Origin of the sequence: Rhizobium sp. J15, from assembly GCF_002531825.1 — a bacterium.
Lineage (GTDB): Bacteria > Pseudomonadota > Alphaproteobacteria > Rhizobiales > Rhizobiaceae > Rhizobium.
Genome location: NZ_NWSX01000005.1, coordinates 1 through 57,671, shown reverse-complemented (window position 1 = coordinate 57,671; position 57,671 = coordinate 1). Strand labels below are relative to the sequence as shown.

The window sequence follows — 57,671 nt, the reverse complement described above, 5'->3', positions numbered from 1 at the left end:
AAAAGTTCGTCTGACCCCATCAGCCGGCGCATCGTGCTACGAAAATCACAACGCCGGGCGATTTGAAACCTCAGGTCTGCGCGGTGGAATATTGAAATTCCGAGCACGCACATGGACCTCTCGAAGATCAAGACGCTGATCGACTTTGTCGGCCGATCGAACATTACCGAGCTGACCGTGACGGAAAAGGACGTGACGGTTCGGATTTTCAGAACGTCTCCGGGGCAGGAGGCCGCCGCTGCGATCCCGCAAGAAGCAGGACCGATAGACAGCCTTGCCCCCGATGCGCCGTCGCCCGTCGAGAAAACCGCCCATGCGGTAAAGGCGCCGGTTTTCGGCGTTCTGCACCGGGCGCCCGCGCCCGGGGAGCCGCCATTCGTCGCGATCGGCGACGAGGTGGAGGAGGGGCAGACACTCTTCATCATCGAGGCGATGAAGGTCTTCAACAAGATCGCCGCGCCGCGGGCCGGGCGCATCACGCGCCTGATCGATATCGACGGCGGCGAGATCGAGACCGGCGAACTGCTGGCGGAGATTGCCTGATGCCGGAAACCTCCGAACGAACCGCCGCTGCCGGACACCGCTTCGATACCGTGCTGATCGCCAATCGCGGCGAGATCGCCGCCCGGATCGAGCGCGCCTGCCGCGACCTCGGCCTGAAGACGGTCGCCATCTGCTCCGAGGCGGACAGGCAGGCGCCTTATATCAAGACCGCGGACGGTTTTCTCTGTATCGGCCCGTCGGCTGCCGGCAAGAGCTATCTCAATCAGGATGCGATCCTCCTCGCGGCACGCCTGACCGGCGCGGGCGCCATCCATCCCGGCTACGGTTTTCTGTCGGAGAACGCCGCATTCGCAGACGCGGTCGAAAAGGCCGGGCTGGTCTTTATCGGCCCCACGGCTTCGTCGATCGCGACCATGGGCGACAAGATCGCGGCGAAGCGGTCGATGATGGCGGCTGGCGTCCCCTGCGTTCCGGGTCCCGACACCGCGCTGCCGGACGATCCGGCTTCGGTCGAGCGCATCGCACTGGAGATCGGATATCCCGTCATCGTCAAGGCATCGGGCGGCGGCGGCGGGCGCGGCATGCGCGTCGTGCCGGAAGCCGGCCAGTTGCAGGAAGCCATCGCGCTGACGCGGGAAGAGGCGCGCAAGGCCTTCGGCTCGCCCGCCCTCTACATGGAGAAATTCCTGGAGCATCCGCGCCATATCGAGATCCAGGTCCTTTGCGACGATCACGGCAATGCAGTGTGGCTGGGGCACCGGGATTGCTCGATGCAGCGCCGCCATCAGAAGGTGGTGGAGGAGGCGCCGGCCCCGGGAATCGCGCCCGACATCATCCAGCCGGTCGGCATGGCCTGCGTGGAGGCCTGCCGCCAAATCGGCTACCGCGGCGTCGGCACCTTCGAATTCCTCTATGAAAACGGCGCTTTCTATTTCATCGAAATGAACACGCGGCTCCAGGTCGAACATCCCGTCACCGAGATGACGAGCGGGCTCGATATCGTCCAGGCGCAGATCAAGGCGGCCCAGGGAGAGGTTCTGGATCTCGCCCAGGACGACGTGGCATGCGAGGGCCATTCCTTCGAATGCCGCATCAATGCCGAAGATCCCGAAACCTTCCTGCCGTCGGCGGGCGTCATCACCCATCTGGCCTTGCCCCAGGGGCCGGGCATCCGCGTCGATACGCATATCCATGCCGGCTATAAGGTCTCGCCCTATTACGACTCGCTGATCGCCAAGCTGATCGTGCATGCGCCGACGCGGGCGAAAGCCATGGCCAGAATGTGCGAAGCGCTTGCCGGCACCGAGATCGAGGGCATCGCCACCAACCTTCCCTTCCTCAGGGCCCTGTTCGAGGACCACGCTTTCGCGCGCGGCGAGACGGATATTCATTATCTCGAGCAATGGCTGAAGCTGCGGAGGGCAGCGGCATGAGCGCGATCGATTTCAGCGATCCCGCCACCATCGCGTCCCTGACCGAGGCGCTGACGGCCGCGGGCGTGGACGGGCTGGAGATCTCCCGGCCGGACGGACAGCTGCGCATCGTCATCTCAGGGGAGGGCGGCGCCCGGATTAGCGCGACGGAGGCGACGCCGCGCGTTCCAGGATCCGCATCAGCGATCGTGAAGGCGCCGATAGCCGGACATTTCTGCGTCGAACATCCCGCCGCCCCTGTGGCGCCGCAAACTCTGCCGCGCTCCGTATCCGAAGCCGACATCCTCGGCTTCGTCAGGATAGGCCATGTGCTGCTTCCCCTTCGCGCCGGCCGCTCCGGTGTTTTGACCAAGCTGCTTGCCGAGCCAGGCGCGCTGATCGGCTTCGGTGATCCTCTGTTCGAAATCGAGTTCCCATCATGATCGTCACGACGAACAGGCATGCGCAACGCGAGATCGTTCCGGCCACCCAAAGCCGGGCGCGGGTTTCCGCAATCGGCGCCAGATCCTTCCTGCTCGAAGCGCCAGGCGATTTCGATCTTGCCGCGCAGCGACGGATCTGGGCCCTGTCCCGGACCGTCAAGGGCTGGGCGGAGCTTGCCGAGGATATTCCCGGGATGACCAACCTGCTGGTGATCTTCAAGGAGACACCGGAGGATCCCGATGCGGTGGTCGTCCGGCTGCTGGAGGCATGGGAGCATGCGCAGAGCATCGATCTCGAAGGCAAGATCATCGAAATCCCCGTCCATTACGGCGGCGAACATGCGAGCGATCTTCCCGCCCTTTGCGATCTCTCAGGCCTCAGCGACCGCGAGGTCGTGCGCATCCATCATCAAGCGACCTACCGTGTCTTCGCCTTGGGCAGCGCGCCGGGTTTCGGCTATCTGCATGGTCTCGACCCGCGCATCTACATGCCGCGAAAGACCGTGCCCTCGCTGAAGATGGCCAAGGGCTGCGTGACCATCGGCGGCATGCAGACCGGCGTCGCCATGCTGACCGGGCCGAACGGCTGGAATTCCATAGGCTTTGCGACACTTGAGATGTTCGATCCCGCCTCGCCGACGCCGGCCATGATGGCGCCGGGAGATACGGTGCGGTTCCTGCCGGCGAGGGTCGAACTATGATCGAGATCCTGGAAAGCGGCCCTTTCAACACGGTGCAGGATCTCGGCCGTCCCGGCTATCGCGATATCGGCGTATCGGCGAGCGGCGCGATGGACCCGCTTGCGGTCCGGATCGGCAATATTCTCGTCGGCAATGACGAGAATGCTGCCGTGATCGAGGTGCAGACCTTCCCGTTCCGCCTGCGTTTCGAGCGGCGCATCGCCTTTGCCGTGACCGGCGCCGACGGCAATCCCCATCTCGACGGATCGGAACTGCTTGCCTGGTGCGCCCATGTCGCCGAAGCCGGACAGGTTCTCGAATTGAAGCAGCCGCCGCGGCTGGCGCGTTCCTATGTCTCGTTCGGCGGCGGGCTGGATATCCCTGTCGTGATGGGCTCGCGCAGCACGTCGCTGCGCGGCGGCTTCGGCGGCAATGCCGGCCGGCCGCTGGCGAAGAGCGACCGGCTCATGGTCGGCGAGGATCTGGAGATTGCCATGCTGCCGGCCGCCGGCCTTGCCGTTATCGAGCCGGCGGTGGCACTGCACGAGGTCTTCCCGGCTCCCGTCGACGGCGTATTGCCGATCCGCGCGCTGCCGGCCGGCGAGCACGATTTTTTCGCGGCAGACGGCGAAGCCTTCTGGAACCAGACCTGGCGGATTTCCTCCCGAAGCGACCGGACCGGCTACCGCCTGTCCGGCGAGCCGATCACGCCGACCGCATCGATCGAGATGCGCTCCCACGGCGTGGTGCCCGGGGTGATCCAGGTTCCGCCCGGCGGCGAACCCATCGTGCAGATGAGCGATGCGAATACCGCCGGCGGATATCCGAAGATCGCCGGCGTGATCGAATGCGATCTCTGGCGGCTCGGCCAGGCCCGCATCGGCGCCCGGCTGAAATTCGTCCGCTCGACGCATGCCGAGGCCCGGGCCGTCGAACAGGCCGTCGGCCGCTACGTCGAGGATGTCAGACAAACATGCGGGATGGTCAAACGCGCCCTGAAGGCGATGGCCTGATGCGGACATGCAAGAAAGAGCCCAAGGCCATCAGAAGGAGGAACTCATGAAAATCGATCTGAATTCCGACATGGGCGAAGGATTTGGCCCCTACCGGCTGTGCGACGACGAAGCGATGATGAAGATCGTCTCCTCGGCCAACATCGCCTGCGGTTTCCACGGCGGTGATCCCGACACGATGGGGCGCATGGTCCGGCTCGCAAAGCTGAACGGCGTCGGCATCGGCGCCCATCCGGGTCTGCCCGACCGGCTCGGATTTGGCCGGCGCGAAATACCGTTCCCGGCGGACGAGCTTCGCCAGCAGATGCTCTACCAGCTCGGCGCCCTGATGGCGATCGCCAGAGCCGAGCGCGCCGCCGTCTCCCATATCAGCTTCCATGCCGCCATGGGCAATATGGTCAACCGCGACCCCGTGCTCGCCGACCTGATGATGGATGCGATCGCGACCGTCGACGCTAATCTCGTCGTCTTCGTCACGTCGGGCAGCGAGATCGAGCAGGCCGCGAAGCGGGCTCGTCTGAAGACGCTGGCGCTTTTCCTTGCGGACCGGGCCTATGACGCCGACGGCAAACTCGTTGCGCGCGGGCTGCCGGGCGCCGTCATCAAGGACGAAGCCGCGGTGCGGGCGCGTGTGCGGCAATTCCTGCTCGACGGATCCGTCCGGACGATCGACGGAGCCGTGATCGCCATGCCGGCGCGCTCCATTCTCGTCCACAGCGACACGCCCGGCGCCCTCGAACTTGCCGGCATCGTGCGCGGCGAGATCGAAGCCACGGGCGCCACGCTCGCTCCCGCCGCCGAACTTGCTGAATGATGCAATCCCGATCGCCTGAGGGCGGTCTATCGTTTCAATCCCTCATCGAAGGACCACGTCGATGTCCATCAAGGCCGACCGCCTGAAAAACGTCTCCATTTCCGCATCCGCCGCCATGACCCAGCGCGCCAGGGAACTGGCCGCCGAAGGGATCAAGGTCGTCAGCCTCTCCTCGGGCGAACCGGATTTCCCCACGCCTGCGCATGCGATCGAGGCCGCCCACGCCGCAGCGCTGGCCGGCGATACGAAATATCCGCCCATGGACGGCACGCCGGCGCTCAAAGCCGCCATCATCAGGAAGTTCAAGCGCGACAACAATCTCGACTACGACGCCAGCCAGATCGTCGTTTCCGGCGGCGGCAAGCAGGTGATCTTCAACGCCATGCTGGCAACCTGCAATCCCGGCGACGAGGTCGTCATCCCCACACCCTCCTGGGTCAGCTATGCCGATATCGTCAAATTCGCCGGCGGCGTGCCGGTCGCCGTCCCCTGCCACGAAGAGACCGGCTTCAAGCTGCGTCCCGAAGATCTGGAAGCGGCAATCACACCGCGCACCAAGTGGCTCTTCCTGAATTTCCCGAACAACCCTACCGGTGCTGCCTGCTCCCGGGCCGAGATGGCCGCCATCGCCGAAGTGATGCTGCGTCATCCCCACGTCTGGATCATGACCGACGACATCTACGAGCACCTTGTTTATGACGACTTCCAGTTCTGCACCATGGCGGAAGTCGAGCCGAGGCTCTATGAGCGCGTCCTGACGATGAACGGTGTCTCCAAGGCTTACGCGATGACGGGCTGGCGTCTCGGCTTCTGCGCCGGCCCGAAAGATCTGATCTCAGCCATCAGCAACGTCAACGGCCAGAACGGCGGCGGCATCGCGACGCTGACGCAGGCCGCGGCGACCGCAGCACTAGACGGGCCTCAAGATCTGTTGAAGGAGCGCGCTGCGATCTACAAGAAAAGACGCGACTTCGTCCTCGACAGATTGTCGGAGGTGGAAGGCCTGCGCTGCCACAAACCGGAAGGCGCTTTCTACATCTACCCCAATATATCGGGGTTGATCGGCAAGACGAGCAAGGGCGGGCGAAAGATCGAAACCGACGTCGATTTCGTCATGGCGCTGGTCGAAGAGCATCATGTCGCCACCGTGCAAGGCGCGGCTTACGGAATGAGCCCCTTCTTCCGCATTTCCTACGCCACGAGCATGGAAAAACTCGACGAAGGCTGCGCCCGCATAGCACAATTCTGCCGGGATATGCGCTGACTGACCAAGCGCTTTAAGCTTTCAGCCGCGCCGTCAGACCGAGAAGGATATCCCGGACGGCAAGGGCCGGTTCCGACAAAGGATTCTGATCGGAAACGCAAAGTGAAAGCGTTTCCTCTATCCTGGGCGAGACGAGCCGGCAGATCAGCGGCTCGCCCGATTCCGAGACGATGCGGTCGGCAATGGCCCGCGGCATGATCGTCGCGCCGAGGCCGCTCGCGACAGCACGGGCCAGCGTGCGGACGATTTCGACTTCCGCCACGACTTTCAGATTGGTGCGCGTGCGCGTGAAGGCGGTATCGACCCCGCGGCGGACGAAATTATAGGCCGGCGGCAACAGCATCGGTATCCCGTCGAGAGCGCTGACCGGAACGGGCTTCGCATCCGCTTCGATCGCAAAGTCGCGATGGACGACCAGGAAAAATTCTTCGCTGAGGATCGGCTCGAACCGCACGCCCTTGATCGGCCCGGTTCCATGCAGAAGCGCCATCTCCAGCCGGCCGTTCATGATCATCTGGCTATAGGTCTGGCCCACACTTTCGGTCAGATGCAGCAGGATGCCGGGATGCAGTTTCCTGGTCTCGGCGAGCAGATCGACCGAGAGCGTCGCAGCACTGCTGAAGGGCACCAGACCGACGGAAACGCGCCCCGCAAGCGAGTTGCCGGCGGCCGAGGCATCGGCCTGCGCCTGCTCCATCTGCCGCAGGATGATCTGGGCATGACGATACACCGCATGCCCCGCATCGGTCATGCTGACACCTTGCTGGCTGCGGATCAGCAGCTTGTGGCCGAAATGCTCTTCCAGCGCCGCGAGCTGCTGGCTGAGCGCCGGCTGGGCGATATGCAAGAGATCCGCCGCTCGCGTGATGCTGCCGCTGTCGACGATCACGATGAAGGATTTGAGGCGTCTGATGTCCATGGGGATCGGGGAACCATTCTGATCTGCATGGCAGCATGTTTGCAGAGGCGCATTGCTTTTGCAACGCGACGCGGTCTCGGGCCAAGCCACGCCGAGACGCCGCGCAGCCCTATTTTCTCTGCTTCGGCAGGCCGCACCTGCTCCATAACCGTTGCTTATTGCTCCAGAGATAATCGGTCTTAGGCAAGGGGTTAAAGCTTCGCTACTGTCTCATCAACAACAAGGGAACGACAATGCCATTCTCCGACTACAAGACCGCACTGGTAACCGGCGCATCCTCCGGAATCGGCGCAGCCGTTGTCGAGCGGCTCCGCCGGGAGAACATCGAGGTCCATGCGGTTGCCCGCAGTGCAGACGCGCTGCAGCAGCTGGCCGCGCGGACGGGCTGCATCCCTCATGTCATCGACGTAACCGACCGCCAGGCACTGGCCGCGCTCGCGGGCCGGGTGGAGTTCGACATTCTCGTCAACAATGCCGGCGTCGACCGGCCGAAGAAGTTCCTCGAAGCCGACGAGGCCGATATCGATCTCCTCGTCGACGTCAATCTTCGCGCGGTGCTGCACCTTTGCCGCCTGGTCGTGCCCGGCATGGTGGCGCGGGATCGCGGCCACGTCATCAATATCTCGTCGATCGCCGGCGCTTATAATTTCGGCGGCAACTCCTCCTATCACGCCACCAAGGCCGGCGTGAGCATGTTGTCCAACCAGCTGCGGATCGACGCTTTCGGCAAGCGGGTGCGGGTCACGGAAATCTGCCCCGGCCGCGTCGCCACCGACATTTTCAACCATGTCCATGGCAACGACCCCAGCGTCCGCGAACGGTTCATCGACGGCTTCGAACTGCCGCAGGCGGCCGATATCGCCGACGCGATCGCCTTCGCAATATCGGCCCCCGTCGCGGTCAACATCGGACATATGGAGATCACGCCGACGCTGCAGGTCATGGGCGGCCTGCAGACGGCAAAGCCGCAGCCTGCGGCGAAGACGGATCTATCCGGGGAGCCGGGCTCGTGAGCGGCTTCGACCTTTCGGCAATCCTCGGGAATCCCGAATATGCCGCCATGCTGCTGCATGGCATCCAGATGACTTTCATCATCTATGCCGGGTCCTGGACGCTGGCGATGGCGCTGGCGCTCGTGCTGCTGGCCGTGCGCCTGTCGCCCTTCCGCTTCGGCGATCCGCTGGTCGCCGCTTACGTTTCCTATCACCGGAACGTCCCGACGCTGGTGCAGCTGATGCTCTGGTATTTCGGGATCTTCACGCTGATGCCGAGCGGCCTCTCGACATGGCTGGCAAGCCATAATGCCGAGGCGATCTTCGCGGTGATCGGGCTCGGCCTCTGCCAGGCGGCCTATTTCAGCGAAGATCTTCGTTCGGGCGTGCGGTCGGTCGGCGACGGCCAGATGCAGGCGGCCCGCGCGCTCGGTCATGGTTACGTCTCGGCGATGCGGTTCGTCATCATGCCGCAGGGCGTGCGCAACGCGCTGCCGCCGCTCATCAATCACAGCGTCTCCCTGCTCAAGAACAGCAGTCTCGCCGTCGTCATCGGCGCCTCGGAACTGACGCATGCCGTCAAGGAAATCGAGAACCTCAGCTTCCGCACCTTCGAGATCTACCTGATCGGTACGGTTCTCTACCTCTTCTTCTCGCTCGTGATCATGAGCATCGGCGCCTATCTGTCGATGCGCGAGGATCCCGCCTGGAGGGCGCGCGCATGATCCAGGACATGACCGCCATCATCCGCGACTACTGGCTGCTGCTTTTGATCGGCCAATATCCGAACGGACCGCTCGGCGGGCTCGCCAACACGCTGATCCTTTCCGCGCTCAGCATCGCTCTCGCCTTTCCGGCGAGCATCCTGTTCGCCTTGGCGCGGCTTTCCAAATCGCGGCTCTTGCGCTGGCCGGTCACTGCGCTCGTTTATTTCACCCGAGGCGTGCCGCTCCTGATGCTCATCCTGTGGAGCTATTTCCTGGTGCCGCTGCTGACGGGCGCCGATGTGCCGAGCTTCGTGACGATGCTGACGACGCTGGTGGTCTATCAGAGCGCGTTTCTGAGCGAAGTCGTGCGCGCCGGCATCGTAGCACTTGGCCCGGGTCAGATGGATGCGGCGCGTGCGCTTGGCCACAGCTATATCGGCGCGATGCGCTACATCATCCTGCCGCAGGCGCTCTACAACATGATCCCGAGCATCATCTCCACCTTCGTCTCGACGATCAAGGACACCACGCTCGGCTACGTGATCAACGTGCCTGATCTGACCTTTGCGGCAAGCCAGGTCAACAACCAGCTGCTGACGCAGCCCTTCCAGGTCTTCCTCATCCTGGCGATCGTCTACTTCATCATCTGCTGGACGCTCACCTATTTCGCCAATCGCCTCGAGCGGCGCATCACGCGGCGGCGTGCCGGACTGCTCAGCGTCCCCGCCGCCTCCCTGGTCGCGCCATCGAAAATCGCATCGGAGCAGCTATGACCATGTCCGTTTCAGCACAGGAATCACAGACGATCCGGCTTTCGCAGGTCTGCAAGAGCTATGGCGACTATCCGGTCCTGAAGGACATCGAAGCGCAGGTCGCGCGCGGCGAGGTGGTCGTCATCTGCGGTCCGTCGGGTTCGGGAAAATCGACGCTGATCCGCACGATCAATCGCCTGGAGGAGATCAACAGCGGATCGATCACGCTCGACGGGCAGAACATCCACGCCGCCATGCGGGCGAGGGAACTCAATGCGATGCGCAGCCGGATCGGCTTCGTATTCCAGAACTTCAACCTGTTTCCGCATCTTTCGGTCGCCGAAAACGTCTCGATGTCGCCGATCCGGGTGAAGGGCGTGGCGCCTGATATCGCGCATGAAAAGGCCCTCAAGCTCCTCGACCGGGTCGGTCTTGCCGACAAGGCCCGTGCCTATCCCGGCCAGCTCTCGGGCGGCCAGCAGCAGCGCGTGGCGATCGCCCGCGCCCTTGCCATGGAACCGCCGGTGATGCTGTTCGACGAGCCGACGAGCGCGCTCGATCCCGAAATGGTCGGCGAGGTGCTCGCCGTCATGAAGAGCCTCGCCGCCGAAGGCATGACCATGCTCTGCGTCACCCACGAGATGGGCTTCGCGCGTGAGGTCGCCGACCGGATCTGGTTCATCGATGCCGGCCAGATCATCGAAATGGCGACCCCGGAGGACTTCTTCAGCAATCCACGCCATCCCCGGGCTCAGCGTTTTCTCGCTGATCTCAGGCACTGACACCAACGACCAAAAACAAAGGAGAACAGCAATGAACTGGAAATACCTGAGCCTCACCGTCGCATTTGCCGGCATGGCGGCAGCCTTGCCCGCGAAAGCCGATCAGCTCGACACCATCATGTCGGCCAAGACCCTGCGCTGCGCGACTTTCGCCGACGTTCCTCCCTTCGCCTCTCCCGATCCGAAGACCCGCGAAATGGCCGGTTTCGACGTCGATCTCTGCGGCGCCATCGCCAAGGAATTGGGCGTCAAGGCTGAAATCAAGCCGGTTTCGGTGGAAGCCCGCGTGCCCGAGGTCAAGCTTGGCCGCGTCGACATCACCGTCGCCAATCTTGCCTATACGCTGAGCCGCGCCGAACAGATCCAGTTCAGCGATCCCTATTATCTCGCCAAGGAAATGCTGATCGTGCCGGCCGACGACGCCGGCAAGAAAAAGGCCGATTATGCCGGCCACCGCATCGCCTCGACCAAGGGCTCGACCTCGGAAATGTCGATCAAGCTCAACAAATCCGAACCGCTGACCTTCCAGGACACCGCCTCGGCCTATCTCGCCGTCCAGCAGGGCAAGGCGCGCGGCATGGTGGCCAACACCATGACGACGACCAAGTTCGTCAATGAATCGAAGAGCAAGGGCAAGGAAATGCGGATGATCGAGGAGCCGATGCTCTACCAGCCGATCGGCATCGGCATGGCCAAGGATCAGCCGAAGCTCACGGCCAAGATCAACGAAATCCTGCACAAGCTCGACGAGTCCGGCGAGATCAACAAGATCTGGGACAAGTGGCTCGGCCCGAATACCGAATACAAGATGACCCGCACCGATAAGGTCGTGCCGCTGTCCGAGCTGAAGTTCGACCCGATCCCGTAAGGCCGGCCGGCCTCAACGTCATCCAGTGACGATTTCCAAACGAAATCAGGCGGCGGGGCATGCCCGCCGCCGACCAACGATGTGAGGCATCCATGATCCATATAAAAGATATCACCGAGCGGCCTGCCAAAGCCGATATCGAGGCCATTTCCAAATTTTCGCCGGCAACGATCCATGAAGCGCAGGGCCGCCGCGGCGCGCTTTCCTCCCGCCTGAAGCCCGTCGACTACCGCATGAAGCTGTGCGGTCCGGCCTTCACCGTGAAATGCGCGCCGCGCGACAACATCATGCTGCAGCTCGCCATCAATTATGCGAAGCCCGGCGATATCATCGTCGTCTCGGCGGGCGAATATGAAGAGGCCGGGTCCTTCGGCGATGTGCTTGCCAATGCCTGCCTTGCAAAGGGCATCGGCGGTCTCGTCACCGACACCGGCGTGCGCGATACGCTGCAGCTCAGGGAACTCGGTTTTCCCGTCTTCTCGCTCAGCGTCTGCATCAAGGGAACGGTGAAGGAAACCATTGCGGCGGTGAACGATCCGGTCATCGTCGGCGGCGAAACCATCAATCCCGGCGATATCATTGTCGGCGATGCCGACGGCCTCGTGGTCGTGCGCAGACAGGAAGTGCGGGAAGCCGCCAGGCTCTCGCAGGCTCGTGAAGACGCCGAAGCCGGCTATATCGCTGCCTACAAGGCGGGCAAGTCCGTCATCGAGGTCAGCAATCTGGAACCGGTGCTGAAGGCCAAGGGCCTCGTCGTGGATATTTGAAACGGCGTCGGCGGCCCGGAGGAAGCGAAGAGCGCCAGCGGAAAGATTTCGCTACCTGGCGCCGGAGCAGATCTTCAGCCGCTCGATCAGCCATCGCCCAGCCGGTCCCGGCGGGCCATCCGAGCGATAGGCTGCCGACATCGGCAGTCTCAGTCCGCCTGCGGGAATATCCTCCACCGTCAGCTCCACCAGACGTCCGGCCTCGATATCCGTCCGGACGGCGTGGGAGGGCATGCCGCCCCAGCCAAGCCCGTTGATCAGGAAAGTGTGCTTGGCGAAGAGATCGGCCAGCCGCCAGGTCTGGGGCGACATCACGCCGAACTCCCGTCCTTTCGACAGATCCGTTCGATCGGTCAGCACCAGTTGGACGTGCTTGGCGAGTTCGGCTCTCGAAATCGTTCCTTCGATCGCCGCAAGCGGATGATCCGCCGCCGCAACGACCAGGAACATCACGCCGGCGAGCGGTTCCGTGACGACGCCGGGCGGCATGGCGGGCAACGAACCCACGATGCCGAAATTCGCCCGCTGATCGAGCACCGGCTGAACGGTGCCGCCGAGCGCCTCCACGAACAGCCGGAGCGGCACATCGGGAAATTGCTGCCGAAAATCCTTGGCCGCCTCGGCGATCACGTGAATGGGGAAAAAGACGTCGATGACGACTGATAGCTCCGGTTCCAACCCCGCAGCCATTCCCTTTGCCTGAGACTTGAAGGCATCGACCTTGGCGATGACCTCGCGGGCGGTCGCAAGCAGCATATTGCCCGATGCCGTCAGTTGCGGATAGCGGCCGCTGCGATCGAAAAGGTCGACGCCGAGCTGGATCTCCAGGCTGCGGACCAGCTCGCTGACCGCCGATTGCGCCCGCCCGAGCTTGCGCGCGGCGGCGGAAAAGCTGCCCTCATTGGCGGCGGCGATGAAGGTCCGCAATTGATCAAGCGACAAACCATCCAGCATGGCGAACTCCAGTGACGTCGATGCAGCGTCTCGTCAAGCCATATCGCAGTATCGGATGAGCCGATAGATTATCTCGGAAAATAACGACTTTTCAGATGGCTGAGATCATGGCATCGAAACGCCGCTGCCCGGAAACCATCGACCGGGCCAACTTGAACGACACAGTCGCGCCTTACCCGGCGGCACAGAAAGGTTGTCAAATGCAGTCCACATCAGCGCCATCGGCTGCCGCGAACAAAACGGCAAAGGTCATTTCCTGGAGTCTGCGCGGTCTCGCCGCTGCCGCGTTTCTGGCTGCCGGTGGCGCCAAGCTTGCCGGCGTGCCGATGATGATCGCGATCTTCGACCAGATCGGCGCCGGCCAATGGTTCCGCGTCTTTACGGGCGCCGTAGAGGTCGCCGGCGCGATTGCCTTGCTGGTTCCGGCGACCGCTGCATTCGGCGCCCTGCTGCTCGCCGTGACCATGGTCTTCGCCGTCTTGACCCATCTCTTCGTCATCGGCGGCAGCCCGGTGCCGGCAATCCTGCTGCTCCTGATCACCGGCACGATTGCCTGGCTGCACCGCCGCACCTTCGCGACCATCCTCGACGCACTCCGCTGAACCGAAGCGTCGTATCAACCCTGTTTTCCGAGGTACCAATGTTCCGCTTCACCATCCTCCTGCTTGCTTGCCTTTCCGCTGCCGGATGCCACACGACGCAGTTCGGCCAATCGCTCGGCTGGCCCGAACCGCAGCGCACCGGCAGTTCCTATTGAGCTGGAAGGAGCGAACCTTGGAAATCGGTATCGACAGTTTTGCGATGCTCGTCACCGATCCGAAGTCGGGACGGTCTCAATCGGCGAGCGATCGCATGGAAACCGTCCTGGCGGAGGTCGAGACCGCCGATCGTGTCGGCCTCGACGTCTTCGGCATGGGCGAGCACCACCGGGAGAATGCGCTCGATTCAGCGCCTGCCGTCATTCTCGCCGCCGCCGCCGCGCGCACCAGGAACATCCGGCTGACGAGCGCCGTCGCGGTATTGAGTGCCGCCGACCCGGTACGCCTGTTCCAGGAATTCGCCACCCTCGACCTCATATCCAGGGGACGGGCGGAGTTGGTGGTCGGGCGGGGCTCCTTCATCGATGCCTATCCGCTCTTCGGCTACGACCTCAGGGATTACGACGCGCTGTTCGTCGAAAAGCTCGATCTCCTTCTCAAGCTCAATGACGTACCGCGTATCGCGTGGCAGGGCCGTTTCCGGCCATCCCTCAACGGCGAGGGCGTTTATCCCCGCCCGCACCAGGAGCGCCTGCCGATCTGGCTCGGCGTCGGCGGCACGCCGGAATCCTTCGTCCGCGCCGGCACGCTCGGCCTGCCGCTGATGGTCGCCGTCATCGGCGGCAATTTCGAGCGCTTCCGGCCGCTCGTCGATCTCTATCGGCGGGCATGGGTAAGCGCCGGCCACCCTCCCGAAAAACAGAAAGTCGGCCTGCACGCGATGGGCTTCGTCGCCGATACCGACGAAGCTGCCAAGGATGCCTTCTTTCCCGGCTGGCTGCAGATGTTCACTGAGGCCGGGAAGGAGCGAGGCTGGCTGCCGCCGTCGCGCAGCCAATTCGACGCGATGTGCGGCCCCCCCGGAGCTTTCCTGATCGGCAACCCACAAACAGTCACCGAAAAAGTCCTCGCCGCCAACGAAACCCTGGGAGGACTTTCCCGCGTCACCTTTCAGATGAGCACCGCCGCGCTCGAAACGGAAGCGATGCAGCGTTCGATCGAACTGCTCGGCACCGAGGTGGCGCCATTGCTGCGCCGCGCCGTCTGATATGCGAGCGGAAATTTGAGCCACGGCGTGAGTTCATCATGTCGCTTTACGTCCATATGCTCTCCGGTGTGAGGATATCGAAGGGCAGGATGCGCTGTTCGATCGACGCGGTGTCCTTGGCCTCGAGACGCCGCAGCATCACTTCGATCAGTTCCTGAGACATCTTTTCCAAAGGATGGCAGAGCGAGGCGGTGATCAGCCTGGCCGCGAGGTCGGCAATGGCGGCAAAGTAGATCACCGCCCTGATCAATACATCCAACACCGATGTCAATTCGGGCATCTTTCTCGTTACCGAGAGCGGCGAAACGCTTCGGGAGATCGACCGTTACGTCAACGATATGTACCAGCGGGTCAGCGCAATCGCGAATTCGTCCCAGGAGCAATTTGCAAGTATCTCGTCGGTGAACTCCGCCGTGCGCTCGATGGATCACATGACCCGGCAAAACGCCGCCATGGTCGAAGAAGCCTCGGCCAGTACCGCGGCGCTGTCGGGGGAAGCGGAGCGCCTCCACGAGAGATTCAGGCTCTTCGAGCTGGGTCAAACCATCGAAAGCGCCCATAGGGGAACGTCGAGCGCAGCGTGATCATTCCGCTCGCCGTTGCGAGATCACATCGGAATGTTCCATAATATGGATTACGCCTCATTTTTATGTAGCCGCAAAGTTGAAGTGTCCTGTTTCTGCAAAGTTGGAATGTCATTCTCCCCGCGTTTGATGGCGTGGGAGATTGCAGATGGGATTGATTGCGATGAGCGAGCGTGATCTGCAGCGGATCGAGGTTCTGTCGAAGGTGATCGCCGGCCGGATGACGCTGGTGTCGGCGGCGCATGTGCTTGACCTGAGCGAGCGCCAGGTGCGGCGGCTGGTAGAGCGGATTCGGACTGGCGGCGCGGCGTCGATCCGCCATAAGGCGATCGGCCGGCCGTCGAACAACCGGATCAGCGACGGCATTCGGGATTATGCGGTGACGCTGGTTCGCGAACGTTATGCGGACTTCGGTCCGACGCTGGCGGCCGAGAAACTTGCCGAGCGCGATGGATTGCGGGTGTCGCGCGAGACGCTGCGTCGTGGGATGTCGGAGGCCGGACTTTGGCTGTCACGCAAGCAGCGGCGGACGTTTCATCAGCCGCGATTTCGACGCGAGGCCTATGGCGAGCTGGTACAGATCGACGGGTCCGAACATCGCTGGTTCGAAGATCGTGGAGATCCGTGCTCGCTCCTGGTGTTCGTCGATGATGCGACGGGCAGATTGATGCAGCTGCGCTTCGTGCGCTCGGAAAGCGCCTTCAGCTATTTCGACGCACTGGAGCTTTATCTGAAGCACCACGGAGCGCCGATCGCGTTTTATTCCGACAAGCACTCGGTGTTCCGGGTGGCGAAGAAGGATGCCAAGGGTGGCCAGGGCATGACCCAGTTCGGGCGGGCGCTTTCAGAGCTAAACATCGAGATTCTTTGCGCAAACTCAAGCCAGGCCAAAGGCCGTGTCGAGCGGATGAACCGGACGCTGCAGGATCGGCTGGTCAAGGAATTGCGGCTGGCGGGCATCGACGACATGGAGGCAGGCAATGCGTTCCTGCCTGGCTTCATGGAGCACCACAATGCGCGGTTTGCGCTCGTCCCTGCCCGAGCCGGCGACCTGCACCGGCCGATGAATCTGGCCCCGGATCGGTTAAAGGAGATCCTGTGCAAACGCGAGCAGCGCTACGTCGGGGCGCAGCTGACGTTTTCGTTTGAGCGCAAGCGGATCATGCTGGAGGAGAGCGACATGACGCGCGGATTGGCTGGTCGTTATGTCGAGACCTATGCCTATGCGGACGGCCGGCTCGATGTACGGTGGAAGGGACACTCCCTGCCCTACAAGGTGTTCGACAAGGACCAGCGGGTGACGCATGCGGCGATCACCGAGAACAAGCGGCTCGGCGACGTTCTGGCTTATATCAAGGAGCGCCAGGACCAGCAGTCGAAGCCGGATGTGAAGACCAACAGCGAGAAGAACGGCTATGTGCGCCGGGCTCGCGGTCCGGGACGGCGGAAGGATTTCATGAACGATCCGGCGGTGATCGAACGCCGTAAAGCGGCGCTGGCAAAGCGCGATGCTGCGGAGTGAGGCATCAATCGCATCGTCTCAAAGCTAAAGCCGAAGGGTGCCCCTCACCCGCCCCGATCTGATCCTGCAACCCGGACCAGCCGCTCAGATCGGGGCTGATCGGCCTGCCGGATGCAGACCAAAGTGACATTTCTACTTTGCAAACATCCGGACATTTTAACTTCTACGCCACAGCGGTACTGATGTTCGATCATGGATCACAATATCCGCGAACGACTGGAAGATCGGTAAGGCGGATCGTGTATCGCGGCGATCTCATGTTCGCCTTGGTCTCGAACGGACACCTGAAGCCTTCGCTCGCAAGGATGAGCGTCCGGCTTATGGCGCGATAACCGCATGCGCTTCGATAGCTGCCGAGAGATGCAGGGCTGCCGCTAACCAGGAAAATTTGCGGCAAGCCCATCTGTGGCTCTGGCGTTCAGGATCGTCCTGGCAATGTCGGCGAAGCCGAGCCCCGCGGGCTGGGCGGAGATCCATTTCGGCGCATGCTGCAGATGCGGAAGTATAGGAACGATGTTGCTGACGCCGAAAGAGTTCGGGATGAAACCAAACATCGGCGCATCATTTCGAGAATCGCCGACGAACGCCGTGACGGAAGGCAATTCTGCGGGATCGACGCCGAACATGGCGGTCAAGAGGCGTTCGCTCATGGCGCGTTTGTCGTAGTCGCCGATCCAGGTGTTGATGTGGATGGAGCTGATGGCGACGGTTGCGCCCATTGCCCTGATATCGCAGGCCAGTTCCTCGACGGCATGCGCATCCTGCCCGTGAATGTCGATCGCCACGTCGGCCAGACGAAACACCTGGTCATGGGCAAGCTTGAACGTGCCGCCTTTTTTCGAAATCAGATTTTCGATCGCCTGGAGATGCCGGCGTTGACGCTCGGCCTGCAGAGCGCCGTCCTCCCAATAGTCGAAAACAACCTCGCCGCTGCGGCGCGTAACGGAATAAGCGCCGCTTTCGCCGATCACCGCGGCAACCGGCCAGGCACGGACGATGTGTTCGCACCACCCGGCCGAACCGCCCGTAACCGGAACGATGGCAACGCCGGCGCGGCTGAGATCCCAAAGGGCGTTATAGGTCTGCGGCAGAAGCTTCCCCTCGGTCGTCAGCGTATCGTCGATATCGGTGAAGAGATAACGCACATGCTGCAACTCAATCGCGGATGGCGCCAGATCTACGAAGGTCATATCGTCTCCTCGCCGCAGGTCACCACCTGCATGCTGCTTTCAGCGAGCACGCCGGCGACAGATGCATCGGCCGGCAGCCGATCGGTGTAAAAGCGGGTGATCTTGTTGAAGGGCGCAACGCGCACGCTCGCATGGCGCGTCCATTTGCTGACGTCGGCGGCCAGAACGCGCGTCTGCGCATTCTCGAGCAGCGCATTGGTGATCTGCGCTTCGGCATAGCTGAAGTCCATCAGGCCGTTCAGCGGGCTGAGCGCGCCGGCCCCGACGACCGCATGGGTCGCGTAAAATTTCTCAACGAACTTGATCACGTCAGTGCCCACGACGTCACGGTCGTCATGACGCAGCAGCCCGCCGGTGAGATGGACTTCGACACCGGGAGACTCGCACAGCGTTAGGGCGACATGGATATTGTTGGTGATGACCCGCAGCCCCTGATGATCGCGCAAAGCCTCGGCAACGAACTGGACGGTGCTGCCGATCCCCAGAAACACCGTCGCATCCGGGCCGATATCGGCAGCAACCCGCTTGGCGATCTGCCGCTTGGCGCGCCGGTTGAGCTGGGCGCGGGCGTTGAGCGAAATGTTGCTGCCTTCGACCGGCACATCGACGCCACCGTGAAAGCGGCGGGCATGCCCGAGATCGCAGAGCGCATTGATATCGCGCCGGATCGTCTGGGTCGTCAGGTCGTACCGGCGCGCCAGCTCATCGATATACTGGACGCCTTCCGTTTCGATCAGCGCCAGTATTTCGCGTTGTCGGCTCGATATGACCCGGCTCCCCATTGCTATTCCTTACGAGAGATAGACATTTGGGTCGTCTGTTATCACACCGGTCAAGCCGGCATGCCAAAAAGATGCGAGCTCTACAGGATCGTTGGAGGTCCAGGCGCGAACCTTGATGCCGTGACGCACCGCCTCTTCGAGAAAGCCGATGCTGAGGGACTTGTAGCCAAGATGAACCGTCTTCGCCGGAATCGATCGGAGCACCTCTCTCCAGTCATCCGGCACTTTGCTCCACAGCATGGCGAGCTCGTAGCTTGGGTTGATTTCGTGCATGCGCTTCAGCGCCGCAGCATCGAAGCTCGATATCATGATCTCAGTCTGCGCCGCGCGTGCCCGAAGATGGTCATCAACGGTTTTGACCAGCTGGTCGAGCGATTTGTGATGCGGGTGCTGCTTGATCTCGACATTGGCATTAAGCCCGAGTTCCCCCAAGGCAGACACGGCCTGGGCAAGCATGGGCAAGGGTTCGCCTTTGAAGCGGGGAGCGAACCACGCGCCCGCGTCGATCTTGTCGAGATCGGATCTGGTGAGGTCGCCGAGGTTGCCCTTCGATGAAGAGCAGCGATCGACCGACGCGTCGTGAATGACGACGGCCGTTCCGTCGCCGAGAAGCGCGACATCCAACTCGACCCATTCGGCCCCCTGCTCAGCCGCCGCCCGAAAAGCGGCGATCGTGTTTTCCGGCGCGACGGCCGATGCGCCCCGATGCGCCTGAACCTCGCTACGGCCGGGCCCGGATCGCTGCTCTGATCTTGTCATTGTCTCGTCTCTTTCGTCACGTCTTGAGGCCTGAACATGTTGGAGGGCTATGGCCGCACCTCAGTCCGTCCGCCTTCCGGTCCTGCTGTTGAAAGGGTGCATCTGATCGATGCGGGCAAAGACATCGATTCTGGCGGACTCGGCAAAATCCGGCCGCCCCTGAACGGTCAGCACGATCGTCTGCTGGCTCTCGCCCAATCTGACATGCAGATGGCTTTCTCCGCCGATCGGCTCGAGCAATTCGACGATCGCATTCAGGCGGATGGAGGGCTCGGCAGGCTTTTCGACGAGCAGCGCATCCGGCCGAAGTCCGACCATATCCGTTCCTTCGGGCAAAGCGAGGCTTCGCCCGGCCTCGGCCGCATTGAACACCTCGATCGGCACCAGATTCATCGGCGGAGAGCCGATGAAGCCGGCAACGAACAGGCTTGCCGGACGGTCATAGACCTCGACCGGCGTTCCCACCTGTTCGACCAGACCGCCGTTCATGACGACGAGCCTGTCGGCAAGCGTCATGGCTTCGAGCTGGTCATGGGTGACGTAGATGCTGGTGGTCTTCAGGCGGCGTTGCAGCCTGCGGATTTCCACCCGCATCTGCACCCGCAGCTTGGCATCGAGATTGGACAGCGGCTCGTCGAAAAGAAACGCCGCCGGTTCGCGCACGATGGCACGCCCCATCGCGACGCGCTGGCGTTGTCCTCCCGACAATTCGCGAGGCTTGCGATTGAGCATCGGCCCGATTTCGAGGATGTCGGCCGCCTCCTTGACGCGGCGGTCGATCTCGGCGCGAGCCGTACCGCGGTTCTTCAAACCATATTCCAGATTTCCGCGCACCGTCATATGCGGATAAAGCGCATAGTTTTGGAAGACCATGGCAATGTCGCGCTCTGCCGGCTCCGCCTTGTTGACGTTGCGGCCGGCAATCTCGACCTGGCCCTCGGTGATCGACTCCAATCCGGCGATCATGCGAAGCAAGGTTGATTTGCCGCAGCCGGAAGGGCCGACGAGCACGATGAATTCGCCGTCTGCGACAGCCAGATTGATGCCTTTGACAGCGGGAACGGAACCGTAGCTTTTCTTGACGTCGACGATATTGATCGTGGCCATTTCATTTCTCCGTTTCGACCAGGCCTTTAACGAAAAGGCGTTGCATGGCGACGATGACGAGGACGGGCGGCAAGGCGGCGAGGATGACCGCTGCCATGACGAGATTCCATCTCGGCTCGGCATCGGCGACCGCCGCCATGCGCTGGATACCCATCACGACGGTGTAGAGGCTCTGATCGGTGGTGACGATCAGAGGCCACAGATACTGGTTCCAACCCAGCACGAACAGGATGATGAACAGGGCGGCGATGTTGGTCACCGAGAGCGGCAGCAGGATGTCGCGGAAGAATTTCAGCGGTCCCGCGCCATCGACGCGCGCGGCCTCCATCAGTTCGTCAGGGACGGTGAGAAAGAACTGACGAAACAGGAAGGTCGCGGTTGCCGATGCGATCAGCGGGATGATGAGCCCGCTATAATTGTTCAACATTCCAAGGTCGGCGACCACCTTGTAGGTCGGCACGATGCGCACCTCGACCGGAAGCATCAGGGTGATGAAGATCATCCAGAAGGCGAGCGTGCGAAAAGGAAACCGGAAATAGACGATGGCGAAGGCGGAGAGGATGGAAATGGCAATCTTGCCGACCGCGACACCGACGGCCATGATCAATGAATTGATCATCATCGGCCCGATCGGCGGCGCGCCGGAGCTTGTCATTCCCGAGGACAGCATGGTCGAGTAGTTCTCGATGAGGTGCGGTCCCGGCACCAGCGGCACGACGCCGGACAGAAAGTCGTTCGGGCCGTGGCTCGAGGCGATGAAGGCTATATAGACCGGGAAGACCACGATCGCGACGCCGAGGATCAGGACGAGGTGAGCCAGGACATTCAGGAAAGGACGATTTTCAACCACCTTTGACGCTCCTCAATATTGCACGCGGCGTTCGATGAAGCGGAACTGGATCGCAGTCAGAGCAATAACGATCAGCATGAGTATGACCGACTGCGCCGCCGAGGAGCCGAGGTTGAGGCCGATGAAGCCGTCGAAGTAAACCTTGTAGACGAGAATTTCCGTGGCCCGCGCCGGTCCGCCCTGCGTCGTCGCATGAACGATGCCGAAGGTATCGAACATCGCGTAAACGATGTTGATGACGACCAGATAGAAGGTGGTCGGCGAGATCAACGGGAAGACGATCGTCCAGAAACGCTTTACCGGCCCGGCGCCATCGATGGCACCCGCTTCCTGAAGCGAACGCGGCACGGATTGCAGCGCGGCCAGGAAGAACAGAAAGTTATAGGAAATCTGTTTCCAGGTGGCGGCGATGACGATCAGGACCATCGCATCGTTCGGGTTGACCAGATGGTTCCAGCTGACCCCCAGACTACGCAGCATATAGGCGACGATGCCGATCGAGGGGTTGAACATGAACCACCAGAGTATGCCGGCGATCGCAGGCGCGACGGCGTAAGGCCAGATCAGCAAGGTCGAATAAAGGCGGGACGCGCGCAGCACACGCATGGCCGCAGCGGCCAGAATGAGTGCGATCGCGGTGGACAAGACCGTCACCAGAACGGCAAAGACCAGGGTATGGCCGAACGCATCCATATAGAGCGGATCGGCAAAGAGCCGGCGATAGTTTTGAAACCAGACGAAGTTCGTTTTGAAACCGAAAGCGTCCTGGCGAAGGAATGATTGCCAGAAGGCGGTTGCGGCTGGCCAGAGAAAGAAAACGACGGTTATCAGGATCTGGGGAGCAATAAGCAGATAAGGCAAGACCTTGTTGGGAAAGACGGTCCGTTTGGTTTGCATGGGCCCTCGCTGACTGATGGAGCGGCAGGGGCCGGCACCGCCGGCCCCTGCCCTACAATCGAGCCCTTAATTGGCGGATTCGAAATCGCGAAGCTGCTCGTTGCCGCGCGCGACAACGGAATCGATCGCTTCCTTCGCGGTCTTCTTGCCGCCCAGCAGCGCCGCGAATTCATCGTCGATGATGCCGCGGACCTGCACGTAATTGCCGAACCGGATACCCTTTGAATTTTCGGTCGGCGTGACCCTCGTCAACTGCTTGATGCCGACATCCGCGCCGGGATTCTTGTCGTAATATCCCTGCTCCTGGCTCAGCTTGTAGGCAGCCTCGGTGATCGGCAGATAGCCCGAGAATTGATGCCAGTCGGCTTGAACTTCCGGCTTCTGCAGATAGGTGAAGAACTTTGCCACACCCTTATATTCCTCTTCCGGGCGGCCCTTCAGCGTCCAGAGCGTGGCGCCGCCGATGATCGAATTGAGCGGCTGCGCGATGACGTCGTCATAATAGGGAAGCGGCGCAAAGCCGACCTTGAAATTCTTGGCGTTGTTGATGACGCCAGCCCGGCCGGCCGACGAATTCATATACATCGCGCATTCCTGCGAATAGAACATCGGAGGGGCGTTATCGCCGCCGACAGGTCCGCCGAATTTGAAAAGCCCTTCATCCTGCCACTTCTTCAGGTTCCCCCAATGGCGGACCGTCAGATCGTTGTTGAAGGTGAATTCCGCATCCAGTCCGCCGAAACCGTTCGCCTTGGTTGAGTAAGGCTTGTCGTGCAGGGCATTGAGATTTTCGGTCTGAATCCATGAAATCCAGGCGCTGGTGAACCCGCATTTTGCGGCGCCCGACTTCATGATCGTGCGCGAAAAGGCTTCCACATCCGCCCAGGTTTTCGGCGGCGTCTCCGGATCAAGCCCGGCCTTCTTGAACACGTCCTTGTTGTAATACAGGATCGGCGTGGAGGAGTTGAACGGCAGGGACAAGACATTGCCGCTGGTGTCGGAGTAGTAACCCACGACCGGCGCAATGAAATTGTTCTGGTCCCAAGGCTCCCCTTCGTCCTTCATCAGCTGGTAGACCGGATAAATGGCGCCCTGGGCCGCCATCATCGTGCCGGTGCCGACTTCGTAGACCTGCACAATGGCGGGCTGCTGATTGGCGCGGAAAGCAGCAATGGCGCCCGTCAGGGTCTCGTCGTAAGTGCCCTTATAGACCGGCACGATTTCATAATCGGACTGAGACGCGTTGAACCCCTTGGCGATTTGCTCAAGCTTCGCGCCGTTCTCGCCCCCCATTGCATGCCACCACTGGATCTTCGTGGCGGCCATCGCCGGAACGGACAAGGACAGGCTGGTCAATCCTGCGGACAGGAAAAAAGCGATCTTATTCATGGTCACTCCCACTTTCTCTCGGTCCGCAGCCTCCCGCTCCAGACGCGCGGCAATGGTAGCAGCCGAGTTTCACTTTGCAACAACGGAATGTTCAAATGAACATATGGAATGCGCGTATACTGCGCCCGGAGCAGCTGCTCGGCGTCACAGCGTGATCGGCATGTTCGGATTTTGCCGTCAGCCGCTCAAATGCTTCGATACAATGTTCAAATGAAAGTCTTGTGTCAGTCGAGCGCGGAAATGCGCTTATCTGTCCTGACGCGGAAATTGCACAGTGGGAGCCGGTCCGGGTGAAGCGGCAGGTTCGCCCTGCCGCCTACCCTCTCTATGATCGGGACCCTTCGCCGCCATTCAGATAATGGATCCTCAACAGTTCCGAATAGGCCGAAATGTTGCTCGCGAGGACAGGCTGCCCCTTCAGCAGAGCGTCTCCCTCTGTCGAAAAGGGCAGGTATTCGCCTCCGGCCTCCTTGACCAGGCAGTAGCCGGCCATGCAGTCCCAGGCCCGCATATGCGGCTCGTAATAACCGACCAGGCGGCCCGCAGCCACATAGGCCAGCATCAGCGCTCCCGAACCGTTGCGAATGAAGTTGCCGCCGCTCTCAAGCAGTGCCGCTATGATGGAGCCGACGCGGTCCGGAGCCACATGGCTATTGCAGCCGATGCCCGTCATCGCGTTCTGTATCGTGCGGGAGGGATCGAGCCCGAGCATCGTCCCGTTGAGGTTTGCGCCGCGGCCCTGAGCAGCAGCATATAGCTCGCTGGCGCAGGGCACCTTGATCACGCCGATGACGGGCAAGCCGCCATGCAGGACGGCGATCGAAACGCACCAGGTCGGCATGCCGTTGACGAAGGGCGAGGTTCCGTCGATTGGATCGACGACCCAGGTATAGCCCGAGCTTCCCTCCTGATGGCCGAACTCCTCTCCGAGGAAGCCGTCCTCGGGAATTGCCGCGGCAACCCGCTCGCGCAAGAAGGTCTCGACGTCGCGGTCCGCAATCGACACGACATCCTGCAGGTCGCGCTTCGTCTCGATCACGAGGCTCTCGCGCTTGTTGAAATAATCGAGCGCAAGCGCGCCGGCTTCCTCGGCAAGGGATTTTGCCAAACTGAAGCGCCGCTCGAGATCCGTGTCATGCACAGTCATACTTCTATCCTTTTATTTGCATTCCAATAGTTCAGGCAGCGATAAGGGCGATGCCGCGGTTTTCGAATCCGAGGGTGACATCGCTCGATGGCGGAAGGTTTCTTTCGACGGCATGGTCGATGATGAAGAGCGTTCCGACATCGGTTTCGATCTCATATTCGACATGCCCCCCGAGATAGGCGCTGTGGAGAACCCGCCCCGCCAGACCCTGCTGACCGGGTGCCGCGATCGCGATCGAACCGGGCCTGACGGCAAGTTTCGCCATGCCGGGTTTTGCGCCGCGCCCCGGCAGGCGGTGGTGCACCCCCGCCACGCGGATGAGCGCCTCCGTACCTTCGATGCCGATCACCTCGCAAGGGATGACATTGGCTTCTCCCATGAAGTCGGCGATGAAGGACGATGCCGGCGCTTCGTAAAGCTCGCGCGGCGTGCCGGACTGGGCGATCTCGCCATCCTTCATGACGATGATGCGGTCGGACACTGCCAGAGCCTCATCCTGATCGTGCGTGACATAAACGGCCGTGAAGCCGAGCCGTTGCTGCAGCGCACGGATATCCGTACGCACCTTGCGGCGCAGGCGCGCATCGAGGTTGGAGAGCGGCTCGTCGAGCAGCAGCACCTGCGGCTCCAGTACCAGCGCACGGGCGACGGCGACGCGCTGCTGCTGGCCGCCGGAGAGTTCGGCGGGAAGGCGATGGCCCATGCCGGCAAGGCCGACGAGCGCCAGCCCCTCTTCCGCCTTTTCCCGCGCCTCCTTGCGGCTGAGACCGGAGGATTCCAGGCCATAGGCGACATTGTCGCGCGCATTCATATGCGGAAACAGCGCATAGGACTGGAAGACCATCGAGACATCGCGCTCATTGGCCGGCAGCATGGTGACGTCCTTGCCGCCAATGAGGATCTTTCCAGCCGAGGGATGTTCGAGGCCGGCGAGCATGCGCAGCGTCGTCGTCTTGCCGCAGCCGGAGGGGCCGAGCAGGGTGACGAGCGTGCCGGGCTCGATGGTGAGCGAGAGGTCCGGGATGGCCGTGAAGGCGCCAAACGTCTTGCGCACGTTCTGGAAGACGACGGAACCGGCTTTCTGGTTGATCATGCGATTTTCTCCTGACGAGAGGAAGCGGAGGTGGCGAGGCCGGCGACGCGGTTTTCACGGCGCAAGCGCCGCTCGCCCACGATGAGCTGAAGGCCGGCGATAACGGTGATCATCACGACGATCAGCATGGAGGAATAGGCGATCGCCACGCCGTATTCGCCGTTCTCGACGAGGCCGACGATGTAGGAGGTCGCCATGTTGTATTCGGCGCTGACGAGGAAGATGACGGCGCTGATGGAGGTGATGGCGCGCACGAAGGAATAGACGAGCGCGGCGGTGATGGCGGGGCGCAAGAGCGGCAGAATGACCTTGCGGATCGTGCGGAAGCTGTTGGCCCGGAGCGTCAGCGAGGCCTCGTCCAGGCTCTTGTCGAGCTGGCTCATCGCCGCAATGCCGCCGCGCACGCCGACCGGCATGTTGCGGAAGACGAAGCAGGCGATCAGGATCAGCGCCGAGCCGGTCATTTCGAGCGGCGGCAGGTTGAAGGCCATGATATAGCTGACGCCGATGACCGTGCCGGGAATGGCAAAGCTCATCATCAGGGCGAATTCGAAGGCATTCTTGCCAGCAAATTTCTGGCGCACGATGATGTAGGCGGTCAGCAGACCGACGGCGGCGGTCAGAGGGGCGGAGATCAGCGCGATCTCCATCGTTGTCCAGAACGAGTTCCAGGCGACGCCCGTCCAGGCAATCCCGTTTTCGAAGCTGATCGAAAAGGCCTTGGCGTAGTGGTCGAGCGTCAGCGAATTATCCAGCCCCCAGGTCTTCACGAAGCCGCCGATCAGGATCATGCCGTAGATAACGAGCGTGAAGACGATCCACGGGATGACCAGCGCGTGGACGCCGATCGCCAGCCCGCGCGGCAGGGCGATATGCGATCCGCTGTCGCCCTTGCCGGTGACGGTGGCAAAGTTCTTGCCCGACAGCCAGACGCGCTGGGCAAGGAAGGCGGAGAGCGTGAAGGCGAGCAGAACCATGGCGAGCACGGCGGCGCGCGAGGGGTCGTTCTGCGAACCGACGACGGCGAAGAAGATTTCCGTCGAGAGCACGCCATGGCTGCCGCCGAGCACCAGCGGATTGCCGAAATCGGCCATGCTTTCGATGAAGCCGATGAGGAAGGCGTTGGCGAGACCGGGCTTCATCAGCGGCAGCGACACCCGCCAGAACGTGCGCCAGCGGCCGGCGCGCAGCGTCGTGGACGCCTCCTCCATCGACGGGCTGACACCCTCGACGACGCCGATCAGCACGAGGAAGGAGATCGGCGTGAAGGATAGAACCTGCGCGATCCAGATGCCGGTGAGGCCGTAAAGCCAGCGGCCGGGCTCGATGCCGAACAGGCTTGACAGGCCTTGAGTGACGACGCCGGCACGGCCGAAGAGCAATGTAAGCGCCAGGCCGATGACGAAGGGCGGCGTAATGATCGGCAGGATCGTCAGCAGTCGCAGGCCCTTCTTGAAGGGAAAGCGCGTGCGGGTGGCGACGAGCGCGAAGGCAAGGCCGAGCAGGGTCGAGCCGAGGCCGGTCATGATGGCGAGCCACAGCGTGCGCCAGGCGACACCGCAGCGACCGGCGCCGATCACGCAGTTGAGGCTCCAGATGCTCGGATCCTGAATATTGCGGATGAAGTTGGCCGCATTGAACGAACCGTCGAAATCCTGCACCGAACCGACGAACATGCTGCCGATCGGGTAGAAGACGAAGACCGCGACAAGGAAGACGAGCAACGCAATCGCGCTGACCACGAAGGCATCTCCCTTCATGACGCCGCGCTCGGCAAGGCCGAAGGCGAAGAGCAGCACGAAGGTGATAGCGGAGAGCACCGCGCCCGCCCCCATGGAGGGCTGGCCATTCGAAAGCGGGCCGAAGAGAGTGTCGCTCACCGTCCAGGTCCAGCCGGAAAAGCCGATAGCGAGGCCCTGGAACGAGAGGAAGAGGACACCGATCGCGCCGGTCGAGGCCAGCACGGCGCTACGGCGCATCGGGTCTGCCATGCCGCGGGCGGCGAGCGCCAGGAGGAGGAGCACGAGCGCACCGGCAAGCCACGGCCGGCCATGCGCGAATATCTGCACGAGGCCCGGGGCAGCCTCTGGGGAAAAGGGGAAACCGGCCAGCCAACCGAATCCGAAGAAGCCGTTCTCGATCCGATACCAGGGCAATAGGGTCAATGCGACCGCGCCCAGGATCAGGACCATGTCCAGCCTGCGATTGCCATGTTTCATGGCTGACCTCGCTGTCTTTGAGTTTAGGGAGGCGGCGCCTGGAGAGACAGGCGCCGCCGGTCAGGCCATCAGTTGGCGGCGGCGCCGATTTCGCGATCCCAGCGTTCCAGCAGTTCCTTGCGCTTTGCCGGGTCGCCATAGGTCTTGAAGTCGTAGTCGATCAGCTTGATGTCCTCGAAGCGCGGCGCCTCCTTCGGGATTACCGCACTCTTGTTGGAAGGCAGCTGGAAGGATTTGGCATCCTTCATGCGGGACTGGACCTCTGCCGTCAGCGCCCAGTCGTACCAGGTCTTCGCATTGTCGAGATTGCGCGCGCCTTTGATGATGGACATGGAGCCGATCTCATAGCCGGTGCCTTCGCAGGGCGTGATCGACTTGACCGGGAAACCTTCCGCCGTCTGCGCCACCGCGTCGTGCACGAAGACGATGCCGAGCGCCGTCTCGCCGCGTGCAGCCGCCTTAACGGGTGCCGAGCCCGACTTGGTATATTGCGAGATATTGCCATTCAGTTTCTTCAGGTAGTCGAAGGCCTGATCCTCGCCCATGATCTGCACCAGCGAGGCGAGCGCCGTGTAGGCGGTGCCGGAGGAATTGGGATTGGCGATCTGGATTTCGCCCTTCAGTTCCGGCGCCAGAAGGTCGGCCCAGCAGACCGGCTCCTTGTAGCCCTTGGACTTGAAGATTTCCGTGTTGTAGCCCCAGCCGAGCGCGCCGGCATAGACGCCGACCGTCTTGTAGCCGGAGCTTTCAGCCTGCTTCTTCGCCCAGTCGTTGAGCTCATCGAGCTTCGGCGACTTATATTCCAGCGTCAGATTTTCCGACGCCGCCTGAAGATGGGGGTCGCCCGTACCGGCCCACCAGATGTCGGTCTTCGGGTTGCGGGCCTCGGCGCGCACCTTGGCATAAGTCTCGCCGGACGAGAGGCGAACCATGTTCACCTTGATGTCGTTATGCGCCTTCTCGAAATCGCCCTTCATCTGCTCGCAGATGACGACGTCGGCCGAGCAGATGAGATTCAATTCGCCAGCCGCCTGTGCGGGCAGCGCACCGAGCGCCGAGCCGGCGAAGAGCATGAGGGTAAGGGTCTTGAGTTTCATCGGGCATCCTCCTGTTGCCTTGGTTGATTCTTCGCGTGAACAGGACACAGCGGGGCCATCGGCTGCCCGCAGCGGCGCGTTCATGGTTTCGGATTGCGTTTTGCTTAAAGGGCTCGATCAGTTCGTTGCGGCGATTTCCGCATCGAACCTGTGGAGCAGTCGACTTCGTTCTTCCGGCGAGCCGAAGGTGGCGAAGTCATAATCCACCATCTTGATCATCGAAATGTCAGGGGCTGCCAGCGGCAGCGTGGATTTCGCGTTGGATGGCACCTGGTTCTGGCCGGACGCCGCACCCGTACCCTGCCCTTCCGGGCTCAGCGCGAAATCGACGAAGTGCTTTGCTTCTTCGATGTTCCTGGCGCCTTTGACGATGCTTACGGCGCCAATCTCGTAGCCGGTTCCCTCGCAGGGGGCGACGATGACGAGAGGAGAGCCCGTTTGCTTCTGTGTGACGGCGTCATGCATGAAGGAAATGCCGATGAGCGTTTCTCCGCGCGCCGCCGCCTTGATGGGCGCAGATCCCGAGGGGGTGTAACGTTCGATATTGCGGTTGAGCGCAGCGAGATAACGGAAAGCCTCGTCCTCGCCGAAGAGCTGAACCAGCGTCGCAAGCGTGGTGAAGGCTGTCCCGGACGAATTCGGATTGCCGCTCTGTATGCGGCCGCGATAGGCGATATCCGTCAGGTCCTTCCAGCAGCTCGGCGCCGGCAGCTTCAGTTCGCGCAGCAGATCGGCATTGTAGGCGAAACCGAGCGCCCCGGCATAGATGCCGGCCGAGCGGCCACCGGACATGGCGAAGAAGTTCTGTGCCCAGGGCAGCATGTCGCGCTCATGGGCCGGCTGGTAAGGTTCGAGAAGATTTTCAGAACCGGCCTGCAGATGCGTGTCGCCCGTGCCGCCCCACCAGACATCGACGGTAGGCGCTGCTTTCTCCGCGCGGATCTGATTAAGGATATCGCCGGTGCTCTTGCGGGTCATCGAGATTTCGAGGCCGGTCTTCGCCTCATAGGCCGTCTTCATCGCGGCACACCACATCTCGTCCACACCGCACAGAACGGTGAGTGACGGGGCAGCTGTGCCGGTACCGGCGCTCGCCAGCCACAAAGCCGCCATCGCGCTGAAAGCGATGATGCCTCTCACGATTTCCTCCCATTGGACCTTGCGTCCCAATCTCCGCAGTCAGGATGTCAGATCTGTCGCCTTGCGCAACCTGAGAATGGTTACGGTTCTTACAGCCGGAGCGGAATCGCCATCGCAAAAATGACAAAGGTTACAAATGTGACAAAGCGCATAACACGAGCCCGCTTTGAAGATCGTGACGGCCCTGCCTATAATGGATGCGGGAGGACATGCATGTGTTGAATGAGAGGATCAGCATTCTGATCGTCGAGGACGATCCAGACATGGCGGAGCTTATCTCCGACCTCGTGGAGGCGGAGGGTTGGACGCCGCTCACTGCGCGTTCGGCGGAGGACGCTGCACTCGTGCTTTCGCGCGAAACCGTGCATCTCGTGCTCGTCGACCATAATCTGCCCGGCACCTCCGGCCGCACCTTCGCGCAGCGCTTGCGCGCGCGGACCAACCTCGGCATCGTCATGGTGACGGCTGCCGGCAGCGCCGCGGACCGGGTGCTCGGGCTCGAAACGGCGGCTGACGACTATGTCGTCAAACCTTTCGAACCCATCGAGTTGACAGCCCGCATCAAGGCCGTGCTGCGCCGGACAATCCCCTCGCTGAAGCCCGAGCGGGAAAGCGAGCGGGAGCACGAACCCGCATCCCTGAAGCTCGGCGACTGGTCGGTGGACCTCAAGAGCCGCCGCGCCGTCTGCCGCACCGACCCCGCCAAATCGCTCACGAGCGCCGAGTTCGCGCTGCTCGAAATCCTCGCCGAAACGCCCAACGTGCCTGTTAGCCGCGCCCATATCCTCGACCGCCTGGGCGCCGAAAGCGAGCGCTTTATCGACCGCAATGTCGATGTGCTCGTGCTGCGTCTGCGTCGCAAGATCGAGCGCAATCCGGACCTGCCACGCCATATCAAGACGCGCCGCGGCAAGGGCTATGTTCTCGACACCGACGAGGGCGAGATCGTATCGTGATCAGCCGTCCGTTCCTCTCCTCCATCGCCTTTCGCCTGCCCTTCGCCATCGTCTTTATCTGCGTTCTCGTCTTCAGCCTGGCGACGATTGCCGTTTACGGCTTGCAGCGGGCGCGCCAAGAGATGACCGCCTACGGTCTGCAGGCGTTCTCGAGTCTCGCCAAAGCCTCGCTGGTCTCTCGCCAGGTTTCCGATCTCGTCTCCAGCGCGCCCTTCCTGATGAATGCGACCTCGCCCTACCGCGTCTCCAGTGAAAGCCGCTCGGTCGTGCTGCAGGTTGATAGCCTGCTGCGCGCCATGCAGCCGGAAAACGGCGAGGCCGTCGTGAAGGGGTTTGCGAGCAGCCGCATAGTCGAGCTCCTGGAAACGATCCGCACGCAGACAACAGCGCTTGCAGGTGACGCGGATTCCGCCCAGCAGCACAAGGCAGAGGCCGCGGCAGCGCTTGGTGAGATCGCCACCGGCAGCCGCGTTGCGGATGCAGATTTCCGCATTCGGCTGAACGCCATCGTTCAATCCGCCTCCAATTCGGATAGTCTCTTCCAACTGGGTGAATTGCGTCGGCGCTATGTCTCCGAAACCGCTCCGCGACTCGAACGCGCCGCGCCGGACATCCGAATTTCTGCGGCCGAGCTTGCTCCGTACGAACGGGTCTTTGAGGCGCAGACGCGCTATCTCCTCGAAATGTTCGCGATCCGCGCCGCCGTCTCACGTCTTCATAACGTCTCGCGTGATCTGTCGCACGCGACGGAAACGCAAAGCGAGGCCGTGGCCCGCAGCCTCAGCGACGATCTCGCCTCGACCTCCGACGCTTTGAGCCGCATCCTCGTCATCGTCGCCGTCGCCTCGCTGCTGGTGCTGGCAATGGCCATCCTATCCATCCGCTCCGTCATGCGCGTCTCCCGCGGCATCGTCGCGCTTTCCAACGGCATGAACGCATTGGCGGAAGGGCGCAAGGATGTCGATGCGCCGCGCTATGACGGCACCGAAACCGAATTGGTGCGCCTGCTCGAAGCCTTCCGCGCGTTTCGCGAGAGCGTCGAGCGCGTGACGCGGCTGCGGCGCACGGCGGAGGCCGCCGCCCGCACCATCCGCTCCACCTTCCGCAGCATGAACGAGGGCATCGCGCTGTTCGATCCGCGCGGCCGGCCGATCACCATGAACCGCCGTGTCATCGAGCTGGTAGGCTGGTCCGGTTCGGCCAGGAAATTGCCGCTCCGCAGTTTCGTGACGCCGCTGCCGGAGATCGATCCGGCACTCCTGCCGGCCGAGAACGACGCCGGCCTGCTCGCTGACCGGTCGGTGCTGCGTCACCGCTCCGACGCCGGGCGGGTGACGGAAGTGTCGCTATCGCGCCAACCCGACGGCGGCATCGTGCTGCTGGCGCGCGATATCACCGATATGGACCGGCAGGAGGCGGAGGCAGCAAAGATCCAACGCCTCGACGGCATCATGCGCATGACCCATCAGGTGAGCCACGAGGTCGGCAACATGATCGGCATCATCACCGGCAGCCTCGGCCTGCTGGAGCGGGAAACCGGCTTCAATGACCGGCAAAAGCGGCACCTCGCCCGCATCCGCAAGGCTGCCGACCGCGGCAGGTCGCTGGCCGGGAGCATGCTTTCCATCGGCAGTCAGCAACCGATCCACCCTGGCGAGGTAGAACTCGGCTCGGTGCTGCGCGGCATGGGCGATGTGCTGGAAATTGCCATCGGCGAAAAATGCCGGCTTGCTTTCGAGATATCCGACGGCCTGCCCACCGTTCTCATCGACACGGCGCTCTTCGAACAATCGATCCTCAATCTCTGCCTCAACGCCTCCGCGGCCATGCCGGAGGGCGGAACGATCCTCATCCGCTGCTCCCGCAGCGAGGCGGGTGTGATCGTCAGCGTGACGGACGACGGCATCGGCATGACACCCGAGGCCGTCGACAAGGCCTTCGAACCCTATTTTACAACCCGCGATGCGGAAGGCGGCGCAGGTCTCGGCCTGGCCGTGGTCTATGGCTTCGTCCGCCAGAGCGGCGGCGACGCTCGCATTGCCTCGGCGCCGGGCAAGGGAACGGTCGTCGAACTCCTGTTTCCGGCGTGAATTGGGTTCCGCGTCAGCTCGTCAGGAACCGAATACGCCCCGACCTCTCAACATGAAGAAGGTCAAAACTCAATTGAACCGGCTGGCTGACCACGCCAAGACGATCCTCGGTGGTGGGTCTGCGCAGCAGTACGGCGCCTAGAGCATGATGCCGAAAAGTGTAGGCGGTTTTCGGACGACATCATGCTCTAACTCTTTAATTTAGAACAGGATTCAAATTTTAGGCCAACCGGGCCTAAAATCATCCTGTTCCAGTGTTTTCACGATCGCCGACCGACAGCGTCAAGGTCTCACCCATCTTGGCTCTCCCGAACCTCGATCGCATAAACCTTCTGAACAATCTGCCATTGCCCATCGATCTTCAGCATCGAGAGGTAGTCTGTGAAGTAGCGCGGCGGCACGGCGCATTTCAGTTTGACGAATGCCGTTCCCGGTGCCGACTGGTCTATTTGCAGCACTCGATCATGACGCGGCAACCGCTGCGCAAGCGGAGACGGACGATCACGGACAGCCCGCAACCATTCGTCACGCGGAATGATGCGGACGGCACCAAGCTCTTCGTACGTCAAGGCAGCGGTCGGCTGGAAGACCGATGCGATCTTATCAGCGTCCCCTTCGTACAAGCCGTCGAGATACGTCGTGATACAGGCCGAAATGGCAGCATGATCATTGGCGTTGGACATGGCTTCTTCCCCTCGTGATGCCGCTGCATGTTGCCCTTTTTGTCTGGACCCGTGCAGGCGTTTTATCTCCCATTCAGTGGCAACCTCGAGTCACCGCTCAGTGGCAGGTCGCAGACAAGATTGAGGCCGCCACCTCGGCCGAGCGCCGAACGACAGGTCTTGATATACATCGCCTTGCCAGCCGGCCCGCCGTAACGCGTCCGATAATCCCGCCTTATTCAGACGCCGCCGATGCAGAGATATTTCATCTCGAGATAGTCATCGGCGCCGTGGCGCGAGCCCTCGCGGCCGAGGCCGGATTGCTTGATGCCGCCGAAGGGCGCCGTCTCGGACGACATCAGGCCGGTATTGATGCCGATCATGCCGTATTCCAGCGCTTCGGCCACCCGCCAGACCTTTTTGAGATCGCCGGCATAAAAATAGGCGGCAAGCCCGAATTCGGTGTCGTTGGCCTCGGCGATGACATCTTCGGCCGTCTCGAAGCGGAAGAGCGGCGCCACCGGCCCGAAGGTTTCCTCGCGCGCCACTTTCATGCCGCGCGCGACGCCGGTCAGCACCGTCGGGGTGAAGAAGGTGCCGGCGCCCTCGATGCGCTTGCCGCCGGTCAGCACTTTCGCGCCCTTGGCGAGCGCGTCGCTGACATGGTCTTCCACCTTGGCAAGGCCCTGCTCGTCGATCAGCGGCCCGATCTCGACACCCGCCTTGAAACCGTCGCCGACCGGCATCTCGGCGACCCTGGCGGCAAGCTTGGCCGCGAAGGCGTCATAGACGCCCGCCTGGATGTAGAGGCGGTTGGCGCAAACGCAGGTCTGGCCGGCATTGCGGTATTTGGAGGCGATTGCACCTTCGACGGCAGCATCGAGATCGGCATCGTCGAAGACGATGAAGGGCGCGTTGCCGCCGAGCTCCAGGCTCACCTTCTTGATCTGATCGGCGCACTGCCGCATCAGGATGCGGCCGACCTCGGTCGAGCCGGTGAAGCTGATCTTGCGCACCTTTTCATTGCCGCAGAGCTCACGGCCGATCGTCGGGCCGTCCATGCCGACGATGAGATTGAAGACGCCGGCCGGGATGCCGGCCTGTTCGGCGAGCACGGCCAGCGCGATCGCCGTCAGCGGCGTCTGTTCGGAGGGCTTCGAGACGACCGTACAGCCGACGGCCAGTGCCGGAGCGATCTTGCGGGCGATCATCGCCGCCGGAAAATTCCACGGCGTGATCGTGCCGACGACGCCGACCGGCTGCTTGATGACGATCATGCGCTTGTCGTTGGAAGGCGCGGGAATCGTCTCACCGTAGATGCGCTTGGCCTCTTCCGCATACCATTCGACATAGGACGCGGCATAAAGGATCTCGCCGCGTGCTTCGGGGAACGGCTTGCCCATTTCGGCGGTGAGGATCGCGGCGAGCGCGTCGGCATTGGCGACCATCAGGTCGAACCATTTGCGCAAAATGGCGCTGCGTTCCTTGGCCGGGCGAGCGGCCCAGGCCGGCTGGGCGGCATAGGCCGCATCGATCGCCGCCCGCGTCTCGGCTGCGCCCATGTCGGGCAGCGAGGCAAGCAGCTCGCCCGTTGCCGGATTGAGCACGTCGAAGCTCCTGGCGGCATCGCCCGATGTCCAGACGCCGTTGATATAGCCGGCGGCGCGCAGGAACGGCGAAGAGAAGGGAACGTGCCTGGTCAGCGCGGTGGTGAAAGCCATGTCATATCTCCTTGAGAGCGGCTGCCGGTCACCGACAGCCGTTGAAATTCGGTTCGGTCACGTGGCCGCACGCGCTTCCAGCATCGAGGCCTCGAGAATGTCGAGCGCCTCGCCGAGAACCTCGTCCTGAATGGTGATCGGCGCGAGGAAGCGGATGACGTTGCCGTGGACGCCGCAGGTCAGCAGGATCAGGCCCTTGTCGAGCGCGATCAGCCGCAGCCGGTTGGCGAATTCGGCGCTCGGCAATCCGGTCGTCCGGTCGTTGAATTCGATGGCGTTCATGAAACCCGGCCCGCGGATATCGGCAATCTCGGGCACCGCATCGCGCAGCGATTCCAGCCGCTGCTTCAGCCGGCTGCCGAGCTGATCGGCGCGGCGGCAGAGATCTTCCTCCGCGATGACGTCGAGGACGGCATGCGCGGCAGCGATGCCGATCGGGTTGCCGCCATAGGTGCCGCCGAGCCCACCCGGTCCCGGCGCGTCCATGATTTCGGCGCGGCCGGTGACGGCGGCGAGCGGAAAACCGCCGGCAAGGCTCTTTGCCATCGTCGTCAGGTCGGCTGCCACCTCGTGGTGATCCATCGCGAACATCCTGCCGGTGCGGGCAAAACCGGTCTGCACCTCGTCGGCGATCAGCAGGATGCCGTGCTGGTCGCAAACTTCGCGCAGCATCTTCATGAAGCTCGTCGACGCCGGATAGAAGCCGCCTTCGCCCTGCACCGGCTCGATGATGATCGCCGCGACCCGCTGCGGATCGACATCGGCGGCGAAGAGCTTCTTCAGCGCCGCAAGCGACTGATCGGCGGTAACGCCATGCAGCTCGACCGGGAAGGGAATATGAAACACGTCGCCCGGCATGGCGCCGAAGCCGACCTTGTAGGGCACGACCTTGCCGGTCAGCGCCATGCCCATGAAGGTGCGGCCGTGGAAGCCGCCGGTAAAGGCGATGACCGCCGAGCGGCCCGTTGCCGCACGGGCGATCTTGACGGCATTTTCGACCGCTTCGGCGCCCGTCGTGACAAAGATCGTCTTCTTCTCGAAGTCACCCGGCACCAGCGCGTTCAGCCGTTCGGCAAGGTGCACATAGCTCTCATAAGGCACCACCTGGTGGCAGGTATGGGTGAAGTGGTCGAGCTGCTCCTTGACGGCCGCAATAACCTTGGGATGTCGGTGGCCGGTGTTGAGCACGGCGATGCCGGCGGCGAAATCGATGTAGCGGCGGCCGTCCTTGTCCCAGATCTCGGCATTCTCGGCACGGTCCGCGTAGATCTGCGTTGTCATGCCAACCCCACGGGAGATGGCTGTATTCTTACGATCGGTTAGCGAAGTAGCGCTCACGATACCCTCCTGATGTTGATTTTGTTACGTATGTTTTGCTTTAGGTGCTTCATCTGCCATCTGCGGTGCGCGATTGTCGCCAGAGGTGCTCGATATCTCAGCCCGCGACCACTGCGCGGGCGCGCTTGTGCACAATGGCGAGCAGGCCGCCGAGAAACACCGTTCCGACAATGAACAGGAAGGCGGCAGCGACGATTGCAGGGCTGATGTTTTCGCGGATAGAGGAGAACATCTGACGCGCGAGCGTCAATTGGTTCGGTCCGGCAACGAAAAGGGTCAGCACCACTTCGTCCAGCGATGTCGCGAAGGCAAGCACCGCGCCCGAGAGCACCCCCGGCACGGCAAGGGGCAGCGTTACTTTCCAGAAAACCCGCCAGGGCGAAGCGCCCAGGCTCGCCGCCGCGCGCTCGACCCGATAATCGATGCCTTCGAGCGATGCGCTGATACTGACCAGCACGAAGGGCACGGCGACGACAGTGTGCGCCATGATGACGGCTGCAAAGGTGTTCGCAAACCCGAGCCGGGCAAACAGGATCTGGAGGCCGACGCCGAGTACGACCGCCGGAACGACCATGGGCAGGAGGAAGATTGTTCGCAATGCCGAACCGAAGACGATGCGCCTGCGCAATGCGAGCGCCGCAAGCATGCCGAGCACCGTCGACATCAGCGTGGTTCCCGTGCCGATCAGCAAGCTGTTGACGATGGATCGCCGCCAGGCCTCGGTATTTGCAAGCTCCGCAAACCAGCGGGTCGAGAAGGCCGGAATGGGATAGGCCAGGAAGCTGCTTGACGTAAATGCGATTGGAAGGATCGCCAAAAGCGGAGCCAGCAGAAAAACGACCGCTGCCGCGCCGAACGCGAATTTGAATAAGCGCGCCATCATCTCATGCCCCCGTCGTCTTCATGGAAAGCCGCCCATAGATGCCGTAAAGCACGATCGTGACGGCGAGCAGCACGATGCCGAGCGCCCCTGCCATGCCCCAATTGGCGGAGCCGGTGGCGTAGAAGGCAATGACCGAACTGATCATTTGGTCTTTCGGTCCGCCGATGAGCGCGGGCGTGATGTAATAGCCGAGCGCCGCCATGAAAACGAGCAGGCCGCCGGAAGCGATGCCGCGCAGCGTCAAAGGCAGCAGGACATGCAGGAAGGCACTGATGGGTCTCGCGCCGAGGGAAGCGGCCGCCGGCATGAGATTTCGCGGGATGGCGATGAGAACGCTGTAGATCGGCAGAACCATGAAAGGCAGCAACACGTGCGTCATGGCGATGATGACACCTGTCCTGTTGAAGAGCAGCGGCAACGGGCCGCTGACGAGACCGAGCGACATCAGCACCGAGTTGATGAGGCCCTTATCCTGAAGAAGAATATACCAGGCCGCGGTGCGCACCAGAAGCGACGTCCACAGCGGCAGCAGCACCGCGGCCAGGAGAAGCTGGCGTCGCCAGCCGTTCGAGGCGGCGGCCAGCATCGCGTATGGCAGGCCGATGAGGCCGGTCGCCAAGGTCACGACGGCAGCCACGGCGAAGGTTCTCAGAAGTATAGCCTGATTGGCCGACTCCTCGGCCGGCATCGCCACGATCGCCCCTGCGGCATCATGTTGAAGATCGACGGCGGCAAGAAGATTGCGATCTGTATAAGGGCTGATGGCGTCGGCAATGGCCCGCCAGAACGCTGTGTCGTTCCATCGCGGATCAACCTCTCCAAGGACGAGCGGCTGCGTGCCGTCTCTCACGGCCGTTACGGTCTTCCTCATCAGCGTGCGGAAGCCCGGCTGGGCACTGTTCAACCGTCTCACCACCTCGCCGAGGCTCTGGTCGTCCTCGATCAGTTTCAGATCGTCGACAAGCGCGGCCTGCATGGTGTCCGAAGGCGCGGAGATACGGTCCCAGCTGGAAACAGCAGCTGTCGTGCGCGGCAGGTTCTGGCTGACGACCGGATCCGACACTGCTTGGCCCAGCACGGTCAGGAGCGGCCAGATAAAGAAGACGCTCAGAAACAAGGCGAGCGGAAGCACGAGGGCAAAGGTGCCGAGACGTTGACGGAAAGCGCTCATGCGGCAATCACCCAGCAGTCGTCCGGCGAGAAATGCGCCACCACGTCGGATCCCGGCGGCCACTCCGCCGATCGCCGGTCGGTTCGAACCACGAAGCGGAAGGCATCCTCGTCGAGCTGCACCCTGAGGTGATCGCCCTGGTATACGCTGTCGAGTATCTTTGTCGGCAGGGCATTGGCTGGCAAGTCTTGCCCATGTGCGGCAAGAGAAATCCGCTCGGGGCGGACAGAAATATGGACACGGCTTCCGACAGAGAGGGGGCGGCCGCCTGATACGACCACATGCTGCCCGTTGGCGATTTCGACTGCCGTCCCGGCCGGATCCGTTGCCTTGACAGTTCCTTCGATAAGGTTGGTTTCCCCTATGAATTCGGCGACGACGCGCGTTCGCGGGCAGTCGTAGATCTCACGCGGCGAGCCGATCTGCTCGATTTTGCCATGGTTGAAGACTGCAATCCGGTCCGACATGGTCAGCGCCTCGGACTGATCGTGGGTTACGAACACCACGGTCAGTTCCAGGCGTTTGTGAAGGTCGCGGATGTCGAGCTGCATCTGTTCGCGCAGGTGTTTGTCGAGCGCCCCGAGCGGTTCGTCCATCAGCACCACGGTGGGCTCGAATACCAGCGCGCGGGCAAGCGCCACACGCTGCTGCTGACCGCCGGAAAGCTGGGCCGGCTTTCGGCCGCTCATTGCCGACAGTTGCACCATGTCGAGCGCGCGCATCACCCGCTCCTCGATCTCGCTGCGTCCGATGCCGCGCATCTTCAGCGGAAAGGCGATGTTGTCGGCGATCGACATGTGGGGAAAGAGGGCGTAGTTCTGGAAGACGACGCCCATTTCGCGCCGGTGCGGCGGCAGGTGGTCGATACGGCGATCATCGAGAAAGATGCCGCCGCTGGTCGGATTTTCAAATCCCGCAAGCATCATCAGCAAAGTCGTCTTGCCCGAGCCCGAGGGTCCCAGCAGGCTGACGAATTCGCCCTTGTCAATATCGAGCGACAGGTCCTTGACGACCTGAAATGTGCCAAAGGATTTGGAGATTCTGTCAAAGCGTATGCGCGGCGTAGCCACGATGGCCCTCCGTTCGGGTCGTCGGTTCTCAAGGAATGCGGGAACCCCACGAATGGCTCCTTGGAGCAATCCGTGGGGAGAAGATAGCGTTGCTACTGAGCCAGCCACGCATCGAACCTCTTCGTCAGGGCTTCCGAATTGTCGATCCAGAAGTCCGTATCGAGGCTGAGCGCTCCCTCAATATTGGCGGCCGCGGTCGGCAGGTCCGCGAGCTGTTCCGGCGGCAGGTCCTTGTCCGCTGCCTTGTTCGTGAGGCCATAGGCGATATATTGCGGCAGTTTCGCCTGGTTTTCCGGCTTGCTGGCGAAGGCCACGAAGTCAAAGGCCGCGTCCTTGTTTTCAGCACCCTTCAGCACAACCCAGCTATCCACCGCGTAGATGCTGCCGGGCCAGACGACCTTGAACGCCCTGCCTTCGGAGCGGTTGATGCCGGTGATGCGGCCGTTATAGGCGCTGGTCATGGCGACTTCGCCGGAAGCAAGCAGTTGCAGCGGCTGAGCGCCCGATGTCCACCAGACGAGGTTCGGCTTGAGGGCATCGAGTTTAGCGAAGGCACGATCGACGCCCTCCGGCGTCGCCAGGACGTCGTAAACCTCGTCGGCCGGAACGCCATCGGCCATCAACGCGAATTCGAGCGTGTATTTCGGCCCCTTGCGAAGGGCGCGCTTGCCGGGAAATTTCGTCACGTTCCAAAAATCGGCCCAGGACTGGGGACCATCGGCAATCTTCGCGCTGTCATAGGCGATCGCGGTCGACCAGACGATGGCGCCGACGCCGCAATCACTGACGGCGGAAGGCAGGAATGCATCCTTGCCGCCAAGCTTGTTCCAGTCCACCTTTTCGAAAAGCCCGTCGGCGCAGCCGAGCGCCAGTTCATCCGCTTCGACCTCCACGACATCCCAGGAAGGGCTGCCTGCCTTGACCTTCGCCTGGAGAACACCGATGCCGCCATCCCATCCTTCATCCAGGAGCGGCTTGCCGGCCTGTTGGGAGAAGGGCTTGAAGTAGATCTCCCGCTGGGCATCCTGAAAATTCCCGCCCCAGGACGCCACGGTGAGATCCCTGGCCATGCCCGGCGTGGCCGCAAGCGTCAGCGACAACAGGCCCAAGGCTGCAATCGTCGAGGTTTTGTTGAGGTTCATTCTTCTTCCCCTGTTTGTTTAGTGATGCGGCAATGCTGTCCTATGTCCCGGCAGGCGAGAAGGCGCTTTTTCTTGGCCGCTGTGGGAGCATAGATGCACCACTCCAGACCAGCCGCCGCCGGTCTTCAAACCGGCCCTGCCCGGAATCCACCTGCTTGTGATCGAAAAATCCGGAATTCCATTCGAGGAATGAGTGGTGCATTATATGCACCACGGTGCGCCACTCTTCATTACACAGGCCGTTCGCGTTCTGTGGCATAACGGGCTGTGCACAGCAGTCTGACTTTGGTTCGATCACAGCCCATTTCAGTGGGGGATACGCTTGCGCAGAGGGAAATCAGAAGCAACCGAGCTGGATGGCGATCCGCCGCGTGGGCGTTTGCCGCCCTTGTCCATGGTCCGCGCCTTCGAAGCGGTCAGTCGATTGGGCTCGATGCGCAAGGCCGCCGACGACCTCAACCTCAGCCATACGGTAATATCCCGGCATGTCCGAAATCTAGAAGCCTGGCTGGGCACGCGGCTTGTCGATGCCGGCCCGCGCGGCATCAGGCTGACGGTGGAAGGCAGGATTTTCGCCGAGACTGTAGGTACGGCCTTCGACCTCATCGCCAAATCGACCGCTGAACTGCGGCCCGCCATCAGCCGCACCGTCTTGCGTGTCTGGTGCGTCCCCGGCCTCGCAACGCGCTGGCTGACGCCGCGCTTCAACCAGCTTCAGCTCGCCCTGCCCGGCATCGACTTCGTCATGCGCGCCACCGACCTCGAGCCGGATTTCAGCCGCTATGAGGCCGATGTCGACATCCGCTATTCGGAGGAACCAAGAGGAAATGTCCGCTGGATCCTCTTGGAAAGGCCTCGGATGTTCCCGGTCGCGAGCCCCGATTGGATCAGCAGAAATACGCCCATCCGTACCCTTGACGACTTGGTTCGTCAGCCACTCATTCACGAGGAAAGCCGCGATCAATGGCGACAGTGGTTCCGCAAGGCTGGTTTCGAACATGAGGTTGTCTTGAACGGACCGCGATTGTGGTCAGCCAATCTTACGGTGGACGCAGCCGTAACAGGCCAGGGAGTCGCGTTGGCCACACGTCTGATCGCGGCAGACGACCTACGCGCAGGCCGGCTCGTCGAACTGCTCGAAACCGACGTCTGCCTCGGCGGCTATTATTTCGTCGCAGCACGCGAGCGCTGGAACGAGGTGACCCAGGCGCGCTTCCGAGCGTGGATACAGCAGGCGATAACCGCGACGGCAGGCGGCCATTCGCCCGGTGGAAGCGCAGCGGAATAAGGCACGCCGCACCGCTATCCATTGGTACAAAAGCGAGAGTTGCACACGTGAAGGAGCGTTGGCAGCCACTTTCGATGATCGAGGTGAGATGAAATCTTGCAGCTGATAGGATCTGAACTGGCTTAACCACGCGACAATAATGATCTATTGACACCGCGCACCATTCGTAACGCTGGATGAAGCGCGCGCTCATATCCTTAAAAGGACCTGCCCTCGGCCAGGTTTGCAATACCCTGCTCCACCGCTGAGACATAGCGGCGTAACTAGGCGGCATCTTATTGCGTACGTGTGTGGCGGATTCCCGCACTTAGATCGGATTCCGCCTCCGCGGTAAGAATGTAGACCGTTAAGCACGATCCTCGGCCATCTCCTCGGCGAGCCCGTGATTGCTGCGCGTGTTCATCAACGTCTTCAACTCCTCGCAGGCTCGTTCTCCATCTGCGTCACCTGGAAAAAGGCCTCAAGGGCATACTGGTTGATAGTCTTGCGCTGCAAACCGGCGAGCGCCATTAGGTTTTGATGTTGTTGGGCGAAGGGTACATTCTGTTTCAATGGAGGCCAGCAACGTTAAAGTGTCCTGTTTCTGCAAAATACGGGCGGGCCGGACCGCCGCTGTGGGACGCGACATATCTGCCTCGACGCGCATCGGGATCTCATCGGGTGAACTGCTCTGCCGCGTCCTACGGTTCGCGAATTGCGTTATCGAGACCGCGCAGCAGCGGATACAGGAAATAGGAGATCACCGTTCGTTTGCCGACCTTGATTTCCGTGGACACGGTCATGCCGGGAAGCAGTCGCACCGGCATATCTGCGGCATTCAGCCGGGTATCGGCAAGCAGGATCCGTGCCTTGAAGAAGGGGGCGGCCGGCTGGCTCGGGGTCTCCGTCTGCTCCTGTTGGCCGGTGAGGAACGTGTCCTGGCTGATGGTTCTCACCTCGCCCGAGGCGGTGCCGTATTTCTGGAAGGGATAGGCGTCGAGCTTGATGCGGGCTTCCTTGCCGACAGCCACGCGGCCGATGTCACGGGTGTTGATCGAAACTTCGGCTTCGAGCGGCACGTTGATCGGCACCAGCGTGACGATCGGTTCGGCTTCGCGCACGACGGAGCCGATAGAGCGCTGGGCGAGATCCAGCACGACGGCGTCGGCAGGTGCTGTCAGCGACACCATGTTGCGGCGCAGCTCCATCTTCTTCAGCTCTTCGTCAGCCATATCGCGCTGGCCGCGCAGTTCCACCAGCTGCTCCATTGCGGCGCGGCGGAAATCCTCGATGAAGGCCTGCCGGTCGGCCTTCAGCTTGGCATAGGCATGCGCCGCCTCGTCGGCCTTGCCGCGCACGGCGGTCAGGTCGGCTTCGACGTCGAGGCGGGCGTCGCGCGAGCCGAGCATGGTGATCAGCGAACCGCTCTGTCGGTCGTAGAGCCGGGTGCGCGCGCCTTCGATCTGCGAGAGCGTGTTGTGCCGGTCGTTGAGCACCGCCTCCTGGTTCTTGCTAGCCGCAAGAGCGGCCGATTGGCCGGCTATCTGCTGCTCGAAATTCTGCAGCTGCGCCATGTAGAAGGCCCGTCGCTGGCCGAAGAGCTGTGCCTGCAGCATCTCGTCGGGCGTATTTCCCGCCATCTTCGTGTAGTCGTCGCCGGCAAGCTCGGCCTCGATGCGCCGCACCTGGGCGTCGAGCGCGGAGAACTTCGCCTGCTGCTGATCGACATCGGCCTGGCTGAAAGTGGCGTCGAGGGTTGCCAGCGTCTGCCCGGCATGCACGACTTCGCCGGCCTTCACCTCGATCGTGCGGATGATCGAGGTTTCGAGCGGCTGGACGACGATGGTCGGCTGGGTGGTGACGAGCTTGCCGGGCGCGATCACCACCTCGTCGATGGAGGAGACGGAGGCCCAGGTGATGACCGCGGCAAGCAGCGCGGTGACGCAGTAGAGCGTCATGCGCGCGACTCTGGGCGGCGCGCGTTCCTCGAGCTCGACGGCATCGGATTGGAATTCCGCAATTGCCGGCGGCAGCGGCGGGCGGGCGGTCAGTTCCCTTCCCTTGCCTGAGGGCGCCTTGTCTGAAGGGCCTTTGCCTGAAGGGACCGGCAGGTTCTCGCTGGGTTTTCTGCTGTGCGCGTTCATGCGACCTGCCTCATCTGCTGGGACCACAGGTGGCGGTAGGTCATGCAGCGCGACACCAACTGGTCGTGCCGGCCGATATCGGCGACCTTGCCCCGCTCGACGACGAGAATGGCATCGGCGTCGACGAGCGTCGAAAGCCGGTGCGAGACGATGACGACGGTGCGCCCGGCGGCGATCCTGCTCAGATTCTCGCGGATGATCGCCTCGCTGTCGGGGTCGAGCGCGCTCGTCGCTTCGTCGAAGATCAGAAGCTTCGGATCGGTGATCAGCGCGCGGGCGATTGCCAACCGCTGCTTCTGGCCGCCGGAGAGATTGGCGGCATTTTCTTCCAGCATCGTGTCGAAGCCGCGCGGCAGCCGCTCGATGAATTCCTCCGCACCGGCGACGCGGGCGACCTCCATGATTTCCTCGATGCTGGCATCGGGTTTTGCGGCGGCGATATTGTCGCGCACCGTGCCGCGAAACAGGAAATTATCCTGCAGCACGACCCCGATGCTGGTTCTCAAATGCACGAGGTCGATTTCGCGGCTGTCATAGCCATCCATCCGCACCAGCCCCTCCTGGCTCTGGTAGAGCCCCTGGATCAGCCGCGTGATCGTCGTCTTGCCCGAGCCGCTCTTGCCGACCACGCCGAAGACCGAGCCTGCCGGAATGGCGAAGGAGACATTGTCGAGCGCCGGCGTCGCATCGGGCGCATAGCGGAAGGTGACCTTGTCGAATTCGATGCGGCCATGCAGATGCGGCCGCACACCGCGCCCGCGCCCGGCCTGCTCCGGCCGCTGGTTCATGATCTCGCCGAGCATGCGCACGGAGAGCGCCACTTCCTGATATTCGTGCACCATGGTGACGATCTGCACCAGCGGTCCCGAAACGCGGCCGGCGAGCATGTTGAAGGCAACAAGCGCGCCGATCGTCATGGCGCCCGAGAAAACGTCGAGCGCGCCGAGCCCGATGATGGCGACGCTCATCAGTTTTTCGAGAAGCCCGGTCAGCGACTGGGCGATGGTCGAGATCTTCTCGACGCGGAAGCGCACGGAGATGGATTGGGCCGAATAATCGTCCCACACCTTGCGCTGGCGCGGCTCCAGCGCCAGCGATTTGACGGTGCGCATGCCGTGCACGGTTTCGACAAGCAGGGCCTGCCGGTCGCCTTCGGCCTGGTATAGCGCCTGCAGGCGGCGCTGGAACGGCCCGACGAGCATCATCACGACAAGCCCGACGAGTGCGGCGAATCCGAGCACCACGAGCGTCAGCTTGACGCTGTAGAGAAGCAGGATCGGCACGAAGACGAAGAGCGAGACGCCGTCGAGAAGCGTCAGAAACAGCCGGCCGGTCAGGAATTCGCGGATGCGCCCCGTCTGCTGCATATGCTTGACGAGAACGCCGGCCGAAGCCTGCTCGAAGAGCGCGATCGGCAGGTTGAGCAGATGACCGAAGGTGCGGGTCGCCACCCGGATGTCGATCCTGTTGGTGGCGTAGAGCAGCAGATAGCGGCGCAGGAAGCTGAAGGTCGCGTCGAAGACGAGTGCCACGGCGATACCGACCGTCAGAACCGTCAGTGTCGCATAGCTCTGATGCACGAGCACCTTGTCGATGACGAGCTGGAAGAACATCGGTGTCGTCAGGCCGAGGCCATAGAGAACGAAGGCTGCAAGCGCCACATCGCGGAAGAAGCTGCGCTGCTTGATGATCTCGGGGATGAACCAGCGGAAGCCGAAGGGCCGGTCCTCATCGGACATGCGATAGTTGCGCTTCAGCAGGACCACCGATCCGAGCCAGGCCTTGGCGAATTGCTCCTCGCTCAGCAGCATGACTTCCTGGCGCGTGGCAAGCGGGTCGAGAACGCGGATCCTCTCATCCTCGCCCTCGCCGACGGCGCCGGCGATGACCACCCAGTTGCCGTTCGAAAGTTCGGCAAGCGCCGGGAAGGCCTCGCCGAGCTGGAACAGGCTTCGCCAGTCGAGGGTCAGGTGCCTTGCCCTGAGGCCGGCATCCTTGGCCATCCGAAGCATCTGCCGCACGGCCACCGGATCGTTGCCGACGGCATAATCGTGTTGCAGTCGCTCAGGCGAAAGATCGACGCCGTGATGACGCGCAACGAGCGCAAGACAGTGCAGGTTGGTATGCAGAAAACCACTCATGGCCCACCCGAAACGCTACAAGACCGAGACTTGGATTTAAAAGTTGAGGGTGTCTTCTGCGCGCCCGGATCGACGCGCAGCGTTCCACACCTCTGTTCATCAGTTGAAGTTCGGCGAGGCGTTCGACGCACCGCCCTGCGTCGATTGGATGTCGGCAGCCGCCGCCGACATGTCGCCGATGCGGCGAACCGCACCCGCCTCGACCAACCCGCCGAGCGCCTTCTGCATGAGATCGACCGCATTGGCGAAGGCGTCGACCGGCATGATGATGCGCTGGCGGAAGACCGGCGTCGGATTGTTGTTGGCATCGCGGTCGGTGGCCGAGAGCGACATCAGGTCGATGCGCACGATCGTTCCCGTGATGGTGATCTCACCGATGCCATCTGCATAAAGTTCGCTGCTCATTGTCCTCTCCTCTGGTTGATGTGAAACCTGTTCACCTTCGAGTCTGCGCATCGGATTGTCCGAAAACCGCTTCACGCTTTTCGGTCCGATGCGTGCATATCGTGCCGCCATGCCGGAAACGGATCGCGAAGGCCGACGGCGGTCTGCGGATCGAAGCCTGTTTCCTCCCCGGTCAGGCAATCGTCGAGCGCGGCCCGGATCGCCGCCTTGTCGAAGCCCGAGCCGATGAAGACCAGCTCCTGACGGCGGTCGCCCCAGACATCGTCCCAATGCCGGTCGATGAGCTGGCGGAATTGCGGAAAGCGCGGCCATTGCACCTTCGGCACGGAGGCCCACCAATATCCCCTGGTTTCGATGCGGCATTGGGTGCCGGCGATCGACAGCAGGCCGATCTCATCGGGCCTCGTCGCCAGCCAGAAATGACCCTTTGCGCGGATGAGGCCCGCCCATTTCCTGTCGAGGAAATCCTTGAGCCTCAGCGGCTCGAAGGGCCGCCGGCTGCGATAGACGAAGCTTGAAATGCCATATTCCTCGGTCTCCGGCACATGGTCGCCCCACCCGAAGAGCTCCTTGTGCCAGAGTGGATGGCGGGCGGCCTTCGCCTCGCTGAAGAGGCCGGTATCGAGGATCGCATCGAGCGGCACCTGGCCGAAGACCGCCTCGATGACCTGGGCATCCGGATTGAGTGCGGCGACGACCCGGCGAACCTCGGCAAGATCGGCGCAGGACACATCCCCTGCCTTGTTGATGATGACGACATCGGAAAATTCGATCTGCTCGACGAGCAGTTCCACGAGCTTTCGCTCATCGTCCCCGTCACGCCGTTCGCCGCGATCGGCAAGAAACTCGGCGCTCTGATAATCGGCAAGCAGATTGACCGCATCGACGACGCAGACCATCGTGTCGAGCCTTGCCACGTCGCAAAGGGCCGCCCCGCTTTCGTCGCGGAAGGAGAAGGTGGCGGCAACAGGCAGCGGTTCGGCAATGCCCGTGCCCTCGATCAGCAGATAGTCGAAACGGCCGGCGGCCGCCAGCCGCCGCACTTCGCTCAGCAGATCTTCGCGCAGCGTGCAGCAGATGCATCCATTGGTGAGTTCCACCAGCGTCTCGTCCGTGCGCAAGAGGTCTGCCCCTCCCTCGCGCACGAGATCCGCATCGATGTTGACCTCGCTCATATCGTTGACGATGACAGCAACCCGGCGACCTTCCCGATTGCTCAGGACATGATTGAGGACAGTCGTCTTTCCTGCGCCGAGAAACCCGGCGAGGACCGTAACCGGCAATCTGATATCTGTACGCATCGTCGATACTCTCACGCTTCACCGCATGCTTGGTCTTGCATCCGCGTGGGCGCTACGCCGCGAGCTGCGGTTTGAATGCCACGTCCACGTAGTAATTCGTGCTGTTATAACTGGCGGTCGGGAACAGCCCGCCCGATCCATAGGCATAGACGCCGTTATTGCCGCCAGGCGCCTTCAGGTCCCCATTCGTCACGTCGCTGGCAAAATAATTGCCGGTCGCCGAATAATAGCCGTTGGTGCTGTAGGAAACGACGTAGGTCGTATCCGCCTGGATGGCGATCTGCTGGGTGAGTGTCGCGGTCTGCCAGCCGCTTGCCGTTTCGTTGTTGAAGGCGACGCTGCCGAGAAGCGTGCCCGAGGCGGTCCAGAGATAGCCGTTGTGCGGGCCTGTATTGTCGGCACCCTTGTAGAAGCGGAAGCCGGTGATCCAGCCTGCCGTATCGGCCTGGAATTTCATACCGAGATTGACCTGCTGGTTGTCGTTGACCGAGACGACCGAGGGCGTCGCATTGGCGGCAAACAGGTTCTGCTCCGGGCCTGCAGCCGGGTTGTTGATGGTGAGGGCAACCTGGGCCGAGGCGGTGCCGCCCTTGCCGTCCGAGATCGCATAGCTGAAGCTCGCCGGTCCCGAATAGCCTGCCGTCGGCGTGAAGGTCACCGTCTGGGCCTGCGCGTTCCAGGCGACCGAGCCGTTGACCGCGCCGCTGACGCCGGTAATCGCCAGCGGATCGCCATCGGCATCGCTGTCGTTTGAAAGCAGCGCCGAGGCTTGGATGGTGATCGGCGTGCCCGTATTGGTCGAGTAGCCGCTGTCATTGGCGGCGACCGGAACCGCATTCTGCGCGCCTTGCTGATAGAGTACGTCCACCCAGTAGTTGCTGGCATTGTAGGAGGCGGTCGGGAACAGGCTGCCCGTGCCATAGGCATAGACGCCGTTGCCGCCGCTGACCGAACTTGCCGGCGCCGTCAGCGCGCCGCTCGTATGGTCCGTCGTGAAATAGTTCGCCGTTGCCGAATAGAACCCGTTCGAATGGTAGCTCGCCACATAGGTGACGCCGGCCGTGACATTGATCGGCTGCGTGAAGGAAACCGTCTGCCAGCCGCTTGCCGTCTCGTTGACGAAGCTTGCCTGGCCGAGGAGCTGGCCGCCCGCGGTCCAGAGCGAGCCGACATGCGTGCCGGTATCCTGGGCGCTCTTGTAGTAGGTGAGCCCGGTGATCTGGCCATTGGCGGAAGCGATAAACTTGACGCCGAGTTCGACCGAGTTGGCGTCATTGGCGGCGCCAACTCCCGACGTGTCGGCACCGGTAAACAGGCTCGAGGTCGTGCCGCCGCCGGGCTGCGAATTGACCGTGAGGCTGACGGTGGCCGAAGCCGTGCCGCCATGCCCGTCCGAGATCGCATAGGAGAAGCTTGCGACACCCGTATAGCCTGAGTTCGGCGTGAAGGTCACCGTGTTGGTCTGGCTGTTGAAGGTCACCGTTCCGTTGACCGCGCCGTTGGCGCCGGTAATGCTCAGCGGGTCGCCATCGCCATCACTGTCGTTGGCAAGCAGGCTTGCTGCAGCAATCGACAGGGCCGTGTTGGCATAGGTCGTGTAGCCGTTGTCATTGGCGGCGACAGGCACCGTGTTGCCCGTCGACTGGTTGAAGACGACATCGACCCAGTAATTCGACGACTGGTAGCTCTGGGTCGGGAAGTTCGAGCCCGATCCGACCGCATAGACGCCGTTGCTACCTGCCAGCGCCGTCAGCGAGCCGTTTGTATGGGCCGTGTTGAAATAGCCTGCCGTCGCCACATAGCTGCCGGTCGTGTGGTAGGAGGCGACATAGGTCGCACCCGCCGTGATCTGCAGCGGCGTGGAGAAGGTCGCGGTCTGCCAGCCGGAGAGCGACTCGTTGGTGAAGGTCACCGTGGCAACGAGCGTGCCGTCCGCTCTCCAAAGGGAGCCGGTATGCACGCTGGTATCGCCGGCAGCCTTGTAATAGCGGATGCCCGAGATCGTGCCGTTTGCGGACGCGACGAACTTCATGCCGAGTTCCATCGCCGTATTGTCGTTGAAGCTGCCGCCGGCCGGTCCCTCGCTTGATGTAAACAGCGTCTCGCCGGCCGGGCCAGCCTGAACGGTCAGGCTGACATTGCCCTGATCCGTCCCGCCGCGTCCATCCGACAGCGTATAGCTGAAGCTTGCCGGGCCCGAATAATCGTTGGTCGGCGTGAAGGTGACGGTTCCCGTCTGCTTATTGAGAGCGACCGTGCCGTTAACGGCATTGCCGACGGCGGTGATGGTCAGCGCATCGCCATTGGCATCGACATCATTTGCCACGAGCGCGGCAATCGAGATGACAAGCGTTCCGTTGTGGCCGATGGTCAGCCCGCTGTCGTCGGTCGCCACCGGCTGGCTGTTCGGGCCGGCATCGAAGACCACATCCACCCAATAGTTGGAGCCGCCGGGATTCTGACCGGGGAATGTGCTGGTGCCGCTATAGGCAAAGACGCCGCCGCCATCGACAGCCTTCAGCGCACCGCTGGCATAGGGCTCGCTGAAATAGTTCTCGGTGACGGAGAAGAATCCGTTGCTGTGATAGGAGGCCACATAGGTCGTGCCGGCGGCGATCTGGATCGGCGAGGAGAACATCACCGTCTGCCAGCCGGAGAGCGATTCACCCACCGACACGCCGGTTGCGAGCAGCGTTCCGTTGGCGGACCAGAGGCTGACGACGTGGTCGCCGGTATTGTAGAAGCCCTTGTAGAAGCGGATGCCCTGCACGGAGCCTGCCGTCGTTGCCTGGAAGCGCAGGCCGAGCTCGACCGGATCGCGATCGATCGCCGTTTCCACAGCAGGCTTTTCCGCCAGCGTCCACAGGCCCTGTGTGCCCGGCAGGGTGACCGTGACCTGCTTGCCGGCCGATGGTGCCTCCAGATTGACGCTGTCGTCGACGGCGCGCGACAGGATCGTATAGGTGCCGCTTGCCTGGACGACCCAGTTGTAGCTCCAGCTTTCGCGGCCGGTGGCCTTGAACCAGTGCTGGCCGCCATCGGTGGAGACCTCGACGCCGGCAATGATGCCGCCGCCGAAGTCCTGCGCCGTGCCGGTGATCGTCACATGCTGGCCTTCGAGGAAGCTTGCGCCTGATATCGACGAGCTGATCGACGAGGTGGGCTTCAGCGTGTCGGTCGATTGGGTCGCGAGGATCAGGCTTGCATCGAGCGTCGTCGGCTGGATGCCCATGTCGGCGAACATGTTGACCATCGCCTGCTGCACGTTGCGATCGGTCGATGTCGTCGGACCCTGGTGGTTGTCGCTCAGGCCCCAGGACCAGAAGACGGTGCCGGCGCCGAAGACCAGCGCGCCGCTTTCCGCCCGGTACATGGTGAGGCTGTGGGTGGCGATCGCCGAACCTACCGTCGTGCCGTAATCGCGCAGATATGTATCCACCGAGATCGACGAGAGCGACAGGTTGACGAGCCCGTCAGGCCGGAAGCCGTTCTCGACATCGGAATCCCACTCATAGCCGAGCAGGTTCTGCACCAGATTATAGGTATCGCCCTCCTGCAGCTCCGAAACTTCGGTATTGCGCCAGAAGCGCAGGTTCGAATAGTCGTAGGGAATGGAGATCGTATCCTGACGGTAGCTGTCCACCTGGAACATCGTGCCGGTCAGCGAATTTTCCGGCTCCTGCCCTGGATCGGCATAGCGCGGGTCGCGCCAGGTGCCGGTGCCGACATTGCTCGGATCGGTGCTCGTTCCCCAGGTCTCCTTGTAACAGACCATGGTGCGATAGGCCTGGCCGCTGCCGTCGATGCTGCTTTCCCAGCGGACCTTCCAGTAGCATTCGTTGCCGCTCCAGAAGGCGAGGTTGACGCCGGCATCGCGAGCAGCCTCGACATTTTCGCGCTGTTCGGCAGACCAGTATTCGTCATGGCCGACAGAGAGATAGGCATCGTGATTGAGCAGCAGCGCGCCGTTGCGCGTCGCATCGACGCCGGAAATATAGGAAACGTCGTAGCCGTTCTGCTCCAGCCACGAGATAGCGGAGGATTCGACGCCGAAGATGTAATCATGCGAGCCGCCGATCGGGCTGGTATTGGTGATGATCGGCCGGTTGTAGCTGACGGCAGACGCACGGCCGATCGCGGTCAGCCCGCAGCTGCAGTTCGGCGGCAGGTAGCCGATCATATCGGCCGGATCGACAGGGACTTCGCCGTAATAAAGGCTGGCGCCGCCCCAGGCATTATAGGCCTGCCAGGTGGTGTCGGATGTCTGGAAGACGATATCACTGGTCGAGGCATCGTCGCGCACGACGAAGGGGATGATACTCGCATCCTCCGTGCCATCCTCGCGCACCAGCTTGGCGAAATAGACGCCCGAGACGGCATCGGCGGGGATCTGCCAGCTCGCCGATACCGACCAGTTGCCGCAATCGATGAGGCCGAGCGACATGTCGACGATCGGGTGCGGCTGGATCTGCGCCGTGGTCAGCGATTTCTCGATCGAGTCGACCTTGCGCGCGCCCATACCGCCATAATAGCCCATGCGGTAGATATCGATGCGATAATGGGTGGAATCGGTGGCGATCTTGAAATCGACCGTCTGGCCGATATTGGTGCTGATTTCGGTGGCGAAACCCTGGATGGTGCCGTTGCCGTCACCCTCCAGACCCCACTCGCTGATCGGATTGCCCTGCTTCAGGTTTTCGAGCGCGATCTTGTTGGGCGTTACCACAGCTGCAGCCGAAGCCACCGCCGCCGGTGCCGCCAGCGCTGAGGGAGCCGCGGTCGTTTCAGCCGAAACGTCCTGGTTCGTTTCCTCCGCGAGGGAGAGCGTCGAAACCTGAAGACGCAGCGAAGTTGTGCCGAGGCTGCTGGAGGAGCCGACCGGCGCCGCCGTTTTCGCGCTATCCGTCTCGGCATTGCTGGTGACTCCCGTAAGCGCCGGAGCGGCAGGCAGTGTCGCAGCCTCCTGCGATGGATCGGGGGCAAGCACGGTGTCTTGCTCTGTCGAGGAAGGTGTCTCCAACACCGTCGCAACCGATGCCGTCTTGATCGAGCTGTCTTGCGCTCCGCCGTCGCCCGCAGGCGCCGTCGGCGATGCGGCGGACGATTGCATGGTGCCCGATGACATCAGTGACGAGGTGACCGTATCGGTGAAGGAGGATTGGACGGTAGCGCTGCCCGCGTTGGCAAAGCCGGAAAAAGCCTGGGTGCTCGAAGACACCACGATCGGAGTTCCAAGCAGTGCAGTCCAGGTTGACGTTACGTGACTGATGCAAGGCGTGCCGCCGGAAGCACTTAAATATTCTCGATTCCTCACATGAAATCTTAGCAAGAGCGGCGTCCCCGTTTCCCGTCGACCAGTATTGGAAGACTTCATCCTGCCAGCTTTCGAAAGGGAGCGTACGACAGCAATCAGGGGTATGTGGGTGGTGCCCTATACGCCGATATGATGACCTCATCGCATACCCCCGCCCGACAAGCCCCAAGGCCTCCTGCGGCCAGTGCATAAGCGGCTGACGCCAGTGAAAGGGAGTTCCGGTTCGGCCTACTCACCGTTCCGGCCGGCCGAGGCGGCAGCCGCCGCTTTGTCCTGCGCCGCTCCGTGCTACCAGGCCGGAAACGGATCTTTGAGAGCCGACCAGTCCCGCGGATCCGAGCTGGCGAGGCAGTCGTCCAGCGCGGTCCGGACGCTTGTCTCGTCCATATCAACACCGATGAACACGAGCTCCTGCCGTCGATCGCCCCAAGCGCTGTGCCAGCGGCGCTCGATCTGCTCCCGAAACTGCTGATGGCTCGGCCAGTCTTGCCGGGGAACGGCCGCCCACCAAAGCCCCATGGGCTCGCAGCGCCGTTGCGTCCCGGCAGCCGACATCAGACCGACATGACGCGGCCGCGTGGCAAGCCAGAAATGACCCTTGGCGCGGATTACCCCCGGCCAGGGCTCGTCCAGGAATGCTCGGAACCGCGTCGGGTCGAAGGGACGCCTCGTGCGATAGACGAAGCTCGTTACCCCGTACTCCTCCGTCTCCGGAACATGGTCGCCCGGGCTGTAGAGTTCCTTGTGCCACAACGGGTGGGCCGCAGCTTTTGCTTCATCGAAGAGGCCCGTATCGAGGATGCTTGCAAGAGAGACCTTGCCGAAGTCCGTCTCCACCTGGCGCGCATCCGGGTTGAGTGCGGCCACCGTCTTGCGGACTTCCGCGCGGATCTCCTCGGTCGCGTCCGAGATCTTGTTGATCACGACAACGTCGGCAAACTCGATCTGGTCCACCAAGAGGTCGATGAGTGTCCGCCGGTCCTCGCCGTCCCGCTGCAGGCCGCGGTCGCGAAGCAGGTCGGCGCTGCTGTAATCGGCCAAGAGGCTTGCGGCGTCGACGACGGTCACCATCGTGTCCAGCTTCGCAAAATCGGAGAGCGAAACACCATTCTCGTCGCGAAAGGAAAAGGTGGCAGCGACAGGGCGCGGCTCGGCGATGCCGGTCCCTTCTATCAGCAGATAGTCGTAACGCCCCGCCTCGGCCAGTCGCCGAACTTCCGTCAGGAGATCGTCGCGCAGGGTGCAGCATATGCAGCCATTGCTGAGTTCAACCAGCGTCTCCGTCGTATGCGACAGGTTGCAGCCGCCGTCTCGGATGAGACTGGCGTCTATGTTCACTTCGCTCATATCGTTGACGATGACGGCAACCCGCAGGCCCCGGCGATTGGTCAGCACATGGCTGAGAAGCGTCGTCTTGCCGGCGCCGAGAAAGCCGGCGAAGACTGTCACCGGGAGCCGGCCCCTGCTGTTCGTCGTCCCGTTCATTCGCATCCTCGTGGCCGTGGCGAACATTTGCCGCGCATCAACCTCATTCCCAAGCCATTCCTGATCTCATCCGAGGCATCACGCGACAAGCTGCGGTCGGAAGACCACATCGGCATAATAGTTTGCCGAGTCGTAGGTGCTGGTCGGGAAGAGGCCCGTCGTGGCGGTTCCGCCATAGGCATAGACGCCGTTGCCGCCGGCAGCAGCGCTCGACAGAGCCGACAGCGGACCGTTGGAGACACCATTCGTGAAGAAACCGTCGGTCGCCACATAGGCGCCTGTTGTGTGGTAGGAGGCGACATAGGTGGTGTTGGCTGTGATGGTGACGGGTGTTGTAAAGTTCACCGTCTGCCAGCCGCTCGCCGTGGTGTTGGTGAAGGTGGCGGTGGCGAGCCTGGTGCCGGTGGAGGTCCACAGATCGACGACGTTTTGCCCGTTGTCGTTGGCGCTGCGGTAGAACCTGATGGCGGTGACGTCACCGGCGACGTTCGACTGGAACTTGACGCCGAGTTCGAGCTGCTGGCCGTCATTGAGGTTCGTCTGGGCCGGCGTGCTGGAGGCACTGAACAGGCTGTAGGTCGTGGGCGCCACCGTCGCCGTGATATTGAAGGTCTCGTTGGCGGCGAGGCCGCCGAGATCGGTTGCCGTCACCCTGACGCCGTAGGTGCCGGCTGCCGTCGGCGTGCCGCTGAAGGTGCGCGTCGAGGCGTTGAAGCTGAGCCAGGAAGGCAGCGCCGTGCCATCGGCGGCTGTGGCCGCATAGGCCAGCGTGTCGCTGCTGTCGACATCGGTGAAGGTCGTCGTCGGCACCACGAAGGAGAAGGCCGAGCCGACGGTGGCGTTCTGGCCAGCCGTCTGGACGGCAAGCACCGGCGCGTCATTGGCGCCATGGATGGTGATGGTGATGTTTGCCGTGGCGATGGCGCCGGCAGCGTCGCGCATCGTATAGTTGAAGACATCGCTCAGCGTGTTGGTCGACTGGCGCAGTCCCTGCACGGCGCTGTTGGCGTCGTTGACGGCGTAGCTATAGGCGCCCGATGCGTTGAGCACGAGACTGCCATAGGCGCCGCTGAGGGCTGAGCCGAGCGTGCCCGCCGTCGCCCCGAAGCTGACCGCCGTCACCGTCTTGGTGTCGCCGGCATCCGGATCGGTATCGTTGGTCAGGACATTGCCGCTGGCGACGACGCCGCCCGAGCCGTTGGCCACGCCGCCCTTCTCCGTCGCATCCCCGGCATCGGCAACCGCCGTCGGCGTCGTGTTGCCTGATGTCGACACGGCGATATTGAAGGTCTCATTGGCCGAAAGGCCGCCGAGGTCGGTCGCCGTCACCCTGACACCATAGGTGCCGGTTGCCGTCGGCGTGCCGCTGAAGGTGCGCGTCGAAGCGTTGAAGGTAAGCCAGGAAGGCAGCGCCGTGCCATCGGCGGCCGTGGCCGCATAGGCCAGCGAGTCGCTGCTGTCGACATCGGTGAAGGTCGTGGACGGCACCACGAAGGAGAAGGCCGAGCCCACGGTGGCGTTCTGGCCAGCCGTCTGGACGGCGAGAACCGGCGCATCATTGGCGCCATGGATGGTGATGGTGATGTTTGCCGTGGCGGTGGCGCCCGACGTGTCGCGCATCGTATAGTTGAAGACCTCGGTCAGCGTATTGGTCGACAGGCGCAGTCCCTGCACGGCGCTGTTGGCCTCGTTGACGGCATAGCTATAGGCGCCCGATGCGTTGAGCACCAGACTGCCATAGGCGCCGCTGAGGGCTGCGCCGAGCGTGCCCGACGTCGCCCCGAAGCGGATTGCCGTCACCGTCTTGGTATCGCCGGCATCCGGATCGGTATCGTTGGTCAAGACATTGCCGCTGGCGACCACGCCACCCGAACCGTTGGCCACACCGCCCTTTTCCGTCGCATCACCGGCATCGGCAACCGCCGTCGGTATCGTGTTCGGCGCTGATGGTCGGAAGACCACATCGGCAAAGTAATTGGCAGCGTTGAAGGTGGCATTCGGGAAAATGCCCGTGGTAGCGGTTCCGCCATAGGCATAGACACCGTTGCCGCCGGCAGCAGCACTTGACTGAGCCGTCAATGGACCGCTGGTGACCGCGGCCGTATAAAAATTGTTGGTCGCCACATAA

General features: G+C 62.4%; 50 protein-coding genes and 1 pseudogene. 20 read left to right on the top strand and 31 right to left on the bottom strand.

All coding sequences use genetic code 11. The features are described from left to right. Positions 1-111: 111 nt before the first annotated feature. From CO670_RS05890 to CO670_RS05860, 7 genes are all read left to right on the top strand, one after another. The gene (locus CO670_RS05890) at positions 112-543 is read left to right on the top strand and encodes a biotin/lipoyl-containing protein (RefSeq protein ID WP_097589400.1); all 432 of its coding nucleotides are present in this window, start codon (positions 112-114) and stop codon (positions 541-543) included. Next, complete coding sequence (gene accC, locus CO670_RS05885; RefSeq protein ID WP_097589399.1) at positions 543-1,937, top strand: acetyl-CoA carboxylase biotin carboxylase subunit; 1,395 nt, start codon at positions 543-545, stop codon at positions 1,935-1,937. The genes CO670_RS05890 and accC overlap by 1 nt, the downstream gene beginning before the upstream one ends. Then, positions 1,934-2,359 carry an acetyl-CoA carboxylase gene (locus CO670_RS05880; protein ID WP_097589501.1) on the top strand — a complete coding sequence of 142 codons (426 nt, stop codon included), beginning with the start codon at positions 1,934-1,936 and terminating at the stop codon, positions 2,357-2,359. Before accC ends, CO670_RS05880 begins: the two co-directional genes overlap by 4 nt. Beyond that, positions 2,356-3,060 (top strand): 5-oxoprolinase subunit PxpB, encoded by a 705-nt coding sequence (gene pxpB, locus CO670_RS05875; protein WP_097589398.1) that lies wholly within the window; start codon positions 2,356-2,358, stop codon positions 3,058-3,060. The genes CO670_RS05880 and pxpB overlap by 4 nt, the downstream gene beginning before the upstream one ends. Then, positions 3,057-4,052 carry a biotin-dependent carboxyltransferase family protein gene (locus tag CO670_RS05870; protein WP_097589397.1) on the top strand — a complete coding sequence of 332 codons (996 nt, stop codon included), beginning with the start codon at positions 3,057-3,059 and terminating at the stop codon, positions 4,050-4,052. Before pxpB ends, CO670_RS05870 begins: the two co-directional genes overlap by 4 nt. A 46-nt stretch (positions 4,053-4,098) precedes the next feature. Beyond that, positions 4,099-4,866: a 5-oxoprolinase subunit PxpA gene (locus CO670_RS05865; RefSeq protein WP_097589396.1), complete on the top strand. Its 768-nt coding sequence runs from the start codon at positions 4,099-4,101 to the stop codon at positions 4,864-4,866. A 61-nt stretch (positions 4,867-4,927) separates the two neighbouring features. Continuing rightward, a complete protein-coding gene (locus tag CO670_RS05860) occupies positions 4,928-6,130 on the top strand; it encodes a pyridoxal phosphate-dependent aminotransferase (protein WP_097589395.1) in 1,203 nt (400 codons plus the stop codon). A gap of 13 nt (positions 6,131-6,143) precedes the next feature. On the opposite strand, the gene nac is transcribed toward CO670_RS05860, so the two are convergent. Next, the gene (nac, locus tag CO670_RS05855) at positions 6,144-7,049 is read right to left on the bottom strand and encodes a nitrogen assimilation transcriptional regulator NAC (RefSeq protein ID WP_097589394.1); all 906 of its coding nucleotides are present in this window, start codon (positions 7,047-7,049) and stop codon (positions 6,144-6,146) included. 233 nt (positions 7,050-7,282) lie between these two features. On the opposite strand from nac, the gene CO670_RS05850 reads away from it, so the two are divergent. The 6 genes from CO670_RS05850 to CO670_RS05825 all read left to right on the top strand — a co-directional run bounded on the left by CO670_RS05850 (position 7,283) and on the right by CO670_RS05825 (position 11,917). Continuing rightward, positions 7,283-8,062 (top strand): SDR family oxidoreductase, encoded by a 780-nt coding sequence (locus CO670_RS05850; RefSeq protein ID WP_097589393.1) that lies wholly within the window; start codon positions 7,283-7,285, stop codon positions 8,060-8,062. Further along, positions 8,059-8,766: an amino acid ABC transporter permease gene (locus tag CO670_RS05845; RefSeq protein ID WP_097589392.1), complete on the top strand. Its 708-nt coding sequence runs from the start codon at positions 8,059-8,061 to the stop codon at positions 8,764-8,766. Before CO670_RS05850 ends, CO670_RS05845 begins: the two co-directional genes overlap by 4 nt. After that, positions 8,763-9,521 carry an amino acid ABC transporter permease gene (locus CO670_RS05840; RefSeq protein WP_097589391.1) on the top strand — a complete coding sequence of 253 codons (759 nt, stop codon included), beginning with the start codon at positions 8,763-8,765 and terminating at the stop codon, positions 9,519-9,521. Before CO670_RS05845 ends, CO670_RS05840 begins: the two co-directional genes overlap by 4 nt. Continuing rightward, positions 9,518-10,282, top strand: coding sequence for an amino acid ABC transporter ATP-binding protein (locus CO670_RS05835; protein ID WP_097589390.1), 765 nt, complete (start codon positions 9,518-9,520; stop codon positions 10,280-10,282). Before CO670_RS05840 ends, CO670_RS05835 begins: the two co-directional genes overlap by 4 nt. A gap of 31 nt (positions 10,283-10,313) precedes the next feature. Continuing rightward, complete coding sequence (locus tag CO670_RS05830) at positions 10,314-11,150, top strand: ABC transporter substrate-binding protein (protein WP_097589389.1); 837 nt, start codon at positions 10,314-10,316, stop codon at positions 11,148-11,150. A gap of 92 nt (positions 11,151-11,242) precedes the next feature. After that, positions 11,243-11,917 carry a 4-carboxy-4-hydroxy-2-oxoadipate aldolase/oxaloacetate decarboxylase gene (locus CO670_RS05825; RefSeq protein ID WP_097589388.1) on the top strand — a complete coding sequence of 225 codons (675 nt, stop codon included), beginning with the start codon at positions 11,243-11,245 and terminating at the stop codon, positions 11,915-11,917. 51 nt (positions 11,918-11,968) lie between these two features. Here the strand turns inward: CO670_RS05825 and CO670_RS05820 are convergent, their stop codons facing one another. After that, entirely contained in the window at positions 11,969-12,871 is a 903-nt protein-coding gene (locus CO670_RS05820; RefSeq protein ID WP_097589387.1) for a LysR family transcriptional regulator, read from the bottom strand. A 200-nt stretch (positions 12,872-13,071) separates the two neighbouring features. Here CO670_RS05820 and CO670_RS05815 point away from each other — a divergent pair, with 200 nt between their 5' ends. After that, the gene (locus CO670_RS05815; RefSeq protein WP_097589500.1) at positions 13,072-13,473 is read left to right on the top strand and encodes a DoxX family protein; all 402 of its coding nucleotides are present in this window, start codon (positions 13,072-13,074) and stop codon (positions 13,471-13,473) included. A gap of 172 nt (positions 13,474-13,645) precedes the next feature. Then, complete coding sequence (locus tag CO670_RS05810) at positions 13,646-14,677, top strand: Atu2307/SP_0267 family LLM class monooxygenase (protein WP_097589386.1); 1,032 nt, start codon at positions 13,646-13,648, stop codon at positions 14,675-14,677. A gap of 46 nt (positions 14,678-14,723) precedes the next feature. Here the strand turns inward: CO670_RS05810 and CO670_RS05805 are convergent, their stop codons facing one another. Then, entirely contained in the window at positions 14,724-14,957 is a 234-nt protein-coding gene (locus CO670_RS05805) for a hypothetical protein (protein WP_245425750.1), read from the bottom strand. A 151-nt stretch (positions 14,958-15,108) separates the two neighbouring features. Here CO670_RS05805 and CO670_RS32875 point away from each other — a divergent pair, with 151 nt between their 5' ends. After that, positions 15,109-15,261, top strand: a complete 153-nt coding sequence (locus tag CO670_RS32875; RefSeq protein WP_176538875.1) for a hypothetical protein — start codon at positions 15,109-15,111, stop codon at positions 15,259-15,261. A gap of 148 nt (positions 15,262-15,409) precedes the next feature. Next, positions 15,410-16,783 (top strand): ISNCY family transposase, encoded by a 1,374-nt coding sequence (locus tag CO670_RS05795; RefSeq protein ID WP_097589384.1) that lies wholly within the window; start codon positions 15,410-15,412, stop codon positions 16,781-16,783. A gap of 190 nt (positions 16,784-16,973) precedes the next feature. On the opposite strand, the gene CO670_RS05790 is transcribed toward CO670_RS05795, so the two are convergent. The 13 genes from CO670_RS05790 to CO670_RS05730 form a co-directional block, all read right to left on the bottom strand. Continuing rightward, positions 16,974-17,186, bottom strand: coding sequence for a DUF4113 domain-containing protein (locus tag CO670_RS05790; RefSeq protein ID WP_097589383.1), 213 nt, complete (start codon positions 17,184-17,186; stop codon positions 16,974-16,976). Next, positions 17,158-17,973 carry an HAD-IIB family hydrolase gene (locus CO670_RS05785; RefSeq protein WP_097589382.1) on the bottom strand — a complete coding sequence of 272 codons (816 nt, stop codon included), beginning with the start codon at positions 17,971-17,973 and terminating at the stop codon, positions 17,158-17,160. The genes CO670_RS05790 and CO670_RS05785 overlap by 29 nt, the downstream gene beginning before the upstream one ends. Next, on the bottom strand, positions 17,970-18,755 hold the full coding sequence (locus CO670_RS05780) for a DeoR/GlpR family DNA-binding transcription regulator (protein ID WP_097589381.1): 786 nt from the start codon (positions 18,753-18,755) through the stop codon (positions 17,970-17,972). Before CO670_RS05780 ends, CO670_RS05785 begins: the two co-directional genes overlap by 4 nt. Positions 18,756-18,764: 9 nt before the next feature. Continuing rightward, positions 18,765-19,514, bottom strand: a complete 750-nt coding sequence (locus CO670_RS05775) for a glycerophosphoryl diester phosphodiesterase (protein ID WP_097589380.1) — start codon at positions 19,512-19,514, stop codon at positions 18,765-18,767. A gap of 60 nt (positions 19,515-19,574) precedes the next feature. Next, on the bottom strand, positions 19,575-20,621 hold the full coding sequence (locus tag CO670_RS05770; protein ID WP_097589379.1) for a sn-glycerol-3-phosphate import ATP-binding protein UgpC: 1,047 nt from the start codon (positions 20,619-20,621) through the stop codon (positions 19,575-19,577). Between the two features lies 1 nt (position 20,622). Continuing rightward, positions 20,623-21,471, bottom strand: a complete 849-nt coding sequence (gene ugpE, locus CO670_RS05765; protein ID WP_097589378.1) for a sn-glycerol-3-phosphate ABC transporter permease UgpE — start codon at positions 21,469-21,471, stop codon at positions 20,623-20,625. 12 nt (positions 21,472-21,483) lie between these two features. Beyond that, entirely contained in the window at positions 21,484-22,368 is an 885-nt protein-coding gene (gene ugpA, locus CO670_RS05760; protein ID WP_097589377.1) for a sn-glycerol-3-phosphate ABC transporter permease UgpA, read from the bottom strand. Positions 22,369-22,434: 66 nt separating this feature from the next. Beyond that, positions 22,435-23,757, bottom strand: a complete 1,323-nt coding sequence (gene ugpB / locus CO670_RS05755; protein ID WP_097589376.1) for a sn-glycerol-3-phosphate ABC transporter substrate-binding protein UgpB — start codon at positions 23,755-23,757, stop codon at positions 22,435-22,437. Positions 23,758-24,082: 325 nt separating this feature from the next. Beyond that, positions 24,083-24,904, bottom strand: coding sequence for an inositol monophosphatase family protein (locus tag CO670_RS05750; protein ID WP_097589375.1), 822 nt, complete (start codon positions 24,902-24,904; stop codon positions 24,083-24,085). Between the two features lie 31 nt (positions 24,905-24,935). After that, positions 24,936-25,997: an ABC transporter ATP-binding protein gene (locus CO670_RS05745; RefSeq protein WP_097589374.1), complete on the bottom strand. Its 1,062-nt coding sequence runs from the start codon at positions 25,995-25,997 to the stop codon at positions 24,936-24,938. Further along, the gene (locus tag CO670_RS05740; protein WP_097589373.1) at positions 25,994-28,216 is read right to left on the bottom strand and encodes an iron ABC transporter permease; all 2,223 of its coding nucleotides are present in this window, start codon (positions 28,214-28,216) and stop codon (positions 25,994-25,996) included. Before CO670_RS05740 ends, CO670_RS05745 begins: the two co-directional genes overlap by 4 nt. Positions 28,217-28,284: 68 nt before the next feature. After that, positions 28,285-29,313, bottom strand: coding sequence for an ABC transporter substrate-binding protein (locus CO670_RS05735; protein WP_097589372.1), 1,029 nt, complete (start codon positions 29,311-29,313; stop codon positions 28,285-28,287). 117 nt (positions 29,314-29,430) lie between these two features. Continuing rightward, a complete protein-coding gene (locus CO670_RS05730; RefSeq protein WP_097589371.1) occupies positions 29,431-30,453 on the bottom strand; it encodes an ABC transporter substrate-binding protein in 1,023 nt (340 codons plus the stop codon). A gap of 215 nt (positions 30,454-30,668) precedes the next feature. Between CO670_RS05730 and CO670_RS05725 the strand changes: the two genes are divergently transcribed. Together CO670_RS05725 and CO670_RS05720 are read left to right on the top strand one after the other, a co-directional pair. Beyond that, entirely contained in the window at positions 30,669-31,409 is a 741-nt protein-coding gene (locus tag CO670_RS05725; protein WP_097589499.1) for a response regulator transcription factor, read from the top strand. Continuing rightward, positions 31,406-33,499, top strand: coding sequence for an ATP-binding protein (locus CO670_RS05720; RefSeq protein WP_097589370.1), 2,094 nt, complete (start codon positions 31,406-31,408; stop codon positions 33,497-33,499). Before CO670_RS05725 ends, CO670_RS05720 begins: the two co-directional genes overlap by 4 nt. A 290-nt stretch (positions 33,500-33,789) precedes the next feature. On the opposite strand, the gene CO670_RS05715 is transcribed toward CO670_RS05720, so the two are convergent. The 7 genes from CO670_RS05715 to CO670_RS05685 form a co-directional block, all read right to left on the bottom strand. Next, positions 33,790-34,182 (bottom strand): nuclear transport factor 2 family protein, encoded by a 393-nt coding sequence (locus tag CO670_RS05715; RefSeq protein WP_097589369.1) that lies wholly within the window; start codon positions 34,180-34,182, stop codon positions 33,790-33,792. Positions 34,183-34,400: 218 nt separating this feature from the next. Continuing rightward, positions 34,401-35,882: an NAD-dependent succinate-semialdehyde dehydrogenase gene (locus CO670_RS05710; protein WP_097589368.1), complete on the bottom strand. Its 1,482-nt coding sequence runs from the start codon at positions 35,880-35,882 to the stop codon at positions 34,401-34,403. 57 nt (positions 35,883-35,939) lie between these two features. Further along, complete coding sequence (locus tag CO670_RS05705) at positions 35,940-37,220, bottom strand: 4-aminobutyrate--2-oxoglutarate transaminase (protein ID WP_097589367.1); 1,281 nt, start codon at positions 37,218-37,220, stop codon at positions 35,940-35,942. 97 nt (positions 37,221-37,317) lie between these two features. After that, on the bottom strand, positions 37,318-38,103 hold the full coding sequence (locus CO670_RS05700; protein WP_097589366.1) for an ABC transporter permease: 786 nt from the start codon (positions 38,101-38,103) through the stop codon (positions 37,318-37,320). A gap of 1 nt (position 38,104) precedes the next feature. Then, positions 38,105-39,274: an ABC transporter permease gene (locus CO670_RS05695; RefSeq protein ID WP_097589365.1), complete on the bottom strand. Its 1,170-nt coding sequence runs from the start codon at positions 39,272-39,274 to the stop codon at positions 38,105-38,107. Further along, positions 39,271-40,344: an ABC transporter ATP-binding protein gene (locus CO670_RS05690; protein WP_097589364.1), complete on the bottom strand. Its 1,074-nt coding sequence runs from the start codon at positions 40,342-40,344 to the stop codon at positions 39,271-39,273. Before CO670_RS05690 ends, CO670_RS05695 begins: the two co-directional genes overlap by 4 nt. 92 nt (positions 40,345-40,436) lie before the next feature. Next, positions 40,437-41,486, bottom strand: coding sequence for an ABC transporter substrate-binding protein (locus CO670_RS05685; RefSeq protein WP_097589363.1), 1,050 nt, complete (start codon positions 41,484-41,486; stop codon positions 40,437-40,439). A gap of 394 nt (positions 41,487-41,880) precedes the next feature. On the opposite strand from CO670_RS05685, the gene CO670_RS05680 reads away from it, so the two are divergent. Beyond that, positions 41,881-42,774, top strand: coding sequence for a LysR substrate-binding domain-containing protein (locus CO670_RS05680; protein WP_097589362.1), 894 nt, complete (start codon positions 41,881-41,883; stop codon positions 42,772-42,774). Positions 42,775-43,147: 373 nt separating this feature from the next. Here the strand turns inward: CO670_RS05680 and CO670_RS33330 are convergent. The 8 genes and pseudogenes from CO670_RS33330 to CO670_RS05640 form a co-directional block, all read right to left on the bottom strand. Then, positions 43,148-43,284 (bottom strand): annotated as a pseudogene (locus tag CO670_RS33330) (antitoxin); the annotation flags it as partial. A gap of 170 nt (positions 43,285-43,454) precedes the next feature. Then, the gene (locus CO670_RS05670; RefSeq protein WP_097589361.1) at positions 43,455-44,897 is read right to left on the bottom strand and encodes an HlyD family type I secretion periplasmic adaptor subunit; all 1,443 of its coding nucleotides are present in this window, start codon (positions 44,895-44,897) and stop codon (positions 43,455-43,457) included. Beyond that, the gene (locus tag CO670_RS05665) at positions 44,894-47,038 is read right to left on the bottom strand and encodes a peptidase domain-containing ABC transporter (RefSeq protein ID WP_097589360.1); all 2,145 of its coding nucleotides are present in this window, start codon (positions 47,036-47,038) and stop codon (positions 44,894-44,896) included. Before CO670_RS05665 ends, CO670_RS05670 begins: the two co-directional genes overlap by 4 nt. A 99-nt stretch (positions 47,039-47,137) precedes the next feature. Then, on the bottom strand, positions 47,138-47,443 hold the full coding sequence (locus tag CO670_RS05660) for a hypothetical protein (protein ID WP_097589359.1): 306 nt from the start codon (positions 47,441-47,443) through the stop codon (positions 47,138-47,140). Positions 47,444-47,514: 71 nt separating this feature from the next. Further along, on the bottom strand, positions 47,515-48,744 hold the full coding sequence (locus CO670_RS05655) for a GTP-binding protein (protein ID WP_097589358.1): 1,230 nt from the start codon (positions 48,742-48,744) through the stop codon (positions 47,515-47,517). A gap of 52 nt (positions 48,745-48,796) precedes the next feature. Next, positions 48,797-54,118, bottom strand: coding sequence for a DUF4082 domain-containing protein (locus CO670_RS05650; RefSeq protein ID WP_097589357.1), 5,322 nt, complete (start codon positions 54,116-54,118; stop codon positions 48,797-48,799). Between the two features lie 228 nt (positions 54,119-54,346). Further along, a complete protein-coding gene (locus tag CO670_RS05645; RefSeq protein ID WP_097589356.1) occupies positions 54,347-55,543 on the bottom strand; it encodes a GTP-binding protein in 1,197 nt (398 codons plus the stop codon). 78 nt (positions 55,544-55,621) lie between these two features. After that, a partial coding sequence (locus tag CO670_RS05640) for a DUF4082 domain-containing protein (protein WP_141502232.1) occupies positions 55,622-57,671 on the bottom strand: 2,050 nt, incomplete at its 5' end.

Excerpts from the sequence above, each read along its gene's own strand:
- CO670_RS05890 (WP_097589400.1), top strand. The coding sequence starts at position 112 with ATGGACCTCTCGAAGATCAAGACGCTGATCGACTTTGTCGGCCGATCG.
- accC (WP_097589399.1), top strand. The coding sequence starts at position 543 with ATGCCGGAAACCTCCGAACGAACCGCCGCTGCCGGACACCGCTTCGAT.
- CO670_RS05880 (WP_097589501.1), top strand. The coding sequence starts at position 1,934 with ATGAGCGCGATCGATTTCAGCGATCCCGCCACCATCGCGTCCCTGACC.
- pxpB (WP_097589398.1), top strand. The coding sequence starts at position 2,356 with ATGATCGTCACGACGAACAGGCATGCGCAACGCGAGATCGTTCCGGCC.
- CO670_RS05870 (WP_097589397.1), top strand. The coding sequence starts at position 3,057 with ATGATCGAGATCCTGGAAAGCGGCCCTTTCAACACGGTGCAGGATCTC.
- CO670_RS05865 (WP_097589396.1), top strand. The coding sequence starts at position 4,099 with ATGAAAATCGATCTGAATTCCGACATGGGCGAAGGATTTGGCCCCTAC.
- CO670_RS05860 (WP_097589395.1), top strand. The coding sequence starts at position 4,928 with ATGTCCATCAAGGCCGACCGCCTGAAAAACGTCTCCATTTCCGCATCC.
- nac (WP_097589394.1), bottom strand. The coding sequence starts at position 7,049 with ATGGACATCAGACGCCTCAAATCCTTCATCGTGATCGTCGACAGCGGC.
- CO670_RS05850 (WP_097589393.1), top strand. The coding sequence starts at position 7,283 with ATGCCATTCTCCGACTACAAGACCGCACTGGTAACCGGCGCATCCTCC.
- CO670_RS05840 (WP_097589391.1), top strand. The coding sequence starts at position 8,763 with ATGATCCAGGACATGACCGCCATCATCCGCGACTACTGGCTGCTGCTT.
- CO670_RS05835 (WP_097589390.1), top strand. The coding sequence starts at position 9,518 with ATGACCATGTCCGTTTCAGCACAGGAATCACAGACGATCCGGCTTTCG.
- CO670_RS05830 (WP_097589389.1), top strand. The coding sequence starts at position 10,314 with ATGAACTGGAAATACCTGAGCCTCACCGTCGCATTTGCCGGCATGGCG.
- CO670_RS05825 (WP_097589388.1), top strand. The coding sequence starts at position 11,243 with ATGATCCATATAAAAGATATCACCGAGCGGCCTGCCAAAGCCGATATC.
- CO670_RS05820 (WP_097589387.1), bottom strand. The coding sequence starts at position 12,871 with ATGCTGGATGGTTTGTCGCTTGATCAATTGCGGACCTTCATCGCCGCC.
- CO670_RS05815 (WP_097589500.1), top strand. The coding sequence starts at position 13,072 with ATGCAGTCCACATCAGCGCCATCGGCTGCCGCGAACAAAACGGCAAAG.
- CO670_RS05805 (WP_245425750.1), bottom strand. The coding sequence starts at position 14,957 with ATGCCCGAATTGACATCGGTGTTGGATGTATTGATCAGGGCGGTGATC.
- CO670_RS32875 (WP_176538875.1), top strand. The coding sequence starts at position 15,109 with ATGACCCGGCAAAACGCCGCCATGGTCGAAGAAGCCTCGGCCAGTACC.
- CO670_RS05795 (WP_097589384.1), top strand. The coding sequence starts at position 15,410 with ATGGGATTGATTGCGATGAGCGAGCGTGATCTGCAGCGGATCGAGGTT.
- CO670_RS05790 (WP_097589383.1), bottom strand. The coding sequence starts at position 17,186 with ATGGGCTTGCCGCAAATTTTCCTGGTTAGCGGCAGCCCTGCATCTCTC.
- CO670_RS05785 (WP_097589382.1), bottom strand. The coding sequence starts at position 17,973 with ATGACCTTCGTAGATCTGGCGCCATCCGCGATTGAGTTGCAGCATGTG.
- CO670_RS05780 (WP_097589381.1), bottom strand. The coding sequence starts at position 18,755 with ATGGGGAGCCGGGTCATATCGAGCCGACAACGCGAAATACTGGCGCTG.
- CO670_RS05775 (WP_097589380.1), bottom strand. The coding sequence starts at position 19,514 with ATGACAAGATCAGAGCAGCGATCCGGGCCCGGCCGTAGCGAGGTTCAG.
- CO670_RS05770 (WP_097589379.1), bottom strand. The coding sequence starts at position 20,621 with ATGGCCACGATCAATATCGTCGACGTCAAGAAAAGCTACGGTTCCGTT.
- ugpA (WP_097589377.1), bottom strand. The coding sequence starts at position 22,368 with ATGCAAACCAAACGGACCGTCTTTCCCAACAAGGTCTTGCCTTATCTG.
- ugpB (WP_097589376.1), bottom strand. The coding sequence starts at position 23,757 with ATGAATAAGATCGCTTTTTTCCTGTCCGCAGGATTGACCAGCCTGTCC.
- CO670_RS05750 (WP_097589375.1), bottom strand. The coding sequence starts at position 24,904 with ATGACTGTGCATGACACGGATCTCGAGCGGCGCTTCAGTTTGGCAAAA.
- CO670_RS05745 (WP_097589374.1), bottom strand. The coding sequence starts at position 25,997 with ATGATCAACCAGAAAGCCGGTTCCGTCGTCTTCCAGAACGTGCGCAAG.
- CO670_RS05740 (WP_097589373.1), bottom strand. The coding sequence starts at position 28,216 with ATGAAACATGGCAATCGCAGGCTGGACATGGTCCTGATCCTGGGCGCG.
- CO670_RS05735 (WP_097589372.1), bottom strand. The coding sequence starts at position 29,313 with ATGAAACTCAAGACCCTTACCCTCATGCTCTTCGCCGGCTCGGCGCTC.
- CO670_RS05715 (WP_097589369.1), bottom strand. The coding sequence starts at position 34,182 with ATGTCCAACGCCAATGATCATGCTGCCATTTCGGCCTGTATCACGACG.
- CO670_RS05710 (WP_097589368.1), bottom strand. The coding sequence starts at position 35,882 with ATGGCTTTCACCACCGCGCTGACCAGGCACGTTCCCTTCTCTTCGCCG.
- CO670_RS05700 (WP_097589366.1), bottom strand. The coding sequence starts at position 38,103 with ATGATGGCGCGCTTATTCAAATTCGCGTTCGGCGCGGCAGCGGTCGTT.
- CO670_RS05695 (WP_097589365.1), bottom strand. The coding sequence starts at position 39,274 with ATGAGCGCTTTCCGTCAACGTCTCGGCACCTTTGCCCTCGTGCTTCCG.
- CO670_RS05685 (WP_097589363.1), bottom strand. The coding sequence starts at position 41,486 with ATGAACCTCAACAAAACCTCGACGATTGCAGCCTTGGGCCTGTTGTCG.
- CO670_RS05680 (WP_097589362.1), top strand. The coding sequence starts at position 41,881 with ATGGTCCGCGCCTTCGAAGCGGTCAGTCGATTGGGCTCGATGCGCAAG.
- CO670_RS05670 (WP_097589361.1), bottom strand. The coding sequence starts at position 44,897 with ATGAACGCGCACAGCAGAAAACCCAGCGAGAACCTGCCGGTCCCTTCA.
- CO670_RS05665 (WP_097589360.1), bottom strand. The coding sequence starts at position 47,038 with ATGAGTGGTTTTCTGCATACCAACCTGCACTGTCTTGCGCTCGTTGCG.
- CO670_RS05660 (WP_097589359.1), bottom strand. The coding sequence starts at position 47,443 with ATGAGCAGCGAACTTTATGCAGATGGCATCGGTGAGATCACCATCACG.
- CO670_RS05655 (WP_097589358.1), bottom strand. The coding sequence starts at position 48,744 with ATGCGTACAGATATCAGATTGCCGGTTACGGTCCTCGCCGGGTTTCTC.
- CO670_RS05650 (WP_097589357.1), bottom strand. The coding sequence starts at position 54,118 with ATGAAGTCTTCCAATACTGGTCGACGGGAAACGGGGACGCCGCTCTTG.
- CO670_RS05645 (WP_097589356.1), bottom strand. The coding sequence starts at position 55,543 with ATGAACGGGACGACGAACAGCAGGGGCCGGCTCCCGGTGACAGTCTTC.